Genomic DNA, 57,671 nt, shown 5'->3' with positions numbered 1-57,671 from the left:
TGGTTCTGTCGCTGAACCTGCTCGGCGACGGCCTGCGCGATGCGCTCGACCCGAGGCAGCGCTAAGGCCCGATGAGACCCGACGAGCGCTCCGAGAGCGGTGTTGAGGAGCTTTAAATAACAGTTTCCCGCAACACCCTGCGGCAATCCATCTCGTATTCGAGATCGACCACCGGCGGGCGAGCAAAATGCCAGGTCAGGCCGGAGCGCAGCGCACCGCGGCGAACCAGCTCGTCCACCAGCGCGTGGTGGAAGTCGTGCACGGAATAGGCCTGCACGCCGGTCGTGTCCTTCCAGCCGAAGCCGAACGCCGTCATCCGGTTCTCCATCTGCGACGTCGTCGTGAAGCGCACCTTCTCGCGCAGGCCCTCCGGGCTGAGATCGCGGTAGCGCACGGTGCGCTCGACATAGGTGCCGCTGCCCTCGCGCGCCTCGGCGCCGCCGGCGATCACGAAGGACGGCGTCTTCGATGTCGTCGGACGCGTGAACGAGAACGCATAAAACGACGGTTCGGACGGCGGATCGATCTCGGGACAGACATTGCTGCGTGCCACCGGATTGGTGGTGCCGTCGAAGATGCCCCATTCCGACAGCGTCTTCACGTAATGCAAATTGAACGCGCGAAAGCCTTCCTCGCTGAAGGCGGCGGGTGAGCGCAGCTCGCAGGCGCAGAAGGCCGTCAGTGGCCGGCCCGTCTCCTGAATATACTTTGCGGCCAGTGCAAACCCTTGCGCGAGCGGCACCAGGCGGTCGAACCGGACGCGCTCGATCTCGTAGCCATCGTCTGCGGCCGCGCCGGCCGAATACTGGAACACGGACGGGATGAAACGATAATTGCCGGCAGAGAAGTCACTGACCATGTCGAACTCCTAGTCCAGTTGCATGCGGATGCCCTTGGCGCCGTTGAGCAGGCGCTTCAGGTGAAAGCTGGCCAGCGGATCCTCGGCGTGCATCCCCACCAGCGCGGCAAAGGCCGGCATGGCGGCGACGTCGCCGGCCTCCATCTTGGCGAACGCTTCGGAATAGAGCGCCGTCTCCGACGCCTCGAATTTGGCCTGTGGCAGCGGCTCGAAGGCGCGCAACGGCTCGCTGCGTCCGCGCAGCATCAATTCGCCCACGGGGCGGCCCTGGAAATTCTCCGCCGCTCTGGCGACGCTGGCGCTGACGCAGATGCGCGTGCCCAAATGCTTGTTGGCGGCTTCCAGCCGCGCCGCGATGTTGATGGAGTCGCCATAGGCGGTGTAGTCGAAGAAGCGGTTGCCGCCGAAATTGCCGACCAGGGCTGGACCTGCGTGAATGCCGATGCGGGTGGCGCCGAAGTTCACGCCCTTGGCGCTCTGACGCACGCAAAAATCCTGCGCCCAGGCATCGAGATCATGGGCGCAGGCGACCGCGCGCGTCGCATAGTCGGGCTGATCGCCGGGCGCATTGAACAGCACCTGGAGCGCATCGCCGATGATCTTCGCGACCGTCCCCTCATGCGCGAAGACGACCTCGGTCATTCCGCCGACATATTCGTTGAGGAGCTCGCCGAGCGTCTCGGGCGGCGCGCTCTCGACCAGCGAGGTGAAGCCGGTGATGTCGGTGAAGATGGTGGCGACCTCGCGCCACTGCACCTCGATCCCCTCGCCCTCGCCGCTTGCCGCCAGGCGCTTGGCAAGCTCCGGCGAGAAATGGCGCGACAGCGCGGCGTGGGCCCGCTCCGCCACCATCTGGCGGCGGCGCACCTCGCGCAGCATCTCGATGTGGCGGATAGTCTTGTCGATCGTGGCTTCGAGGTCGGCGAAGTCGATCGGCTTGGTGAGGAAGTCGAACGCACCGCGGTTCATCGCGGTGCGGATGTTGCTCATGTCGCCATAGGCCGAGACGATGATGGTCGACTTCTTGTCCTCGGCCTCCTGGAGCTTTTGCAGCAGCGATAGCCCGTCCATGCGCGGCATGTTGATGTCGGAGACCACCATGTCGACCTGCGGGTTCTGCTCGAGCGATTGCAGCGCCTCCAGGCCGTCGCGGGCAAACATGATGGCGAGCATCCCGTCGCGGATCTGCCTGCGGAATTTCTGCAGGACCAGCGCCTCGAGATCCGGCTCGTCGTCCACGAAGAGGATGGTCGCAGTCATGCCGCCCGCTCGAGCCTTGTGTCGATCTCCTGGCGCAGCAGCGCAAAGTCGATCGGCTTGGTCAAAAGCCCGACGGCACCGCGCTCGATGGCCTTGCGACGCGTCTCGGCATCGCCATAGGCCGTGATCATGATGACGGGAACGTCCGGATGCTCGGCGCGCACCTTGGGCAGCATGTCGAGCCCGCTCATGCCGGGCATGTTGATGTCCGACAGGATCAGGATCAGCGAGGGGTCGCGCACCTCGGCGGCAAGCTTCAGTGCATCGGGCGCGGAAGGCGCAAATTCCATCTGGAAACGGCCGGCGCGCAGGTCGCGCCGGAACTGCTGCCGGAACAGCGCCTCGACGTCGGGCTCGTCATCGACGACCAGGATGTAAACGTTCAACTCTTGCCTCCGGAAGTGCCGCCTGCCGCCATCATGCGCGGCAGGGTGATGATGAATTCGGTGAATACACCGGGTTCGGTGTTCACGTCGATCGTGCCGCCGTGCTGTTTCACGACGATATCATGGCTCATGGACAGGCCGAGCCCGGTGCCCTCGCCGACCGGCTTGGTGGTGAAGAAGGGATTGAACATCTTCTCCTTCACTTCTTTCGGAATTCCGGTGCCGTTGTCCCGTATCCGGATCTCGACCCCGCCGCCGAGATTTTTCGTGGCGGCGCTTAAGGTGGGCTCGAAACTGCCTTCCGCGCTCTCCTTGCGCTTGGCGGACGCATAGAAGCCGTTCGAGATCAGATTGAGCAGGACGCGGGTGATCTCCTGCGGATAGACATCGATCATGCCGGCGGCGGGATCGAAGTCACGCTTCAGCGTGACGTTGAAGGCCGGCTTTTCGGCGCGCGCGCCGTGATAGGCGAGATTGAGGCTCTCCTCCACGATCGCGTTGATGTCGCTGGGGCGATGCTCGCCAGAGCCTTCGCGCGAATGCAGCAGCATGTTCCGGACGATGGAATCGGCGCGCTTGCCGTGCTGAACCACCTTTTCCAGATTGCTCTTGAGCATTCCGGTCAGCTCGTCGATGTCCTCCTTCGTCTTGGCATCGAGCGATACGGCTTGCAGGGTCTCGTTGAGCTCGTCGATCAACTCGGTCGACACCGACGAGAAATTGTTGACGAAATTGAGCGGGTTCTTGATCTCGTGCGCGATGCCGGCGGTGAGCTGGCCGAGCGATGCAAGCTTCTCGGTCTGGATCAGGCGGTCCTGGGCGGCGCGCAGATCGTCGAGCGACCGCGACAGCTCTCTGGTGCGCTCCTGCACTTCCTCGAACAATCGGACATTCTCGATCGCAATGAGGGCCTGGTCTGCAAACGTCGTGGCGAGCTCGATCTGCTTCTCGCTGAAGGGCCGCACGACATGCCGGGTCAGGACGAACACGCCGATGGGCGCCCCCTCCCGAAGCAGAGGAACACCCAGCATCGTGCGAACGTTGGAGCGTCTTCGCGCGGACGAAGGTGCATATTCCGGGTCCGCCTGCACGTCCGGAACATGAACTGTCTTGCCATCGAGCAAGGTACGCCCGACGACACTTCCCCGCTCAGGTACGGAAGCAAAGGTCCGAAGCTTGGTCTCCTGCTCCGCGTCAAGGCCGCAGCTCGCCGCCAGATAAAACACGCCGTCGCGGGGCCGGAAGATCGTTCCTTCGTCCGCGTCGCACAAGCGGGCCGCCGATGCGACCAGCGTATCCAGCACGGTTTGCAAATCGAACGTCGAGCGGCTGATCACCTTCAGCACATCGGCGGTTGCGGTCTGCTGCTGTAATGCTTCCCGCAATTCGGCAGTCCGCTGCTCGACCTTGTGCTCGAGGTCGGCATACGACTCCTGCAACCGCTCGCCCATGTGGTTGAACTGGTCCGCAAGGCCCTCGAGCTCATCGCCGGTCTTGATCGAGATGCGCTGGGCGAAATCGCCGCCGCCGATGCGCTCGGCGCCGACGCGCAGCGCCTGGATCGGCCCAACCATGCGGCGCGCGAGGAAAATCCCGGCAAGCACCGCAAAGATCGAGGCGACGAGCAGCACGATCGCAAGCCGCTCCAGCGCAGCATAGAGCGCCGAATACGCCTCCTCGACCGGCAACTCGACGAACATGGTCCAATGCATCGGCTCGATCGGGGCCGATGCGGTCAGCACCCTCTGTCCCTGGATGTTGCGCGCTTCGGCAAGCGCGCCCATGGTGTCGCCGCCGGCCAGTGCGGCGCGCACCTGCGCGAGGTTCGACATGTCGGTGTTGCGCAGCACCAGGCTGATATCGGGATGCGCGATCAGCCGGCCCTCCGGGCCGACGACGTAGGCGTGCCCGTGCTGGCCGACCTTGATCTGGGACACGACGTCCCAGATCAGCTTGAGATTGACTTCCGCGATGCTGACGCCGGCGTCCTTGCGCGACCCGGCCTGCGCCAGCGTCATGTAGGGCTCGGAGTCCCGCCGAAAGTAGACCGGTCCGTAAAAGACCTTGTGGGCGACCGCCTCGGTGAACTTGGGGTCATCGGACAGATCGATCCCGCTGTCGATCGCATCCATCGCGAGCCGCGACACGCGCAGCCGCTCCCGGCCGGTCGCGTCCACCTGGGCGAGCTCGGTGATCGCGGGCACCTGGCGCAGCAGCCGCAGCGCATCGAACCGGCGCTGTTCGACCGAGCTTGCCGACCAGGGCAGTTGCGTGGTCCAGCCGAGCTGGCTCTCGATCTCCTTGACGAACTGGCCGATCTTGGCCGCGGCCGCCTCGGCCTGCTCATGCTGGACCCGGATCAGCGAGGCCTTGTGCTCGCGATAATAGAAGAAGACCTCGAACAGGCCGTTGGCCAGCAGCGCGATGGCGACGACGGCCACGAACAGTGCGACATATTTGGTGAACAGCCGGGTCCTGATCCCCCGCCCCGCCGCCTCGCGGGGCACAACGCCGTCCGCGGCCGCGCTCGGCAGCGTCCTGGCTTGCGGGGTGTCGGGATGGAGGGAAAGGGTCATATCCCGCCGAATCTAGCAAGAAGGCCCGATCTTGTCTCTCATGCTCGCCCTAAGCCTTACGGCGGACGCAGGACGCGGACGTAAAAAAAGGGCGGCAGCGGACCCGCCGCTGCCGCGCTCTGGCTAACTTGCTTTCGGCCTCAGGTCGGCCGCAGCGCCTTGGCGTCCAGGTCGATCGCGTTGACCTGCTTGTTCCGCTCCGAATCAGCTGCCGCGCGATGGTCGGTCGCCAGCACCACGTAAACGGCGGGCAGCACAAACAGCGTGAACAGCGTGCCGATCGACATGCCGGCGACGACGACCAGGCCGATCGAGAAGCGGCTGGCCGCGCCCGCGCCGGACGCGGTCAGAAGCGGGATCAGGCCGGTCACCATCGCGGCCGTGGTCATCAGGATCGGACGGAGGCGGATGCGGGCCGCCATCTCGATCGCCGAGCGGCGGTCGAGCCGCTCGTTGACCTGGAGCTCGTTGGCGAACTCCACCATCAGGATGCCGTGCTTGGTGATCAGGCCGACCAGCGTCAACAGGCCGACCTGGGTGTAGATGTTCATGGTCGCAGCGCCGAAGAACAGCGGGATCAGCGCGCCGACGATCGCCATCGGCACCGAGATCATGATCACGAACGGGTCACGCAAGCTCTCGAACTGCGCCGCCAGCACCAGGAAGATGATGATCAGCGCAAAGCCGAAGGTGATCGCGAGCTGGTTGCCTTCCTGCACGTACTGACGCGAGTCCGCCAGATAGTCGTGGCTGAAGCCCTGCGGCAGCTTCTTGGCCTCGCCTTCGAGGAAGTCGACCGCAGCACCGACAGTCACACCGGGCATCGGCACCGCCGAGAACGTCGCCGAATTGAGCTGGTTGTAGTGGGTCAGCGAGTTCGGGTCGGTCCTGGTCTTGATCGAGACCACGGTCGACAGCGGCAGCTGCTGACCGGTGTTGGTGGTCACATAATAGCCGCCGAGCGATTCCGGCGAGAGCCGCTTGCCGCGCGGCACCTGCGGGATCACCTGGTAGGAGCGGCCCTCGAGGTTGAAGCGGTTGATGTAGTTGCCGCCCAGCAGCACCGCGAGCGTAGAGCCGAGGTTCTGCATGTTGACGCCGAGATCCTGCGCCTTGGTGCGGTCGATCGTGACCTCCACGCTCGGCTGGTTGTAGGCGAGGTCGCTGTCGGAGACGATGAACATGCCGCTCTTGCGCGCGGCGTCCTTCAGCTTCTCCATCTGCTCATAGACGGTCTGGAAGCTTGCGGTGGAGTTGATCACCATCTGCACCGGCAAGCCGCCCGGACCGCCCGGCAGCGGCGGCAGGTTGAACGCGAATGCCTGCACGCCCTCGATCTTGGAGAGCTCGGCCTGCACCAGCGGCTTCAGCGCAATCGACGAGCGCTTGCGCTCCTCCCAGGGCTTGAGCAGCATGCCGGCGATGCCGCCCTGCGGGCCGTTGATGCCGTTCAGCACGAAGCGCAGATCGGTCTCGGGGAATTTCTGGAATTCCTTGTCGAGCTTCTCGCCGTAGTAATCGACATAATCGATGTTGGCGTATTTCGGCGCCTTGGTCACCGCGAACACGATGCCCTGGTCTTCCTCGGGCGCCAGTTCCTTCGAGGTGTGCATGTAGAGGAAGCCGACGAGCCCGAGGATCGTCACCGCGAACAGGCCGGTGATGGCCTTGTAGTCGAGCGAGCGGTCGAGCCTGCGGCCGTACCAGCGCGTCATCGCGCCGAACACCTTGTTGACCATCTTGGCGAAGCGGCCCTCTTCGGTGTTCTTCAGCAGCACCGAGCACATCATCGGCGACAGCGTCAGGGCGATCACGCCCGACACGATCACCGAGCCCGCGAGCGTGAAGGCAAACTCGCGGAACAGCGAGCCGGTGAGGCCGCCGAGGAAGCCGATCGGGGCATACACCGCAGCCAGCGTGATCGTCATCGAGATGACGGGACCGACGATTTCGCGCGCGCCTTGCAGCGAGGCCTGGACCGGTGTCTTCCCCTCCTCCAGATGGCGGTGGATGTTCTCCACCACGACGATGGCGTCGTCGACCACGAGGCCGATCGCGAGCACCATCGCCAGCAGCGTCAGCAGGTTGAAGCTGAAGCCCAGCGCCAGCATCAGGGTGCAGACGCCGATCATCGACAATGGAATGGTGACGACCGGGATGATGACCGAGCGCAGCGAGGCCAGGAACAGGAAGATCACCACGATCACGATGATCACCGCTTCGCCCAGCGTCTTCTCCACCTCGTCGATCGAGGATTGGATGAACTTGGTCGAGTCGTAGGCGACCTTCATCTTCATCGACGGCGGCAGGTTGCGTTCGAGCTCGGGGAACAGCGCGCGCACGCCCTTCACCAGCGTCAGCGGGTTGCCCTGCGGCGTTGCCTGCACGCCGATGAAGATCGCGTGCTCGCCGTTGAAGGCGACGCTCGCATCCGTGCTCTGGGCGGCAAGCTCGATGGTGGCGATGTCCTCCATCCGCACGAAGCCGCCGTCCTTGGCCTTGACGATCATCTTCTTGAACTGATTGACGTCGGTCAGGCCGGTATTCGTCGAGACGTTCGAGACGATAAGGTAGCCCTTGGTCTGGCCCGCCGCAGACTGGAAGTTATTGGCCTGGATGGCAGCGGCAACGTCGGCCGGCGACACATTACGGCCGGCCATCTTCACCGGATCAAGCCACAGCCGCATCGCAAAGGTCTGGCCGCCGAGGATGTCGGCCGAAGCGACGCCGTCGACGGTCGACAGCACCGGCTGCACCACGCGCGTCAGATAGTCTGATATCGCCGAGCCCGACAGCTCCTCGGACGAGAAGCCGAGATACATCACCGCCGTGGTCTGGCCCGTGGTCTTGGTGACGATCGGGTCGTTGGATTCCTTCGGGATCAGGTATTTCACCGAGTTCGTCTTCGCCAGCACCTCTGTGAGCGCCTGGTTCGGATCGAAGTTCAGCTTGATGTAGACCTGGATCGTCGAGGTGCCGAGCACCGAGGACGAGGTGATGTAGTCCACACCCTCGGCGGAGGCGACCGCCTGCTCGATCGGCGTCGTGATGAAGCCCTGGATCAGGTCCGCGGACGCGCCGGGATAGACGGTCGTGATGTTGATGACCGTGTTCGACAGCTTCGGATATTGCCGGATCGGCAGCACCATCGCCGCGCGCAGGCCGATCAACAGGATCAGCAGGCTGACGACGACCGACAGAACCGGGCGCTTGATGAAAATATCGGTAAAGGCCATCGCGGCGATCTCGATTTCTTTGTCTCAAGAGACGTGATCCGGCCGGGCCGGATCACGTGAGGATGTTGTCAGTAGCGCGGCGGCTGCGCCGGGATCGCCGGAGCCGGGTCGGTCGAAATCGACACCGGCGCGCCCGATTGCAGCTTGAGCTGGCCGACGGCGACGACCTTGTCGCCGGGCTTCACGCCCTTGATGATCTCGACGCGACCGTCGACCCGGTTGCCGGTCTGCACGAAGGTACGCACCGCGGAGAGGCTGGTCTTGCCGTCCTCTTCCTTCTTCTCGGCGATCACGAACACCGAGTCGCCGTACAGCGTGTAGTCGACCGCCGTCTCCGGCACCGTGATCACCGCCGGCTTGTCGGGCAGCACCACCGTGGTGGTCACGAACATGCCGGGCTTGAGGATCTTCTCGGGATTGGCGATCGTCGCCTGCACGCGGATGTTGCGGGTGTCGGTGGCGATCTGCGGCTCGATCGTGGTGATCTTGCCCTCGAAGGTGCGGCCCGGATAGGCGTCGACCTTCAGCCGAACAGTCTGGCCGACCTTGAGGCTGCCGGAATCCTTTTCGGTCACCGTGAAGTTGGCCCACAGCTCCGACAGATCGGTCAGCGACACGATCGCCGTGCCGGCCGTCAGATATTGACCAACTTCGACCTTGCGGACGCCGAGATCGCCGGAGAACGGCGCGCGCACCAGCTTCTGCGAGATCAGCGCTTCGGTCTTGGCGATGCCGGCCTGCGCCTGATCGTAGGCGGCCTGCGCGGTATCGACGGTCGCCTGCGGCCCGAACTGGCGCGAGGCGAGCTGCTTGGCGCGGTCGAGCGACAGCTGAGCGACGGTGGACTGCGCCTTGTAATTGGCGAGATCACCCTGCTCTGGCGCATCGAACAGCTGCACCAGCGGCGTGCCGGCCTCGACACGCGTACCCGGCTCGAACTTGATCTCGGTGACGCGGCCGTTGACGTCGGCGCTGACATCGACCTGGTGCACGGCGACGAGGCTGCCGACCGCGGTGAGCAGGTTCGGCACGACCTCCGACTTCGCCTCGGCGGCGCTGACGGCGACCGGCGGCGGCTTGTTGTTGGCAAAGAACTGCTTGATCATCTGGCCGCGGAAATAGTTGAACCAGACGAGACCGCCGACCAGCAGGCTCAGCAGCAGGCCAACGATGATGAACCAACGGACCGGCTTCACGGGCCGCTTCGGCGCCTTGTCGATCGGTTCGCCCGATATCTTGTGTTCAGCTACGATGTTCATGTCATGCGCTTTCTGCAATCGCCGCCTTGCCGGCACCCGGCGCCAAAGCGCGGCCCAGATGCAAAGCAATTGCGGCGTCGTTAAGTCCGATACCCCTCAGGAGAAACTCACAGAGCTGGCGCTCGAGATCACCAGCCTTACCGTAGGCGAGACAAGGCGTGGCTGGCAGCCTGGTCAGCGCCGCCGTCATCACCGTGTGATGTGCGAACCAGAACAGGTTGAGCGGATCGCCGCTGAATGGCCGCGCGTCCCCGGCGGCCACCGCGCGCTCGAGTGAGGTGACGAACACCGCCCCGATCAGCGTCTCGATCTTGGCATATAGCAAACGGGCGAATTCGCCGTCATCCAGATGGCTCGTGGCCATCAGTCGCAGGCGCTGCGCCTCTTCCTGGTCGGGCCCGTCGGCGATCTCGAGGAAATGCTCGACCATGCCGCGGATCAGCTCGACCAGCGTCGCCGTCGACGGCTCGCGTTCGAGCAGCTCGGTGAGCGCCGGATCCGCCTCGCATTCGTCGCTGAGGATTTCCGCGTACAGCGCCGCCTTGGACGGGAAATGCTTGAACAGCAGCGCTTCGGAAATGGCAGCTGCGGCCGCCACGCTCTTGGTCGTGGTGCCGTTATACCCGTGTCGTGCAAAGCAGCGTTTTGCGGCACCGAGGATCAATTGACGCCTCAGGTCGCTCGTCATTCGCAATGAGCTCATACTAGTGAGTAACCACTCACCCACGCAAAAGTCAAGCAGAATGCTGCGTCGCAACCTAGATGCGTTGTAAAATCGGTGGAAATCGACCCGGCCTGCACGGGGCGCGTGCAGGCCGACGACGGCGCGGGAATGAAGAAGTCCGGCCTAGATGGGCTGGAAGCCAAGGTCGCCGCGGATCCGGTTGAGGATGTAGGTCCCGTCCCGGGTGGGCAGGATCCGCTCGAGATTGGCGTTGTCGATCTTCACATTGACAAAGCGCGGCCCGGCGGAGACGTCGTGGACGGCTTTGGCGAAGGCCTCGACCTCGGCCATGGTCGTGACAGCCCGGCTGTCCTTGATGCCGCAGGCCCTGGCGACGCCGACGAGGTCGGCGGCCGCGGAGGTGTGGCTGGTCTGGCCGCCGGTCTCGCCATAGGCCTCGTTGTCGAGAACGACGATGGAGAGGTTGGCCGGCTTCTGGAGCCCGATGGTAGCGAGGCTACCCATCCCCATCAGCATCTCGCCATCGCCGGTGATGACCAGCACCGGCAATTTGGGCTGCGCCAGCGCCAGACCCAGCCCGATCATCGCGGCGCCGCCCATGCCGCCCCAGAGATAGAAATTGCGCGCGTGGTCGCCGGCGGCACACATGTCGTTGGTGGAGGCGCCTAGGCCGCCGATCGCGATGACGTCCTTGCGGTTCGCCAGCAGCGTGGCGACGACCTGGCGGCGGTCGAGGAGATTGGCCTTGCTCATTTGGTGAAGACCTTGGCGCCGATCAGGCGCTGCGACAGCAGGACGGCGGTGGGCGTGAGCGCGTTGTAGGCTTGGGCTGCGGCCGCCTCCATCACGGCCGGCACCTCGGCGGCGTTCGAGGCGCGCAGCACCTGGACGCCCGAGAGCTCGACCACGCGCTGCGTGGTCGATCCCATCGGCACCTGCCACGGATTGAACTCGCCCCACTCGCCGCGCATGGTCACGAGCGTGAGGAACGGAAAGCGCAGGATCGGGATCAGCGACAGCATGTTGATGCAATTGCCGACGCCGCTCGACTGCATCAGCAAAACGCCGCGCTGTCCGCCGGCCCAGGCGCCGGCGAGAAGGGCGACGCCCTCCTCCTCCGTCGTCAGCGGAATGCCGCGCATCGTGGTTGAGCCCAGCACGCGCTGGACCAGCTTGGAATGGCCGGCATCAGGCACGTAGGGCACCTGCCGGACGTCGAAGCGTTGCAAGGTTGCGAAAATATCGTCGGGCCAATTCGGGGCCGTGTCGGCAGCGTCAGCGCGGGCGTGCATTTTCCTGTCCGGTCGGCTTGCAAATCACGGCACGACTGTAGACGGTGAGCCGAGCCGCTCGAAAGAGCGAAAACAGCATAACGGTCTCAACCGGCGAGTATGGCGGATGAACGCAAGTGCGAAAGAACTGGCGGCCCATTTCGATCTGGAGAAGCTGACGGCGGAGTTCTACGACGATCCCTATCCGACCTATCGTGCACTGCGGGAGAACGAGCCAGTCAAGCGCCTGCGCAACGGCACCGTGTTCCTGACCCGCTATGACGACCTCGTTACCACCTACAAGAACACGAAGTCCTTCAGCTCGGACAAGAAGCGCGAGTTCGCACCGAAATACGGCGACACCCCGCTCTACGAGCATCACACCACCAGCCTCGTCTTCAACGACCCGCCGGCCCATACCCGCGTGCGCCGCCTGATCATGGGCGCGCTGTCGCCGCGCGCGATCGCGGGCATGGAGGGCGACATCGTCAAGCTGGTCGACGGCCTGCTCGACGCCATCGCCGCCAAGGGCTCTTGCGAGATCATCGACGACTTCGCGGCCTCAATCCCCATCGAGGTGATCGGCAATCTGCTCGACGTTCCCCACGAGGAACGCGGGCCGCTGCGCGACTGGTCGCTGGCGATCCTTGGCGCGCTCGAACCCGTGGTGTCACCGGAAGTCGGCGCGCGCGGCAACAAGGCGGTGACGGACTTCCTCGCCTATCTGGAAACACTGGTGGCGCGCCGGCGCGCGAAGCCCGGCAATCCCGAGCGCGACGTGCTGACGCGCCTGATCCAGGGTGAGGAGAACGGCGAGCGGCTGACCGAGAAGGAGCTGCTGCACAATTGCATCTTCCTGCTCAATGCCGGCCACGAGACCACGACCAACCTGATCGGCAACGGTCTCGTCGCGCTGCACCGGAACCCGGACCAGAAGCAGCGGCTGATTGACAACCCCGACATGATCAAGACCGCGGTCGAGGAGATGCTGCGCTACGAGAGCTCGAACCAGCTCGGCAACCGCATGACCACCGAACGGGTCGAGCTCGGCGGCGTCATGCTCGAGGCCGGCACGTCGGTGACGCTGTGCATTGGCGCAGCCAACCGCGACCCCGCGCAGTTTGCCGACCCCGAGCGCTTCGACGTTGCCCGCACGCCGAACCGGCACCTCGCCTTCGCCACCGGCGCACATCAATGCGCCGGCATGGCGCTGGCGCGGCTGGAGGGGGCGATTGCGATCTCGCGCTTCCTGGCGCGCTTCCCGAATTATGCCGTCAGCGGCCAGCCGGTGCGCGGCGGACGGGTGCGGTTCCGCGGGTTTTTGAGTGTGCCCTGCGCGATCGGCTGAGGGCTCAAGACAAAAGAGTCGAAAACAACCCCATGCACAGTAGAGGGCCGGACCGGCGAGCGATATCCTGTGATCGCGCAGAACCATCTGACATTTCGGGCAAATCAGGCCGCGCCACGCCACCGGGCGCATCAAGGCTTCCGAGTGCGGAGGCTGCTCCCCACATCAGTTTGAGCGCAGCCGGTGTCGTCAGTTGACGCCGGCGCCCAGCAATGGAGTGACGGCAGATGAGCTCCTCGGTCATTGATTTCATCGCAACGGAAGCGCGCTTTGGGGCCCGCAATTACGAACCGATCGGGGTCGTCCTGTCGCGCGGCGAAGGCGTCTGGGTCTGGGATACCGAAGGCAACCGTTATCTCGATTGCCTCTCGGCCTATTCGGCGGTCAGCCAGGGGCACTGCCACCCCAAGATCCTGGCGGCGATGGTCGAGCAGGCGCACAGATTGACGCTCACCTCGCGCGCCTTCCACAACGACCAGCTCGCCTTGTTCTACGAGGAGATCGCGGCGCTCACCGGCTCCCACAAGGTGCTGCCGATGAACAGCGGCGCGGAGGCGGTCGAAAGCGCGATCAAGTCGGTGCGCAAATGGGGCTATGAGGTGAAGGGCGTGCCGGACGGCCAGGCCGAGATCATCGTCTGCGCCAACAATTTCCACGGACGCACGCTGGGCATCGTCGGCTTTTCGACCGACCCCGAGACACACGGACACTTCGGGCCGTTCGCGCCGGGCTTCAAGATCATCCCGTTCGGCGACGCCGCGGCGCTGGAGGAGGCAATCACTCCAAACACGGTCGCCTTTCTGGTCGAGCCGATCCAGGGCGAAGCCGGTGTCGTCATTCCTCCAGCCGGCTATTTCACGAAGGTGCGAGAGCTCTGCACCGCGCGCAATGTGATGCTGGTGCTCGACGAGATCCAGACCGGGCTCGGCCGCACCGGCAAGCTGCTCGCCGAACAGCACGAGGGCATCGAGGCGGACGTGACGCTGCTCGGCAAGGCCCTGTCCGGCGGCTTCTATCCCGTGTCGGCCGTGCTCTCGAACAACGACGTGCTCGGGACCTTGAGACCCGGACAGCACGGTTCGACCTTCGGCGGCAACCCGCTTGCCTGCGCGGTGGCGCGCGCAGCGATGCGCGTGCTGGTCGAGGAAGGCATGATCGAGAACGCGGCGAGGCAGGGCGCGCGCTTTCTGGAAGGCTTGAAAGACATTCGTGCCAACACGATCCGCGAGGTGCGCGGACGCGGCCTGATGCTGGCGGTGGAGCTGCATCCCGAGGCCGGCCGCGCTCGCCGCTACTGCGAGGCGCTCCAGGGCAAAGGCATCCTCGCCAAGGATACCCATGAGCAAACGATCCGCATCGCTCCGCCGCTGGTGATCACCAGCGATCAGGTCGACTGGGCGCTGGAGCGGCTCGCCACGACCCTGACGCAGGATTTCTCCTGAAGCTGCCTTGCGTCGGAAGATCGCATTGCCGGCTCCGGCCAACGACGAGTTGGCGGCCCGGCCAGAACCGGGCCCGTGCAGCGCACCAAATAGTGACGCATGGTCCTAAGGCAAAACTCTGCATGATCCCAGCAACCGGATGAACGGGGTGCGTGGAACCTATCGGAGCGACGGACGTTTTTGTCCCCGAAATGAGCAGCGCCGTGCCCGGCGCAGCAAGCGCCGAGGCTGGAGGCGCTGAGCTGCGCGGATCGGAGACATGCTCATGAGACTCACTCTTTCAGTCATCAAAGCTGACGTTGGCTCCGTTGGCGGCCATACGAAACCGTCTACACGCATGATCGCGGCTGTCGAGGGCGAGGTTGCCAAGGCGATCTGCAATGGTCTGCTGATCGACGGTTTCATCTGCCACACCGGCGACGACATTGCGATCATCATGACGCACACACGGGGCGAAGGCAGCTCCGAGGTCCATCAACTCGCCTGGAAGGCGTTCCTCGCGGCCACCTCGGTCGCGAAAACCTCCGGGCTCTATGGCGCTGGCCAGGATCTTCTCGCCGACGCGCCTTCCGGGAACATTCGCGGCGCCGGCCCAGGCGTCGCCGAGCTCAGCTTCGACCACAGCCTCTCCGGCGCGCGGCCCGCGGAGTCCTTCATGGTGTTCGCGGCCGACAAATGCGGCCCCGGCGCCTATAATCTGCCGCTCTATCTCGCCTTTGCCGACCCCATGTACTGCGCTGGGCTGATGCTGCCTCCGATGATCAAGGGATTCCGTTTCCATGTCATCGACATGGACAACACCGCCGGTGACAGCCTACTCGAGCTCGACGCACCCGCCGACAGCTACCACATTGCCGCCCTGCTTCGCGACAATGAGCGCTTCGGCATCGATCGCATCATTTCTCGAACCCATGGCGAGGCCGTCGTGGCCGTTTCGGCACAGCGCCTCCACGCGATCGCAGGCAAGTACACCGGCAAGGATGATCCAGTCGCGATCGTCAGGAACCAGGGGATCTTCCCAGCTCCGGAGGAAATAATCTCGCCGTTCGCCAAAGCACACTTCGTGGGCGGCGATGCACGCGGCTCGCATGTGATGCCGCTCATGCCGGTGCCACTCAACACGTCCGTTACCGGCATGTACTGCCTGCCGATCGTTTCTTGCGTCGGCTTTTCGATCGACAAGGAAGGCCGCTTTGCCGAGTCCTACACCGATTTCTTCGACAACCCGGCATGGGATGAGGTCCGCCGGCGCGCCCAGCGCAAGGCCATCGAGATGCGCAGCCAGGGCTGGTCTGGCGCCGCCATGCTACCCTATTCCGAACTGGAATATGGCGGCTTCCGCGACACCGTGTCCGGACTGCTGAAGCGTTTTCGCCTGCGCGACGAGCGCAAGCCGGAAGCGGCCGAGTAGCGACCGCCTCCAATCAGAAGCCGGAGCGATGTTCACCGTTCAATCGACAGATGCAGGCGCTATGACGACATGCCGATCCGGGAGGTGGATATGGCCAAAAAACGCATCGGCATTCTCACGGGCGGCGGCGACGTCGCCGGCCTCAATGCAGTCATCAAGAGCGTGACTTATCGCGGCAGTGAGGACGACATCGAGGTTGTCGGCCTGCGCCGTGGTTGGGAGGCCCTCACGCACCTGAACCTCGACGACCCAAACAGCAGGTCCCACTACGTCATCCCGCTGAACCGTGAAAACACTCGAACCATCGACCGGCGCGGCGGCACCGTGCTGCACACGAGCCGCGTCAATCCCTCCAAAATAAAAAAGCTGCCCGATCATCTCGTCGGCAATGAAGTTCCGGTCTCGCTGAGCACCAACGGCGGCATCGCGACAAAGACGTGGGACCTGACCAGCCGGGTGCTCGCTAACCTTTCGGGACTTGGCATCGAACACCTGATCGCCATCGGCGGCGACGACACGCTCAGTTATGCGGCCAAGCTCAACGAACTCGGCGTCAAGATCATCGCCATCCCGAAGACGATGGATAACGACGTCCGCAACACCGAGTACTGCATCGGCTTCTCGACCGCGATCACCCGCGCCAGCGACGCCATCCAGCGGCAGCGCACCACCGTCGGCTCGCATGAGCGAATTGGCATTTTCCGCGTCTTTGGCCGCGATGCCGGATTTACGGCACTCTACACCGCGTATGCGACCTCGATACGATGCGTCATACCGGAGTATAAGGTCGACCTCGACAAGCTGATCCAGTTGCTCATCGAGGACAAGCGCGCCAACCCAAGCAACTACGCGCTGATCGTGCTCAGCGAGGGAGCCCAGTGGGAAGGCTACAAGCTGCGGGAATACGGCGAGCCTGACGCCTACGGCCACCGCAAGAAGGCCAACGTGGCGGAATCGCTTGCCGACGAGATCAAGCAGCGCACCGGCGAAGAGACGATCACCTCCGATCTCACCTACGATTTGCGATCGGGCGATCCGGACTTCATCGACAAGCTTGTGGCCCTGACTTTCGGTAACATGGCCTACGATGCCATGCTGGAAAGCAAGACCGGCCTCATGTCGGCGCTGGTCGAGGGCCGCTACGACCTCGTGCCCATCCCTGAGGCCAATCTCGGTCCGCGCAAATTGGACGTTGCGAGCAGCTACAACACGGAGCGCTACCGCCCCATCTACGCCAACAAGCAGGGGCTGCCGATCTTTCTCAACCGCGCGTCTTAGCGTGCCGGACCGAGCGAGCCAGCTGCTGGAGCGGCTCGCCGCCGCCCTGACGCAGGATTTCTCTTGAGACTGCCTGCGTCGGAAGATCGCATGCTGGCGGCGGCCGACAACGAACCATTCCGCCGCCAGTGCGTTGAAAGTCGTGGGCGATTACGAGCTGGGAGCGACGATCATGCTTCCGCGTGGCGTTGGCCTGACGGCTGTCTTGGTTGGTGTCTCGATGCTGGCGACGGGCGTCGGCGCGTTTGCTCAAGGACCCGGCCAGGGACATGGAAGGGGCGGCCCAGCCGCAGCGCCGGCAGCACGGCCAGCAGCACCACCGGCCATGGCCCGTCCTGCAGCCCCACCGCCGATGGCACGTCCCGCCGCGCCGGCATTCCATCCCCCGGCCATGCCGCAGCGACCGGCGATGGCGCCACATCCCGCGCCGCATATCGCCTCGCCGCCACCGCGCCCGACCCCACATTTCGCAGCACCGCCGCCGCGGGCGGCCCCGCACATAGCAGCGCCGCGGCCTGAATTTCATCGGGCGCCGGCAGCGCCGCAACGTCCGGCCATGGCACCGCGGCCGACGCCGCATATCGCCGCCCCTTCACGTCCCAACGCACCGGCAGCCGCGGGCGAGCGGCTGTCGCGACGGGACCAAATCGAACAGCGCGCGCAACAGCATCAGCAGCAGATCCAGCAGCGCCAGCAGATGGTGCAGCAGCGGCAGCGCGAGATCCTGTCGCGCCAGACGACGGAACGCCAGACTCGCATCGATCGTCTGCAGCAGCGCGTGCAGCAGCTCCAGTCGCAGAAACCGGAAGGCGCGCGGGCGTTGCGCGAACAGCAACGGACGCTCCAGGCGCAGAACCGCTTGCTGGGCCGTGAGCAGCGCGCTCAGCAAAGCGATCTGGCACGCCAACAGCGACTTGGACTGCAAGCCCCGACCGGACGGACGCCGGCGATTGCAGCCGCTGCGCAGGCTGCCCAGCGCGGGCGGTTTGCCGAGCGCTTCCGCGAGCAGGCTCCTGCGCAAGCCCAGGCGGCGCTCACCAGCCGCCAGAGCGGCTGGGCTCCCCGGCAGGCCTGGCGACATCGCCACCCCGCGGTGTTCGTCGCTTGGCTTGGGCCCGTGTTCTGGCCTTATGCCTATTCCGACATTTTCAATTACACTTTCTGGTCCTATGCCTACGAGCCCGGTTATTGGGCGTATGCGTATGACGATTTCGTCGACACCGTGTTCTGGGGTGGTGACGACCCCTATTCCGCCTATGCCAGCATCAACCCGCAGGACTACCCGCAAGCCGGCGGCGGCGGCCGCGTTCGCCAGCGCGCCAGCGTGAGTCCGCAAACGCTACAGCAATTATGCGGCACACCGGACAAGGGCGTGACCGCCTGGCCGCTTGCCGACATCGCACGGGCCGTGCGGCCGACACCGGAGCAACGCGCACTGCTCGACGAGCTGAAGACCGCGGCGGCCAACGCTGCCGGAGTGTTCAAGGACTCCTGCGCGGAGACCTATGCACTGACTCCGCCTGGCCGTTTGCGCGCGATGATGAACCGCATCAACGCGACGCTGGAAGCCGTCAAGATCGTGCGGCCGGCACTGGAGAATTTCTACAACTCGCTCAGTGACGAGCAGCAGGCCGGCTTCAACGCGCTCGGTCCCAATGTCGGCGAGCGCGCGCCGCAGCAGCAAGCCAACGCCGAGGGCTGCGGCGATCCGAAATCCGGCCTGACCCAGTTGCCGATCCAAAGGATCGAGGCTGTGCTCCACCCGGCCGGCAAGCAGAAGGAGGCGCTCGACCGCCTCAGTGACGCGACAGCCAAGGGCGTTGAAGGCCTGCAGGCGGCCTGTCCGAACGATGTCCCGCTGACGCCGGTCGGACGGCTGGAGGCAATGCAGCACCGGCTCGAGGCCATGCTGACGGCCGCCAAGCTGGTCGAGCCTGCCCTGGACGAGTTCTATGCCACGCTGAGCAGCGAGCAGAAGGCGCGCTTCAACACGCTGCAACAGGTCGCGGGTCAATGAGGGGACGCGTTCACTCGCTGCAATTTGCGCAGCGCCCGAACGACGCTGGGTGACGTAATCGTTCTGCTTCAAAGCTCGACGAGACCAGATATGTCCCCGCCGCGGCCCTCCGTGGGAGGCAATCGGCAGCCTCGTTCTGACCTCACGCGGAAATCGTCTTCCGCCCGACGGTGTTTGCGATCGCTTGAGGCTGCCCTAAAGACCGATGAGATCAGGATGAATCGTCATCGCGCTTTAGGTTATTGTTTGAGCATGATCCTTCGGAAAACCGCAGCGCATTTTGCGCTAACGCGGCCCTCCGGGTCCGGATCATGCTCTATCTCATTCGAGCCACTGAGGTTGCGTCGTTGGAAGTGAGTTGCACTGCTGGAAGTGAGACGACAACTCGAGATCGGCCAGATGATCCCAGTATTCTGCCTCTGCGAGCAGCTTCCATTTGTTCATGCTGTTGTATGCGGCCTGTTGGCGGCACAGTGAGCTCATCGCACGCAAGCGTCGCACTTTCTCCACTGCGGACCTCCCCTCGCTCCTGCTTGTCTGCAAGCGCATTTGTGTTGTGACAGCTTCGCAGATCGAATTGACGAGTCATAGTCCGGTGTTTGACGGTGACTATGATAGCGCAATCGTCTGACTTTTTAAGTCGCGCCCGGTCTCGAAACGATTTGGGCCCGACACATTGAATTCCAGAATCGTCCTTCGGTCTTTTCGGCGCAACAAAGCATCCGGAGCCTTCGGCCGAGGTCCCCCGCCCTGTCGCACCGATCACGACAATGGCCCCGACGATTGCTCGTCGGGGCCACTCAAGGTCAACAGGCAAGGGTACATCCGCCGCGTCTGCTGATCGTTGATGCCACTGATCACCGCATCCAATCTGGCGCAGACTAAGACGAGGCTGCGGCATCGACATGATGATATTCTGCCTGGAAGCTGACGGCAGTCCACCTCACCATTGGTGGTACTCCCACCGGCTCGCTGCTTCGCCAGCTAGAGGGGCCATGCCGCCGGCGGCCAAGCCGGTCGAAAGCGCGCTGCAACAGGTCGCAAGCCCGCGGGGGCGCACTTGTGGTAACCAGGGCGTGAACTCACGAACGCTGCCGCGGATCAGCGCGTCGATGTCTGCTCTACGCCCGACAGCGGCGGAATAGCCGACATCCCCCAACCGCCGCTTGGGGCCAGAAGCAGAAATCGACAACTCACTCGATCGTCTTGTCGGCACGGGAGAGTAGCATCGGCGGAATTTCGACACTTAACATTTTAGCTGTCTTCAGATTGATGACCAGTTCGAACTTTATCGGCTGCTCAACAGGTACGTCGGCCACCTTTGCGCCGCGCAATAGTCTTGCGACCTGGTGCGCGCATTGGTCGAAGACCGCGCTGAGCCGAGGACCGTATCCCATCAGTCCGCCTTCTTCCGCCTGCTCGGGCCACTGCAGAATGGCGGGCAGACGACGGAGCGCCAACCGATCGCGGATCAGGTACTGGAATTTCGATGCCAAGATCGGCGACGCCAGCACGTTGACGGCCTCGACTTCCTCGACCTTCATGGTGTCAATCACACGGATGAGATCTTCCTCGGATCGCGCGGCAAACGGAACGATCTCGACGCCGAGCCTCTTGGCCGCGCTTTTAAGAGCATCCGTGTTTGGTATCGGAAGGCGGTCGGCGAGAGCAGCTATTCGCCGGGTACCCGGCAGTGCTTCATGCAGCAACTCCAACCGCTTGGCGTCGAGCTGGAATGCAAAGATCGCGACACCAGTGGTGTTACCTTCGGGACGCGGCATCGAAGCGACAAGCTTGCTGCCAAGCAAGTCGTCCGCGATGACCACGATTGGAATACGCTGCGTCGCTTTCTGTGCTGCACGCCCTGCTTCGGCCCCGACCGCTATCAGCACATTTGGACTCGCCTCGGTCAGTTGAACGGCCGCACTGGCATAGGAAACGGCAGTCACGCTTTCGCCACGGCTGTCGATCTCAAGGTTGCTGCCTCTGATAAAGCCGGCTCTGCCCAGCTCATCGAAGAAGCTGGGCGGGACTGGTCCCAATGCCGCGACGCGGTACCGCCGACCAGCCCGCTGTGCTCGGGCTTCGAGCGGCAATGCCGCAGCGCCAGCAATCAGCGTGATAAACTCGCGCCGCTTCATGGAGGCCCCGGAAGCATCTGACCGGGCTCAGTCTAGCACATTGGAAGCGAGGGCTGGTGTCCGCTAATGGGATGGTCCGGCCGTGCTCCGGCCCTGCCAGCACGAGAAGCTGGCAAGGGGCGCTCAAGACAAGGAGCACGCCATGTCTCAGAAACTCAACGCGGCGATCGCCGTGATCGGCATCGACATCGGCAAAAACTCGTTCCACATCGTGGGTCAGGATCACCGCGGTGCCATCGTGCTGCGGCAGAAGTGGTCGCGCGGCCAGGTGGAAACGCGGCTCGCCAACCTGCCGCCGTGCTTGATCGGTATGGAGGCCTGCGTAGGCGCCCATCATCTCAGCCGCAAACTCCAAGTACTTGGCCACGACGCCCGCCTGATGCCAGCGAAATACGTGCGCCCGTATTCGAAGGGACAGAAGAATGACTTCCGAGATGCGGAAGCCATCGCCGAGGCTGTCCAACGCCCGACCATGAAGTTCGTCGCGACCAAGACCGCCGATCAGCTCGACCTTCAGGCACTGCACCGCGTCCGCGATCGATTGGTCGGTCAGCGTACCGGCGCGATCAATCAGATCCGTGCGTTCCTGCTGGAACGGGGCATCGCCGTGCGGCAAGGCCCGCATTCCCTGCGGTTCGAGTTGCCAGGTATCTTGGCAACACGCACTGATGTGCTCTCGCCTCGCATGTTGCCCATCATCGAGGGTCTGGCGGAAGACTGGCGCCGGCTGGATGAGCGTATCGAGGGTCTATCTGGCGAGATCGAAACACTAGCCCGTCAAGATAGGGCCTGCCAGCGACTGATGACGGTGCCTGGCATTGGCCCAATCATCTCGAGCGCAATGGTGGCTGCGATCGGCACCGGAGACGTGTTCTCGAAAGGCCGCGACTTCGGCGCCTGGCTTGGACTTGTTCCGAAGCAGATATCGACCGGCGACCGCACGATCCTCGGCAGTATATCAAGGCGCGGTAATCGCTACCTGCGCGCGCTGTTCGTGCAAGCCGCGTGGGTTGTTCTGGTAAAGGTCAAGTGCTGGGAGCGCTATGGCCTCAACTCTTGGATCGAAGCCGCCAAGAAGCGATTGCACCACAACGTGCTGGCGATTGCGCTCGCCAACAAGCTCGCCCGGATCGCCTGGGCGGTCCTCAACAAGGGACGCGCCTTCGCGTGCGTCAAGATGGAGGAGACGGTGTCCCGACCTGCTTGATCCTCGCGCCGTGCGCGGGGCCGTCAAGGCGCAGCCTGGCAGCAGGAGAGCAAGACGTCAGGACAGCACGACGGCCGGCTTTGACGGCCCCTTGCGCGCGGCGCGTCTGCGCGCGCAGGCCGGGACGAAGGAACGGCCGCCAGGCACGAACGAAGGAACAGCGCGAAGTGAGGAGCTATCGATGACGTAACAACCCTTACCCGCCGAGGTCTGCGAGAGGATGAGACGACGATGGAGAATCGGTCTTCCCGGCACATGTGAACCCTGGTGACCCAAATGGCCCGGTCGAGGCCTGTCCGCTAACCAGATCACATGCGCGCTGATATCCATGATGGCCCGGAGCACTGCGCTCCAAACAGAGGCCGGATACATTGATGCAAGACCGCATCTACCGGATCGTCGAAATCTTCTTGCACCCCACGGCCGGACCATACATACGGGGTCAAAACGCAAAGAGACTCAGCGCGCCAATCTCGTCCGCTGCATCCGCTAGGCCGGCCACCGCGAGAGCGGTGTCGGCACTTCGCTGCTCGGCCAGATACGACATGTGTGACTTCAGCGAGTGGAGAACCGCCGGTATAAACTGAACCCACACATATCCCCACGCCGAACCATGACGCAGCGTCAGGCCTGTTCAGTCAATTGCGGGCCACTTTCAAGGCGGCATCCCCATCTGTGCATTCAAGGACAATGATGCTGCCTTTCTGGTGCTGCGGTGCTTTCGGGTCAGCTCTCGCGGGCAACCTGTGAACTGGCCCGAATGCGATCAGCATGTTATGGTTTGATCTAAATCATATATCAACTTAAGAGGGATGGCGCTCATGGTTCAGCAGAGCACAATTTCTCGTCGTCGATTTGTTCAAACGACTGCAGCGAGTTCATTGGCACTCGCGGGTATGGGTCATCGTCGCCCGGCTCAGGCTCAATCGACAAAGCCGAACATCGTCTTCATCCTGGCGGATGATCTCGGCTATGCCGATGTGGGCTGCTACGGCCAGCGGGACTATACGACACCGAACATAGACCGGCTGGCGGCCGAGGGATTGCGATTCACCCAGGCGTACTCGAGTTCGCCTGACTGCTCTGCGACGCGCACGGCGTTGATCACGGGGCGCTATCACACTCGGTTGCCGGTTGGGCTCGAAGAGCCGCTTATTTCTTTGAGCCCCAAAGGGACCGGCCTGGCGCCAAGTCACCCCACTTTGCCGTCGCTGCTGAAGAATGTTGGGTATGGCACGACGCTGGTCGGAAAGTGGCATCTTGGTGATCTGCCGGATTTCAGTCCCTTGAAGAGCGGCTATGACCAGTTTTTCGGCATACTCGGCTGTTGCGCAGACTATTTCAATCATGGCGCGGAGGCTTCCCGGACGTACGTGTTACCGTTTCCCGGACTTGCTCATCAACTTTACGAGCAGGAGGTACCGGTCGAGCGTCACGGTTACATGACAAACTTACTCGGCGATCGAGCCGTGCAAACCATCGAAGGCTACGCCAAGTCAAAGGAGCCGTTTCTGCTGAGCCTGCATTTCACCGCGCCGCATTGGCCATGGGAAGGGCCAGATGATGAGGCAGAGTCGAAGCGGATCAGAAACATTTTTGACCGCGATGGCGGCTCGCAGAAAACTTACGCGGCGATGGTGCAAAGCCTGGACGCCAATATCGGTCGCGTGCTGCAAGCGCTCGATGCCGGCGGTCTCGCTGGCAACACCATTGTCGTTCTCACCAGCGACAATGGCGGTGAACGATTCTCTAACGTGTGGCCGTTTACCGGCATGAAGCATGAGCTGCTCGAAGGTGGCATTCGCATTCCCGCGATTGTGCGCTGGCCCGGACGCATCGCGCCTGGGGCGGTGTCCAAGCAAGTCATGATCACGATGGACTGGATGCCGACCTTGCTGGCTGTCGCCGGCACGTCGCCGGACGCGGCGTATCCATCCGATGGTGAGGACCTCGGACAAGTTTTGAGTGGGAGCGCAGGGCCACATCCACGGAAGTTGTGCTGGCGCTACAAGGCGGGATCGCAGCGTGCTATCCGCGACGGCGATCGGAAATATTTGCGGATCGCCGGGAACGAATTCCTCTTCGATCTCGAGAGCGACCCGCGTGAGCGGGCCAACCTCAAGGACCGGGAGAAAGACGTATTCGAGCGGCTGAAAAGCGACTGGGAGGCGTGGAACGCCACGATGCTACCGGAACGGTCTCGGCCGGCGAATTATGCCAACTCGAGCAATTTCCTGGCTGACCACTATGGCGTCGTTAACCCGGCGGCCTCGCCGACCGTTTCCCCAACGAAGTAATCATTGATTTGGAAGGCCTGAGTGCGCGGGCCGCCGTCGTCGAGGCAACCGGCCTCCGGTTAGTCTCGGCCTGGCGAATTGATGTCCGAGATGGGTCAAAAGCGGTAACGCTCAACCCGAGCAGATGCTTTCCGCTTGGCCATCAGCTGCTGACGTTGCCTTAATGAGTACACGCAAAAGCGCGATGGCATGAAGATGAATCACCATCGCACTTTAGGTTACTGTTTGAGCAAGATCTTTTCGGAAAACCGCTACGCACTTTTCCGGATCATGCTCTAGACCACCGTCTTGTGTCGCGCGATGCAGGTGCGCAGCACCTCGTCCATCGGCTTGCCCCACCAGTCATTCGAGAAGATCTCGATCTCGGAATAGCCGGCAAAGCCCTGCGCTTCGACTGCGGCGCGGGCCGATTTGATGTCGATGACGCCGTCGCCCATCATGCCGCGGTCGTTGAGGATGTCCTTGGTCGGCACCAGCCAGTCGCAGACATGGAAGGCGAGCAGGCGATCCTTGCCGGCACGCGCGATCTGGCCCATCAGCTCCGGATCCCACCAGATGTGATAGACGTCGAGCGCGACGCCGAGCATGCCACTGCGGCCGGGGTCGAGCCGGTCGCAGATGTCGAGCGCCTGCTTTGTCGTGTTCACGCAGGCGCGGTCGGCCGCGTAGGCCGGGTGCAAGGGCTCGATGGCCAGCGGCAGCTTGGCCTGCCTCGCGTAATCGAGCATGTCGGCAAGAGCTTCCTCGACCTGCCCGCGCGCAGCCACGATGTCCTTCGAGGTCTCGCTGCCCGGCCGCGAATATTGCGGCAGTCCGCCGACGACGAGGACGATGCAGGGCGCGCCGAGCGCCTTGGCTTCATCGACGCAGCGGCGGTTGTCGTCGCGCACCTCGCCCCGGCGCGCGGCGTCCGAGGTGAACATGCCGCCGCGGCAATAGCCTGAGAGATCGAGGCCGGCATCGCGCACCGCACGCGCCGCGCGGTCAAGACCGACGGCGGCGACCTGGTCGCGCCAGGGATCGATGGCGCGGATGCCGTGACGCGCGCAGGAGTCGATGATCTCGACGAGGTCACCCTGCTTGCGAACGGTCGCCGTGTTCAGCGACAGCCAGCGGTGGTCAGACGAAAAATCACGCATCAGGATTCGATACCGTGGGTGGCGAGCACGGTCTTCATCCGCTGCGTCGCGAGTTCGGGATTGGCGAGCAGGCCGGCCTTGTCAGCGAGACGGAACAGCTCGGCCAGATGCAACGTTGAGCGCGTGCTCTCCTGTCCCCCGACCATGGTGAAATGATCCTGGTGGCCATTGAGATACGCCATGAAGACGACGCCGGTCTTGTAGAAGCGCGTCGGCGCCTTGAAGATGTGACGCGATAACGGCACCGTCGGCCCGAGCACGTCGTGGAAGCCCGCTTCGTCGCCCGCCGCGAGCCGCGACAGCGCGTAGGACGCCGCGGGTGCAATGGCATCGAAGATGCCGAGCAGCGCGTGCGAAAAGCCTTGGCTATCGCCGGCGATCAGCTCCGCGTAGTTGAAGTCGTCGCCGGTGTACATCTTGATGCGCTTGTCGAGGCGCCGGCGCATGTCGATCTCGCGCTGCTTGTCCAGCAGCGAGACCTTGACGCCGTCGACCTTGGCGGCGTTGTTGTTGATGATGGCGACCGCAATGTCCATCGCCTTGTCGAGGTCCTTGGTGCCCCAATATCCGGTCAGGGCCGGATCGAACATGTCGCCGAGCCAGTGGATGATCACGGGTTCACGGACCTGCGACAGCACACGGTTGTAGACCTTGGCGTAGTCGTCGGCGCTGCGGCCGAGTTTTGCCAGCGCGCGCGAGGCCATCAGGATGATGCGGCCGCCGACCTTCTCGACCGCCGAGAGCTGCTCCTCATAGGCCCGGATCACGTCGTCGAGGCTCTTGGCGTCCTCGACCGCGAGATGGTCAGTGCCGGCGCCGGAGAACACCAGCGCGTTGCGGCGCTTTGCCGCCGACACCGAACGCGTGATCAGCTCCAGCGAGGTCGGCCAGTCCAGCCCCATGCCGCGCTGCGCGGTGTCCATGGCTTCGGCGACGCCGAGGCCGAGGTCCCAGACGTGCTCGCGAAAGGCGATGGTCTTGTCCCAGTCGACGGCAACGGAAAGCCAGGGATCGTTGTCCGCGAACGGATCGGCGACCGTGTGCACGGCCGAGAAGGCGATGCGATTCAGCGGCCCCTCGAGCTTCTCCGGGAACGTGCGCGAGGCCGCGAGCCGGTAGGTCTCGATCGAGCGATCGGCCTTCGGCAGCTTGAGCGATAGGGATGACATCGGTTGGACGGGCTTGTTCATGTCTCCCTCCTCAGGCCTTGATCGGGGCGACGTCGATCCAGCGCCGCTCCTTCCAGCTCTTCAGCGCGCATTCGGCGAGCTGAACGCCCTTGGCGCCTTCGAGCAGCGTGAACTTGTAGGGAGCATCCTCGTAGACGTGACGGATGAACATCTCCCACTGCTCCTTGAAGCCGTTGTCGTAGCTGACGTTGTCGGGCATCTTCTGCCAGTCGCCGTAGAAATCGTGCAACCGCTTCTCGTCGGGATTCCACACCGGCCGCGGGGTAGCCTGCCGCGCCTGGATCATGCAGTCGGTGAGGCCCGCGACTGCCGAGCCGAGCGTGCCGTCGACCTGGAAGGTCACGAGGTCGTCGCGATAGACGCGCGTCACCCAGGACATGTTGATGTGGGCGATGACGCCGCCCTTGAGCTGGAACGTCGCGTAGGCGGAATCATCCGCGGTCGCCTTGTACTTGTTGCCCTGCTCGTCGTAGCGCTCGGGAATGTCGGTATTGCCGATGCACATCACGCTCTCGACCTCGCCGAAGAGATTGTCGAGCACGTAGCGCCAGTGGCAGACCATGTCGAGGATGATGCCGCCGCCGTCCTCGCTGCGGTAGTTCCAGGACGGCCGCTGCGCTTCCTGCCAGCCGCCTTCGAACACCCAATAGCCGAACTCGCCGCGCACCGAGAGGATGCGGCCGAAGAAGCCGGAGTCGCGCAGGAAGGCGATCTTCTTCAACCCCGGCAGGAACAGCTTGTCCTGAACCGTGCCGTGCTTGACGCCCTTGGCATTGGCGAGCTTCACCACCTCGACCGCTTCCTCGAAATTCGTCGCGATCGGCTTCTCGCAATAGACGTGCTTGCCGGCATTGATCGCCTGGGTCAGCAGGCCGGGGCGCGCCTGCGTGGTCGCAGCGTCGAAGAACATGGTGTCGTTCGTGTCGGCGAGCGCGGCATCGAGATCGGTGGTCCAGCGCGTGATGTTGTAGCGCTTGGCAAGCGCCTCGACCTTGTCGGCGCTGCGGCCGACCAGGATCGGATCGGGCATGACGCGGTCGCCGTTCTTCAGGCGGACGCCGCCCTGGTCGCGGATCGCGACGATCGAGCGGATCAGATGCTGGTTGAGCCCCATGCGGCCGGTGACGCCGTTCATGATGAGGCCGAGGCGTTGGGTGGTCATGCCGTTTGCTCCTGAAGTGATTTTGGCTGTTCGAGCGGGCGGAGCGCCGACCAGTCCGGATGGACCGACGTCGCAAAGCCCACTGTATTGAGCGATCCCGTCAGGAGATCGCCATCGTGAATGGAGAGCCGGATGCCCTGCCCGGCATCGGCATAGAGATCGGGATGCGCGGCAGCGAAGGCCGCAGCTTCCGCGGCGGGCGTGTCGCCAAAACCGTCGACATAGTGATGGCCGTTGCGCTCGGCATGGGTGACGCCGATGAAGGCACCGAGCGCGAGATCCTGCTGCACGGCAAGGCCCGCCTGGCAGGTGAGGTCCTCGCCGGTCACCAAGAACCGCGCCCCGCCTACACTCCATTTCGCCGCGCGCGTCGCATTGACGATGGACTTGTAGAGCCCCTTGCAGGATTTGGAAGAGATGCCGCAATAGCCCAGCGCCCGCGCCGTCGGGAAGGCATCGTAGGAGTCATCGGCCTCGTCGATGATGAAGCCGTATGCGGCGAGCGAACCGAGCGGTGATTGCCGCGTAACGTCGCGCGGCATCGGCTGCTCGACATAGAGCAGGCGCGAGGCGATCGGCCGCAAGGCGGAATCACGATCGAGCCGGTCCATCAGCGCCTGCAGCGCAGCCAGGTCAGCGTACTGCTCGTTGGCGTCGAGCGTCACCTTGTAGTCGCGTCCGGGCGTATCGAGTTCCTTGCCGATCCGTGCCAGACGCGCCGCATCGGCCGCGGGATCGCCTGACAGCTTCAGCTTGAAGTAATTCGCACCAGCGTTCTCGTGCGCATCGGCGACACCGCCCTCGCCTTCGACGGTGTCGTCAAGGCCGACGGTATGCCGGATGGCAACGCGCGGCAGCGGCCTTCGGCCGGCGAGGAAAGCCGTGAGATCAGCGTCCTTCAGATCAGGCGAAAGCCGCGCATCGATGCCGGCGACGTTGCCGGCCATGCCGTCGAAGAAGCTGGTCTCGGTGGCGCGCAGCAGCGCATCGAGGATCGCCTTGTCGATTTCCGCCGGACCATAAGCGGCGGCAAGCGGCGGAATGTTCTCTTTCGCGCAAGCCGCGATCTGGGCACCGATGCACGAGGCGTGCAGACCGAACGCCGTCTGGAACTCGGTTTGCGCCCGATAGAGATCGCGCGCGATCTGGAGCGATCTGCGCAAGCCTTCGACCGTCTGCGCCGGCGACAGCTCCGGCCGCTTGTCGAACCATTTTGGCACCAGCAGCTCGGCGCTGGCGCCGACCGCAATGCCCTTCCCCTCGACCTCGATCTCGGCCCGCACGAACAGCTGCGGCGTCGCGTTGATGGTAACTGCGCCAAAGCGGAACGGCCGCGCGAATTGCACGGGTCGTTCGAAGAAGGCGATGTCTCGCAGCTTCAGGCGCGGCGCCATGGTTTCAGTCCAGCGAACCTTGCGAGAAGAAATGCTTGCGGATGCGCTGCACGAGCTCCGTAAACACCGGATCAGCCATCACGTCGAGCGAGCGAGGGCGCGGCAGCGGGACGTCGTAGACCGCGGCGACCGCGCCGGGCCGCTCGGTCATGACCAGCACGCGATCGGCGAGGAACACGGCTTCCGGAATCGAATGCGTGATCAGCAGCACCGTCTTCTTGGTCTCGCGCTGGATCCGCATCAATTCGACATTCATGCGCTCGCGCGTCAGCGCGTCGAGCGCGCCGAACGGCTCGTCCATCAGCATGATCCTGGGGTCGTGCACCAGCGCGCGGCAGATCGAGGCGCGCTGCTGCATGCCGCCGGAGAGCTGCCACGGCAGCTTCTTCTCGAACCCTTCGAGCCCGACCAGCTTGAGCAGCGACCTGGCGCGGTCGAGATATTCCTGCCGCGGCAGCCGCTTCATGTCGATCGGCAGCATCACGTTGTTGAGGATGTTGCGCCAGGGCAGCAGCAGCGCGTTCTGGAACACGATGCCGACATTGCCGTGCGGCTTCGTGACCTTCTCGCCTTCGACCAGCACCTCGCCCGTGGTCGGCGGCAGCAGGCCGGAGATCAGCTTGAGCAGCGTGGACTTGCCGCAGCCGGAGGGGCCGACCACGACGAAGAACTCGCCGTCATTGATGTGGAAATCGAGCGGCCGCAGCGACGGCACGTCGCCGTCGCGCGTCCGGTAGGTCTTCGACACGCCTGATAGCTTGATGCCCGACGCATCGCCGGCCCGGTCGCTCACCAGTCTCAGATGCGCGGCCGGCTGCACGTCAGCTGTCTTTGTTGCTGGGTTCATTCAAACGGGTCCACTCAACGATATGCCCGTCATTCCGGGGCGATGCGAAGCATCGAACCCGGAATGACGGGCGACGATTACTGCTTTCACGAGCCACTCTTCGGCAGATAGTCGTTGGTGTAGAAGGCCTTCGGGTTCTCCTTGGCCTTGGCGTCGAGGCCGCCATATTCGACCATCAGGTTGACCGAGTCGGTCATGTTCTGGTCGGTGACCTGGAACGGCCGCTTGCTCTTGGTTTCCGCGGTCCGGTAAAGCGGAATGGTCAGCTCAAAGCCCTGCGTCAGCGTGTCGATCTTGCCGCCCTTGGGGTTGGCATCGAGGATCGACTGCGCGGCCGCCTTCGGCTCCTTCTCGGCAGCTTCGACCGCCTTGGTCGTCGCCGACATGAAGCGGCGGACGAGATCGGCATTGGCCTTCACGTAGTCGGAGTTGGCGATGATGCCGGAGGAAACCATGTTGATGCCGTAGTCGGCGAACTTGATCGGGTACACGTCCTTACCCGTGGCGTCCTTGATCTTCATCGACTGGTCCATGACGTAGCCGAGCAAGAGATCAGCCTGGCCGTTGATGACGGCGTTGAGCTTGGTCTGGCCGTCGCCGGCAACGGTCTTGAAATCGCTTTCCTTGAGGCCGGTCTTCTTCAGGAACAGCGGCCAGATCTGGGTCATGGAGTCCGCCGGCGTGATCGCCACCGTCTTGCCCTTGATGTCCTCAGGCTTTTTGATGTTCTTGTCGGCAAAACCCATGGCGGACATCGGTGAGGTCTGGAGCAAGACGCCGGTCGCGACCACGGGTGCCCCCTTGATCGCGGCGCGCATCATGGTGGGCACGTCGACATAGCCGAAATCGGCGGTCTTGGCGGCGACGGCCTGCGTGGTCGCAGCCGAGCCGCGGCCTTCCTGGATCTCGAGGTCGATGCCCTCGGCGGCATAGATGCCCTTGGCCTTGCCGTAATAGAACGGCGCGTGCTCGCCATAGACGTACCAGTTCAGCATCAGCACGACCTTGTCGGCCGCCTGTGCCGGCATGGCCGCAAACATCATTAGCGCCACTGATGCAGCCCCAATCCACCGCTTCATCGTCACTCTCCCTTTGTCGTTATGTTTCGGCCGTTGCTGAGCCGTTGCTTAAGTTTAAGATGCGAAAATCACGTCCTCACGCTGGCTGACATGCCAGGGAATGACCAGCTTCTCGATGCGGTCCACGATCCAGAACAGGATGACGCCGAGCAGCGCCAGGATCACGAGAGCCGCGAACATCGTCGGCAGGTCGAAGGTGCCGATCGAGCGCTGCATGACGTAGCCGATGCCGGAATTGGAGCCGACGAACTCGCCGACGACGGCGCCGACCACGGCGAGCGTCACCGAGACTTTCAGGCCGGAGAAGATCGCCGGCAGCGCATGCGGCAGGTTCACCGCGCGGAACACCTGGAAGCGGCTGCCCTGCATGGCGCGGGCGAGATCGACCATGTCAGGGTCGACCGACTTGAAGCCCTGCACGGCGGAGACCACCACCGGGAAGAAGCCGAGCAGGAAGGCCGAGATCACCTTCGGCAGGATGCCGAAGCCGAACCAGACCACGAACAGCGGCGCGATCGCGATCTTCGGCACGGACTGGGAGAACACCAGCAGCGGGTAGACGTAGCTCTCCACCGTCTTCGATCCCGCGATCAGCATCGCCACGGGGATGCCGAACAGCGCGGAGAGCACGAAGCCCCAGATGGTCGCGTAAGTGGTGGGCCAGGATTGGCGCAGCAGTTCCGGCCAGTCGGTGCGGAGCACGGCAAGCACATCACCCGGCGACGGGATCTGATAGGCGGGGATCTTGAACAGCCGGATCGAAAGATCCCAGGCCACGACGATGAACACCAGGAACAGCAGCGGCCGCACCCAGGCCGCATTCAGCATCTTGGACACCGCGTTTTGCGGCTTCACTTCAGCCACGTCTCACTCCCGGCATTCTTCTTCGTTCGGGCGAGAAATTAACCCGTTGGATAAATACTGTCCAGAGCTTTCCCTGTGACGTTTTGTGCAGGGGTTCCGAGAAATTGGGGGCGAAGACGGCGCTAAATCCTCGGTGTCATTCCGGGGCGATGCGGAGCATCGAACCCGGAATCTCGAGATTCCGGGTTCGGTCCTGCGGACCGCCCCGGAATGACAGCGGAGAGATCAGGGGACTAAACCGTCTGCGCCACTGCGGTGCGCGACTTCGGCGCCTTCGCAATCTCGAACAGCGCGGCCGACTGGCCCGTCAGCGCGGCGAGCACGAGGCCGACCATGTGCGAAAGCCGCTCGTCCTTGGCGTCCTTGGCGAGCAGGTCGCGGCCGAAGATCACGCTGAGCGTCGCCGAGTTCGAGAGGTAGAAGAAGCAGAGGCCCGCGATCGAGATGTAGAGCTGGACCGGATCGACAGCGACCTGGAACTCGCCGCTCTCGACGCCGCGCCGCACCACGGTGCGGATCATCTCGACGAAGGGCGAGTGCATCGACTTGACCTTGGTCGATTTCTTCAAATGCTTTGCGCGCGCGAGGTTCTCGGTCTGGAGCAACGACAGGAATTCGGGATTGCGCAGGAAGTAATTCCAGGTGAACTCGATCAGGCGCCGGATCGCCTCGGGCGGATCGAGATGTTCGAGATCGAGCCCCCGCTCCTCGCTGCGGATCTTGTCATAGGCGCCTTCGAGCACCGCAAGGTAGAGCTCGTCCTTGTTGCCGACGTGGTAGTACAGCATGCGCTTGTTGGCGCCGGCTTTCGCCGCAATGCGGTCGACGCGCGCGCCGGCAAGACCATGGGCGGAAAACTCCTGCTTGGCGGCTTCGAGAATGCGCAGCCGCATCCCCTCGGGGTCGCGCTGCCATTTCAGGGTTCGCTTTGCCTTTGCTGTCGCCAAACCGGGTGCTCGCTGGGTGGTCGTCCAGATCGCATGTATCACGCGCGCGAACGTTTGAGAACGATCTCGTGCCCAGGAGGCGGTTTCGTAGGGTGGGCAAAGGCGCACTTGCGCCGTGCCCACGTCTTCTCAGTACGGATCGAAGGCGTGGGCACGCTCCGCTTTGCCCACCCTACGGGAGTCTTCGAACGGAGAGAACCGCCTCACTCCACCGGCTTCGGCGAGCGCTCGAGGAGCACCGTCTGGATGCCGCAGGTGCCGCTGCGCACCGTCATGATGCGCGTGCCGGGCTTGCGGCCGTTGCGGACCTCGCTGACGTCGAGGCCGGCGGCGATCAGGCGGGCGCGGGTGGCGTCGATGTCGGCGACGCGCCAGCTCAGGCCCCAGAGGCGGTCGTGCTGTAGATCCCCGCCCGCCACGGGGCGGCGCACCACCTCGACGATGAGATCGCCGCAGCGGAAGAACATCAGCTGGCCCCAGTCGTGATGCGAGCGATCGAGCGCGAGATCGAGCCCGAGCCGCGCGCCGTAGAGCGCGGCGGCACGATCGGAATCCTCGGTGGTGATCACGACATGGTCGAGCCCGTCGACCGGCGCGGCGTCGGTCGCGACAGACTTCGGCCGCTCCTCGGCAAGCTCGAGAAAGAAGATGCGCACCCCGCGCGTGAGCTCGGTGGCGGCGCGCGTGCGCTTCCAGTGCAGGACCGCACCGCTCGCATCGTCGCTGCTCTCGACCTCGGCGACGGGATCGGGCTTCAGCGCCACCCGGTCCAGCCGACGGTGCATCTTGCCCATGTCTGCGACACGGAAGCACAGGCTGGCGAGCACGCCTTCATGGTCGTCGAGCAGCGCACGCATGCGGTCGGCGGTCGCGGTGAAGCCGCTCGGCGCCATCAATTCGATGGTCATGTTCTCAAGCGTGAACAGCACCCGGTCGGCGCCCTCGCCCGAGTTCTGCCAGGCCGGCGCGCGGCCGAGGAGCGTCTGATAGGCCGCCTTGGCCGCGCCGATGTCCCTGACCAGAGCGACGACGTGATCGAGGCCGGTGATCATATGTCCCCCTTTTGAACGACCTGGAACCGCGCGCCGAAAGACGGCGTTTGTCCGGGCTTGGCATGGGCCTGACATGGTCGTATTCCGGCACCATGCCGACCTCAAGCGCTTCGGGGCGGTTTTGCGAATAATTTCAGCGTCTCAGACGCGGAACCGGTGCTAGAGTAAGTGCGCCGGCCGGGACCACAAGCGCACCACGGACAAGCAATGCAGGCTCTCTTCATCGGACAGACCTATATCGACGTCGTCTTCATCACCGACCACATGCCGACCGGCGACGAAAAGCACGTGGCCAAGGACTACGCGGTCTCCTTCGGCGGCAATGCGGTGACGGCGGCGTTCTGCTGCGCCAAGCTCGGCATCGTGCCCGACCTGATCGCGACCGCGGCCAATGACTGGCTGGGGCGCATGTTCCAGGACATGTGCGCGAAATACGCGATCTCGCTGCACGGGCGGAAGGTGAACCAGTCCTCGCTGTCCTTCATCATGCCCAAGGACGGCAAGCGCGCCATCGTCCGCTGCCGCGACGACGAGCACATCCACCCTTTTCCGATGCTCAATCTCGGCGGCTGCCGCGCGCTGCATGTCGACGGCCATCAGCCGGACGCCGCGATCCACTACGCCAAGGTGTGCCGCGAGGCCGGCATTTTGACCTCGCTCGACGGCGGCGGCCTGCGCACCAACACGCATGAGCTCTTGGAATTCATCGACGTCGCGATCGTTGCCGAACGTCTCTGCGAGCAGATGGATCTGACGCCGGAGAAGATGCTAGATTATCTCAAGAGCCGCGGCTGCAAGATCGGCGGCGTCACCATGGGTGAGAAGGGCCTGCTCTGGTACGACGAGACCGGGACGGTTCAGGTGATGCCGGCGATGCCGATCCCCCGCGAGCGAGTGATCGACACCAACGGCGCCGGCGATGTCTTCCACGGCGCCTATGTCTATTCTTATCTGGCCCATCCCGGCAAAAGCTGGCGCGAACATTTTGACTTTGCCCGCGCCGCCTCGACCTACAAGATCCAGCGCCTCGGCAACGAGGCGGGCCTGCCGACGCTTGTCGACATCGCCAAGGTCAGGCACGAGTTCGAGGTTCGAGTCTAGACTTCGCGAGGGACGTTATGGGGCGCGTCTTCGTCGCCGGCAGCATCAACATGGATGTGGTGGCGACGGCCGATCGCCACCCGCGCGTCGGCGAGACCGTCGCAGGAAAACAGGTGCTGTATTTTCCGGGCGGCAAGGGCGCCAACCAGGCGGTCGCGGCGGCACGGCTCGGCGCGTCAACGACGCTGATCGGAAGGCTGGGCAAGGATGCGTTCGGGGCCGAGCTGCGCGCCTTCCTCGGAGCACAGGGCATCGATCTCGGCTATGTCCAGGAGACGGCAGACGCCCACACCGGCACCGCGATCATCACGGTGGCGGAGGCCGACAACACCATCGTCGTCATTCCCGGCAGCAATGGCCTGGTCAGCGCGGACGACGTCAGCGTCGTGCCGCTGCTCAAGGGCGACGTCGCGGTCAGCCAGTTCGAGATCCCGCTGCCGACGATTGCCGCGTTCTTTGCGCGGGCGGGCGAGGCTGGCGCCGTGACCATGCTCAACCCGGCGCCGGCGCAGAAGATGTCGGACGAGCTGCTCGCGCTGGTCGACATCCTCGTGCTGAACGAGACCGAGCTCGGCTTCCTTGCGGGCACCGAGCTCTCCGACAGCGACGACGCGGCGCGGATCATCGAGGTCGCGCGAAACCTTCAGGCGCGCGAGAGCCAAACCATCTGCGTCACGCTCGGCAAGCGCGGCGTGCTCGCGCTGGCGGGGCGCGAGGAGATTGCGGTGCAGGGGCGCGCAGTGACAGCGGTCGACACGACAGGCGCCGGCGATTGTTTCGTCGGCGCGCTCGCCTCGCAACTGGCCGAAGGCGCCGCGTTGCGCGCCGCCCTCGCCTTCGCCAACGCCGCCGCCTCGATCAGCGTGCAGCGCATGGGCGCCGGGCCGTCGATGCCGACGGCCGCGGAAGTTAGGGCAATCTTGTAGCGCGAGCGCTTTCTTCACCTCTCCCCGCCTGCGGGGAGAGGCCGGATTGCATCGCAGATGCAATCCGGGTGAGGGGGTACAGGTCTCACGATCATCTCATCTGCGGATAGAGCCCCTCACCCCTGCCCTCTCAGCGCGAGCGAAGCTCGTCGCGGCCCCGCAAGCGGGGCGAGGGAGAAAACTCACGCCAGCGCGCTCTTCAGGTCGAAGCTTTCATCCGCGGCGTGCTCCGGCGTGATCGAGCGGTCCATGCTCTGCAATCTTCGGCCGAACATGTGATCGCCGGCGCGGTTGATCGATTCGATGCCGAGCAGTCTGTCGCCGTGATAGCAGAACGCGGAAAACGCCTTCCTGGCGGGATCGCCGCGCAGCACGACGCGGTCGTAACCGGTGGTGAGGCCGGCGATCTGGAGCTTGTCATCGCCCTGGTCGCTCCAGAACCAGGGATGGCTGTCGTACGGCTTCTTGTCGCCGGTCAGGCGTGCGGCGAGACAGCGGGCGTGGTCGGTGGCGTTCTGCACCGATTCCAGCCGCAGCGAGCCGCCGAAGCGCGGGCTTGTGAACAGCGCGCAATCGCCGATCGCGGAGATGTCAGGGTCGGCCGTCGACAGATATTCGTCGACGATAATGCCGGCCGCGACCGGCAGCCCCGCCTCGTCCGCGAGCTCGATGTTCGGCAGCACGCCGACGCCGACCACGACGAGATCGGCGGGCAGATGCCGGCCGTCGCTCAAGGACACGCCGGTGACCTTGCCGTTCTCGGCTTCGATGGAGGTTGCCTGCACGCCGAGATGGATACGTATGCCGGCCTCGCGGTGGCGGTCCTGAAAATATTCCGAGACCTCCGCCGTCACCGCGCGCGCCATCACGCGCGGGGCGAGCTCGAGCACGTCGACCTCGAGGCCCTTGATCCGCGCGGTGGCGGCGAATTCGAGGCCAATGAAGCCGGCGCCGATGATCACGGCGCGCGTCTTCGATGGCATGATCTGTCGCAGCGCCTCGCTGTCGTCGAGGATGCGCAAATATCTCACGTCGGGCAGATTGGCATTCGGCAGATCCAGCAGCCGGTTGCGCGCGCCTGTCGCCAGCACGAGATGGCCGTAAGGCAGCGTAGCGCCGGAGGCGAGCAGCACCTTGTGCGCCGCGCGGTCGATCGACACGGCGCGGCCGGCGATCAGCTCGATCTTCTGGTCCTGGTAAAACTTCTCGGGGCGGAACATCAGGCTCTCCGGCCCGGCCGAACCCTTGATGTAGCCCTTGGACAGCGGCGGCCGCTGATAGGGCAGATGCGCCTCGTCATTGATCAGGCTGATAGGCTCGGAAAAGCCCGCCTGGCGCAGTGACGCCGCGACCTGATAGCCGCCATGGCCGGCACCGACGATGATCACCGGACCGGTCATTGCAGCAGTCCACTTCCGGAGACACGAGCGTCACCCATGTCGTCTCCTCTCTCGCTGATTTTGGTTTGCTGGCCTTACGAGGATCCGGCGCTCGTGTCCGTCCCTTGGCGAAGGCGGGGCCATTTGAGCCTATCGTTTCGCGTTACGCAAGGGCGGCGGGCGGGGATTGTCACCCCCAGCCATCTGCGATTTAGTTGCGACAGCGACCTCCTGCCGGAGATATTCCAGATGCCAGCTCCCGTCTCAAAACCCGACGATCCCGCCTTGCTGCGGATCGACGGCCCGATCGCAACCATCACGCTCAACCGCCCCACAGCGTTCAACTCGATCAACCTTCCGATCGCGCAGAAGCTCGAGCAGCTCGCGGCCTATATCGAGGGTGATAGCGCAATCAGGGTGGTGGTGATCGAGGGCGAGGGCCGCGCCTTCTCGGCCGGCGGGGATCTCCAGACGATCGGCGCTGCGGCCGAAGCGGGCACGGTGACGCCGGTCGTCGGCGAGCTCTTGAAGCACTACCACGCCTTCATCGAGATCATCAGGCGCATGCCGAAGATCTCGCTGTCGAGCGTGCACGGCTCGGCCGCCGGCGCCGGCATGGGCCTCGCCTTCGTCACCGACCTCTGCATCGCCGCCGAAGACGCCAAATTCACGCCGGCTTATGCCAAGATCGGCGTGTCGCCGGACGGCGGCTCCACCGTCGGCATCGTCGGCACGGTCGGCTCCCGCCGCGCCCTGCAGATCTTCCTCGCCGAGGACAATTTTACCGCGCAGCAGGCCCATGAATGGGGTCTCGTCGCCAAGACCGTTCCCGCCGCGGACCTGAAGGCGGCGACGCGACAACTCGCCGAGCGCCTGGCGCAGAATCCGCCGGCGGCGATCGCGGGCACCAAGCAGCTGGTCTACCAGGCCGCCGCCACGCCGGTGAAGCAGCAGCTGGATGCCGAGGAGCACAAGATCGTCATGGCGATGAACACTGAGGAGTTCCGCACCGCTGTGAAGAAATTCACGAGCAAGTCGAAGTGAAACCCGCGCGCAGTTTCTACGGCCTTCGTCACGGCGCGACCGACTGGAATCGGAAAGGACTATTCCAGGGTCGCACCGACAATCCGCTGAACGAGGACGGCCTGCGGCAGGCGCACGAGGCCGCGCACATGTTGCGCGATATCGGCATCAACCGCATCGTTGCAAGCCCCCTGGTGCGCGCGGCGCGGACGGCCGAGATCATCGCGAACGCGATCTCGGCTCCGCTCGCGATCGACGAAGGCATCATCGAGTTCGATTTCGGCAGCTTCGAGGGCCTGCCCGTCCGCGACCTCATGATCAAGCACGGCGTCACCTCGGCGACGGGCCTCGTCTCGATCCTGCCGGCCGACGGCGAGAGCTGGGATTCCATGGCCGGACGCTCGCTGGCCTGTGTCTCCGCGTGGCTCGATCGTCATCCCGGCGACAAAGTCCTGTTCGTCTGCCACGACGCGGTGATGCAAGGAATGGCGAACGCGTTGTGCGGCAGCTATTTCAAGAACAGCCACGGCACGCCGTTCCGCTACGTGCGCGAAAACGAGCAATGGCGCATCGAGCAAGTCGCTATTGCGGACAGATATAGCCCGTCCCCGCCGGCGACTTGAAGCAGCCGACCGACTCGGGGAGCACGTGGCGCGGCAGCCACAGCACGACGCTCGGGAAGTAGATCGCGAACGCGATGGTGGCGAAGAACACGAGGTAGATCGGCAGTGCCGCGCGCAGCGCTTTCGCAAAGCTGATGCCGACGAATTTCGAGGCCATCAGCAGCACGAGCCCGTAAGGCGGCGTGATCAGGCCGAAGGCGAGCGTCGCGATCAGCACCACGCCCATGTGGACGCCGTTGATCTCGCCCGCCTCGGTAAGCGCGTTGACCAGCGGCATGAAGATGATGATGGTCGGCACCGGCTCGATGAAATCGCCAACCACCGTGAACAGCAGCACCATCAAGAGCATGATCAGATGCGGATCGTTGCCGGCGATGGAGGTGATCCACTCGGCGATATAGGTCGCGCCGCGCAAATAGGCGAGCATCCAGCCGAAGGCGTTGGCGGCGCCGATGGTGATCAGCGGCAGCGAGAAGATCAGGCCGGCGAGGCAGAAATCGTACGGGATCTTCCTGATGTGGCCACGGTTGAGCGCGGGGATCACGACCAGGATGATCCAGACCACGGCGACGACGCCGGCTTCCGTCGGCGTGAACCAGCCGGTGAGGATGCCGCCCAGCAGGATCACCGGAATCATCAGCGGCAGCGCGGCATCTCCCGCCGCGAACACCACCTGGCGCAGCGGCGCGCGCGGTTTGCGCAGGCCCGACGGGCCGAAGAAATAGCAGTAGATCATCAACCCGAAGCCGATCATCAGGCCGGGCACGACGCCGGCCATGAACAGGCCGGCAATGGAGACGTTGCCGACCGCGCCGTAAACCACGGCCGTAATGCTCGGCGGCACCAGCGCGGCGATGGTCGAGGCGGAGGCGATGATGGCGGCGATGAAGGCGGGCTCATAGCCCTCGCGCTTCATCGGGCCGCCCAGCGCGCGGCTCATTACCGCGACGTCGGCCGTGGTCGAGCCGGACATTTCCGAGAAGAACATGCTGAAGACGACCACGACCTGCGACAGCCCGCCCCTGATGTGCCCGACCAGCGACACCGAGAGATTGGCTATTCGCACCACCACATTGGCCGAGCTCATGAGCTCACCGACCAGAAGGAAGAACGGGATCGCCAGCAGCGCCTCGGAATCGACGCCGTCAAAGATCTTCTGGATGATCGCGGCGAGCGAGACGTCCGACAGGATCGCGCCAATGAACACGCCGGCCATCAGAGAGAACGGTACGGGCACGCCGAGATAGCCGAACGACAGGAAGCAGATCGACATCAAGGCGAGGACAACAGGTGCGCTCACGGCTGCGCCCTCATCTGCGCGTCGGTGACGACGGGCGCCCCATCCTCCTCGGGCGGCTCGGGGCGGTCAAAGCCGTTGCGCAGGCCGTTGACGAGCTGCTCGATGGTGAACAGGCCGATCAGCACGCCCGACAGCGGGATGATCGCGTAGAGCGAAGCGATCGGCGTACCCGACGGCAAGCGGAAGCTGCCGAAGCCGCGCAGATAATTCTGATAGCCGTACCAGATCAGGCAGAAGGCGACGCCGAGCACGACGAGACGGATGAGGACCTCGACGATGAGCCGCGACGTGCCGTGCATCGCCTCGGAGATCGCGGTGAGATAGAGGTGGTCGTTGCGCCTTGTCGCCGCCGCGGTGCCGATGAAGATCGCGTAGATGAACAGTGTCGACGTCACCTCCTGCAGCCACAGCCAGGGATGGCCGATGGTGCGGGTGACGATGTCGGCGGTGACCGACAGCGAGAAGCCGAAACAGAGCAGGCCGCAGACGATCATCAGGGTGAGCTCGAGCCAGTCGAGCGCGCGCCATTTCAGGTGGCGTTGACGGCGAACGAGCAGTTTGTCGGCGATGGCCATGTATGTCCCCGTCGTCGCCGCCTAAAGCGGGATGATGTCAAGCTGAACAACGGCTGCTGGTTGGTTGAACCTCTCCCGCTTGCGGGAGAGGTCGGCGCGGAGCGCCGGGTGAGGGCTCTCTCCTCATTGGGAATCCCTCCGTGGAGACACCCTCTCCCCAACCCTCTCCCGCAAGCGGGAGAGGGAGCGCACCGTCTCAGTTGATCGACCGGATCAAATTCTTGATCTTCTCGGCGTGCGGGCCGAGCTCCTTGGCGAGCTTGTCGAGGTAGGGATCGGCGATCGCCGTGAAGCTCTTCTTGTCGACGTTATCGACAACCTTGACGCCCATCTTCTTCAGCTTCTCGGCCGCGGTGCGTTCGAGCTCGAACGCCTTGGCCGGCTCCTTGGAGCTGATCTCGTTGGCCGCGGTCTGCACCCATCCCTTCTGCTCGGGCGTGAGGCTCTGCCAGAGCTTGTCGGAGATGAACACCAGCGCGTTGTTGGCTTCGTGCTCGGTGATGTTGAGGACGGGCGCGACCTCGTAATGCTTGTTGACGAGGTAGACGTTGATGCTGTTCTCGGCGACGTCGACGACGCCGGTCTGCAAGCTGGTGTAGACGCTGCCAAACGGCATGTGCACGGTTTGGGCGCCATAGGCCGGGAACATGGTGTCCTCGGTCGCGGTCGCCTGCACGCGGACCTTCAGCCCCTTGATATCAGCCACATTGTGGATCTCGCGCTTCGAATACATGTGGCGCACGCCCTGCGACCCCGTCGCGATCACGTGCAGCCCCTGCGTGGTCTCGTCGATCATGGTCTTGAGCGCTTCGAAGACGCGGGGATCGGCGAGGCCCTTGATGACGTGGTTCTCGTCGCGGAACAGGAAGTGCAGCGACATCACGCCGGCCTGCGGCGAGATCGTCGCGGTGTTGGCGGAGGAGATGATGGCGAATTCGACGTCGCCGGCCTTCACCAGCTGGAGCACCTGCGGCTCCTGCCCGAGCTGCGCGCCGGGATACTGGTCGATGATCATGGTGCCCTTGCTCAATTCCTTGAGCTTGTCGGCAAACAGGTCGCCCGCGATCGAATAGCCGGTGTTGCGTGGCTGGTCGTAGGCGAAGCGATAATGCTTCACCTCCTGCGCCCCGGCCCCCGTGACGAAAAGCATGGCGGCGACGGCCGCGAGCCCACGCATGGATCGTGCAATCATCGTTTCCCCCTGTTTTATCGCCCGCCGCTTGTGCGGTCTGAGCGTCCGTTCAAGTGTCAATCCGTCTTTGGTCCAGTCCTCTGCATGAAGTCGAAGTCGCAGCCCTCGTCGGCCTGCAAGATGGTCTTGTCGAATAGCCAGGCGTAACCTCGCTTGGGCTCGTCCGGCGCAGCCGCCGGCTTCAACGCCGCGCGCCGCCGCTCCAGCTCGGCGGCATCGACCAGCAGCTCGATGCTGCGCCTGGCCACGTCGAGGCTGATCATGTCGCCGTTCTGCACCAGCGCCAGCGGTCCGCCGACGGCTGATTCCGGCGTGATGTGGAGCACGATGGTGCCGAACGCGGTGCCGCTCATGCGCGCGTCGGAAATACGCACCATGTCCTTGGTGCCGCCGCGCGCGAGCTTTTTCGGGATCGGCAAGTAGCCCGCCTCCGGCATGCCCGGCGCGCCCTTCGGGCCGGCATTGCGCAGCACCAGCACGTCGTCGGAGTTCACGTCGAGATCGGGATCGTCGACCCGCAGGGTCATGTCCTCGACAGATTCGAACACCACCGCGCGCCCGGTATGCTGCAACAGCTTCGGGCTCGCAGCCGATTGCTTGATGACCGCGCCGCGCGGCGCGAGATTGCCGTGCAGGATGGCGAGGCCGCCCTCCTTCTTGATCGGATTGTCGCGCGAGCGGATCGCGTCCTGGCCGGGCACGTCCTCGGCATTGGCGACGACATCGCGCAGCGTCTGGCCGCTGATGGTCTTGGCGTCGAGATCGACGAGATCGCCGAGCTGCGCCAGCAGCTTCGGCACGCCGCCGGCGTGGTGGAAATGCTCCATGTAGTGCTCGCCGGACGGCTTGAGATCGACCAGCACCGGCACCTCGCGGCCGATCTGGTCGAACACTTCGAGATCGAGCCGATGCGGCGAGCGATGCGCCATCGCGGTCAGATGGATCAGGCCGTTGGTCGAGCCGCCAATCGCCTGGAGCACGACCTGTGCGTTCTTGAAGGAGGCCGGCGTCAGCAGCTCGCTCGGCTTCGGCCCCTTGGTCTTGGCCATCTCGGCGGCGACCTTGCCGCTGGCTTCGGCGAGGCGGAAGCGCTCGGCATGCGGCGCGGGGATCGTCGCGCTCATCGGCAGCGACAGGCCCATGGCTTCGATCATGCAGGCCATGGTCGAGGCCGTGCCCATCACCATGCAGGTGCCGACCGATGGCGCGAGGCGTCCGTTGACCGCCTCGATCTCGGCATCGTCCATGTCGCCGGCGCGATATTTCGCCCAGAGCCGGCGGCAGTCGGTGCAGGCGCCAAGCACCTCGCCCTTGTGATGGCCGACCACCATGGGCCCGACCGGAATGACCACGGTCGGCAAATCGGCGCTGATCGCGGCCATCACCTGTGCAGGAAGAGTCTTGTCGCAGCCGCCGATCACGATCACCGAATCCATCGGCTGGGCCCGGATCATCTCCTCGGTGTCCATCGCCATCAGGTTGCGCAGATACATCGAGGTCGGATGCGCAAAGCTCTCGGCGATCGAGATGGTCGGAAACACGAACGGCATCGCGCCCGACAGCATCACGCCGCGCTTGGCGGCCTCGATGATCTGCGGGACGTTGCCGTGGCAGGGATTGTAGTCGCTATAGGTGTTGGTGATGCCGACGATCGGGCGCTCCAGCGCATCGTCGGAATAGCCCATGGCCTTGATGAAAGCCTTGCGCAGGAACAGCGAGAAGCCGGCATCGCCATAGCTCGTCAGACCCTTGCGCAGACCACTCGTCATCATGTCAACTCCCTACGTTGCCATTGTGGTACAGCCTGCCCCTCGATTGTCAATAAGATTGGTCCATATTGTCGCGCCTTCTGGCCTTGAGCGCCACCTGGGGCGCGAATTATTGACAATCTGTTCCTTCCCTGCTCCACAGGGCGGACCGGCGAGCGGCCGGAGGCTGAGGGCATGTCCGACATTCGCACCGCAGACAGCATGCCGGTCCGGCGCGACGATCCGGATGACGTCGTCGCGCGGCTCGAGGAGGACATCATCTTCGGCCGTCTGCCGCCGGGCGCGCGCCTGACCGAAGACGCGCTGATGTCGCGCTACGGCACCTCGCGCCATTTCGTGCGCCAGGCGCTGGTCGATGCCGAGCGCCGCGGCATCGTCCGCCGCGAGAAGAATGTCGGCGCCACCGTGCGGTTCTATTCGGCCGAGGAGGTCCGGCAGATCTACGAGGTCCGGGAGATGCTGACGCGGCAGGCCGCGCTGATGATCCCCCTGCCCGCGCCGCAAGCCCTGATCGACGAGCTGACCGCCTTGCAGAAGCAGTATTGCGCGAAGGCAGACATACGCGACATGCGCGGCATCCACGAAGCCAACGACGCGTTCCACGTCGCGCTGTTCTCGGCCTGCGGCAATCCCTATCTGGTGCGCTCGCTGCAGGACTACATGAACCTGACGCTGCCGATGCGCGCGAAGAACCTCGCCGACCGCGAGGGCCTCGCGCAATCGCGCCGTCAGCATGAGCTGATGATCGAGCTGCTCAAGGGCCGCGACAGCTGGGCGCTGGCGCAGCTGTGCGTGGATCACATGCAGTTCAGCAAGGCGGACTATCTGGCGCGGATTGCGAGGGAGGAGGCGCGGCGGTAGAGTTTCGCTTCGACGTCTCAGGAGCTAGCGACCGGCCGGCGCGCGACGAGGACTGTGCCGATACATTGCAGCACGATTTCACGCTTTTGATTACGGAGATGGATCTGGTTGCGGACGATACCCCTGTCGGAATGCGACTTGGTTTCGCGCTTCTCCAGAATCGTCACATCAAGACCAAGCTCGTCTCCCGGGCGCACCGGCGTGGGCAACCTGAGTTCATCAAAACCGAGCCCGGCCAGGACACGAAGCGAGAACGGCTGTGTCTTGCTTAACAATGAAATGAGGATTGCGAAGGTGTAAGCACTTGATGCCGTCAGCCCCGCAAAGACCGAGCGAGCGGCAGCTTCCTCATCTACATGAAAGGGCTGCGGGTCGAACTTCTTGGCAAATTCAATGATCTCGTCCTTCGATACCTGATACGGGCCCGCCGTCCGCAATCTGCCGACCTCAGCTTCGTCGAAATACAGGATGGCCATCAACGCCTCCCAAGCGCTGGCTGGATGTGATGCAACCCTACCCGTCCCGCCACTCAAGGTTCGCAGATGGCGCGGATCGGCGCTACCTCACACGCACGTTCAATACCGCCTCAGCAGGCCTCGATCCACACCGGCATCGCCATAGGCGGCGCAGGCCCGTTTTGGGTCTTTGATCAAGTCCGCGCGGACGCGCCGGAACGTTTTGCCGGCCGCGTCGGACACTTCGGGGCGGAATTTGCCGGGATCGTAGCTCTCGCCGTCGCGGGCCTTGATGGCCGCGGCGTAGGCATCGATCATCGCCATCGCGGCCTCGGGGCTGCCGAGCAGCCGGGCGCCGAGTTGAACGCCGCCGCGACCATCGACCTCGTAACCGTCGCATCGCTGCTCCAGCACCACCGATGCGGTGACGAGCTGGTCGAGGAACGTCGCCTCGGCGTCGCTGAGCGCTGCGGCTTGTGCCGGTCCTGGCACGAGCGTCGCGAGCATCGCGACAGCTGGCAGATTGATTTTCATGCCGCCGATCATGTGGACCGATCAGGCGCGCCCCTGACGACCCATGACGAGGCCATACAGAAACAGGAGGATGATCGCACCGACCACGCTGCCGATGAAGCCGGCCCCCTCCCCGAACCGATACCATCCCACGGCCTGGCCGAGCCAGGTCGCAACGAACGCGCCGATGATTCCCAGAACCGTCGTCAAGATGAACCCCTTGGGCTCGGACTTGTCGCCCGGCATGATGAACTTCGCGACGAGTCCAACGATGAATCCGATGATGATCGTCCAAATGATACCCATTCGATCGCTCCAATCGGTCAATTCGCGTAGCAAGGTCTGAAGGAAAGTGTGATCGTTCGAGGTGAAGCCAGAGGATCCCAGGCGACGTTGATCTAGATCAATGGGCAGACGTCGCCAGACCGAAAGCTCAAATCCGCTCTTCCCGTGTGGACAGGCGCTCAACGCGCGCCGCAGCGCGAAGCGGATCGGTGCATGGCGATCATCGGCGAGATCACGCACACCACGACCTACCGCTATGCCAAGCCGGTGACGTTCGGCACGCACCGGGCCATGTTCCTGCCGCGGCGCGGCGCCTCGACCCGGCTGCTTCGCTGGTCCGCTTCGACCAGCGTGCCGTCGAAGGTCCATTGGGTCACCGATTCCCGCTCCAATGCCGTCACGGTGATGGACTTCAGCGAGCCCGGCAGCGAACTGACATTCACCTTCAAGGTTCGCGGCCTCTATTTCGGCATCAAGGGACTGGAATCGTTCCCGCTGGAGTCCCGTGCCGAGGAAGTCCCGGTGCAGTATACGCCGGACGAGTGGACCGACCTTGCAGGCTATCTGCGTCCGCACGCCGACGATCCCGACGGCAGCCATGCGGCGTGGACCAAGAGCTTCGTTGCCGGCGATCAGGACCGGACCGCCGACGTGCTGCGACGAATGCTTGGGATGTTTCGCAGCGAGTTCAGCTATCGCGGGCGAGAGACGGAAGGCACCCAGTCCCCTGGCGAGACGCTGCGCACGAGATCAGGGACCTGCCGGGATTTTGCCTGGCTGATGATCGAGACGTTGCGCAGGCTCGGCTTCGCTGCGCGTTTCGTCAGCGGCTATCTCTACGACGCCGCGCTCGACGGCGGCGCCGTGGGCATGACCGGCGCCGGCGCGACCCACGCATGGGTGCAGGTGTTTCTGCCTGGCGCCGGCTGGATGGACTACGATCCAACCAACAGCCTGAGCGCCGGCTTCGATCTCATCCCGGTCGCGATTGCGCGGCATCCGGGGCAAGCCGTGCCGCTGGCCGGCTCGTGGTTCGGCGATCCCGGCGACTATCTCGGCATGTCGATCAATGTCGCCGTTCACAAGATCGGCGAAGTGCTCGATCCTTCGGAAGGATAGACTACCGGCACAGGCGCGGCGGTCGCTGACCATGGTGTTTGTTCGCAACAACGCAAAAAGACACGGGCTGCTCGGCGCCGTCGCCGCCCCGTTCGAGGTCCTGAAAGACCGGATCAGGCAACTCTACGAAGGCGACACGTTCGGCTGCATCAAATTCCGCTACGCCTTGCTCGTGCTCGACATCGTCACGGTCCTGTTCATCATTGCGACGTCGTTCCTGCCGCGCAACAGGGTCATCGAGTCGCTCGATGTCGTGTTCGGTGTGCTGATCCTTGCGGACTTCTCGGCACGGATGATCATCAGTCGTCAGCCGCTGCATGACCTCGCGCGGCTTTCGACCTGGACCGATATCGTCGTGATCATTTCCTTCCTGGCGCCGCTCGCCGGAGAAGCCGGCGGCTTCCTGCGTGCATTTCGAACATTGCGGCTGCTGCGCGACTATCAGATGGTGGCGCGGCTCCGGGTCGACAGCGCCTTCTTCCGCCGAAACGAGGAGGTCGTCTTCGCCGTCGCGAACCTGGGCGTGTTCATCTTCGTGATGACGGGGATCGTCTACGAGACCCAGAAGTCCCACAACCACCAGATCGCATCACCTTGCCCGGCACCGTCGGGCGCCTGATCACCGTCGTCATCATGATCTTTGGCGTGACCCTGTTCCTGAATCTCGCCAAAGCCCTGCTCGCGCCCTCAAAGGTGCGCTTTCCCTGCCCGGTCTGTGCCCTCCAGCGCCATGACGTCGACGCGGTGCATTGCAAGGCTTGCGGGACCGTATTGAACATTCCCGACGAGGGGATGGACTAGGCTGCAGCGGCGCTTGCCACGAAGGGCTTCCCTCGCCCCGCAGCGGGAGCGCACCTGCGGAGCGAGCACGGACTGACGATAGAGCTAGCGGCAAGGTCCTGCTGCAGGCATTACTACGGAACGCTGCCGCCCCGGGCGCGTTGGAAGGCCGAGCTCTAGCCTCGGTCTTGCTTCGGACGCGGTAGGTGCAGTTTCCCGGAGCATCTCACGCCCAAGAGCGGGCTGACCGAGCAGGTTGAACAATGAGGGTCTGCGGAACGATGCGGGCCGGTTTGTTCATCGCATTGATTGCAGCGGCCTGGCTCGGCGGACAGGTCCAGAACTGCCTCGCGCAAAAGCCGCCACCCGCGTCTCCGAGCGATTCCACGAAGGCGTCTCCGAGAAAGGAAGCCATCCCCAGGAAGCAAACGGGACGATCTGCGGACCCGTACACGGTGGGATTCGTAACCGGTACGCCGCAATGCACTGAATTCGCGATCGCTCAGGACATTGCGACCACGCTCGCTACCGGCCAAGAGACCGGCCCTCATGGCGAGGTCGCCTTGCGGGTTCTGCCCATCGTGGGAAACGGCGGTATTCGTAACGTCCTTGATGTGCTCACGCTCGCTGGTGCCGACGTGGCGATCGCCCCTGTCGTCCTTGTCGATCGGCTGCGGGAGACAAGGACCTTCGGAGATATCTCCGACAGGCTGACCTACATTGCCCCGCTCCATATCGAAGAGTTCCATCTTCTCGCGCGACCGGAGATCGGAAGTCTGACGGAGCTGGCGGAAAAGAGGGTCAATCTCGGGGAAGACGGCAGTGCCAGCGCTATCCTCGGCCGCGAAGTGTTCAACCGTCTGGGCGTCAAGATCAGCGAGTCGAACTTGGGACCGGAGGCTGCGCTGGATGGACTGAGGAAGGGAGCTCTCTCCGCAGCTCTGTTAGTGTCAGGAAAGCCGGTGAGCTTCCTGACGCAGGTCTCGCAGCTCGATGGTATTCGCCTCCTGCCCATCCCCTACTCCAAAGAGCTGCTGCAACAAGATTATCTGCCATCGACGCTTCGCCATCAGGACTACCCGAATATCATCACGGCCGAAGCAAGCGTCGACACTGTCGCGATTAAATCCGCTCTGTTCGCCTACAACTGGCCGATCGGCAGCGAGCGATATCGGTTGCTGGATTTGTTCGTCCAGACATTGTTCACGCGCTTTCCCGAATTTCTCGGCGACGCGCATCATCCCAAATGGCGCGAGGTGAACCTGGCCGCGCTGCTCCCCGGATGGCGACGATTCCGACCGGCAGAGCGGTGGCTCCAGCAGCAATCAGGCGGCGAGGCCGCGCTTCGCAAGGCGTTCGGCCGGTTCCTCGAGGGAAAACCAACAGCCAATCCGCCAGACCGCGAAGAATTGTTCCAGGATTTCCTGCGCTGGAGAGAACGCAATCCCGCCAAGTGAGCAGGCTTTGACAAACAAAACCTCGGGAGGGATCCGATGCGCAAAGCGCTGGTGAGCGCAACCCTCGTCGCGTTGCTCGCCTTGATCGCCGATGTGAGGCGTCCCGCCGCCCAATTTGACCCCTTCTTGCCGCAGGCGCCGCAAACGTTCGCGCCGGGCACCGCACCACCGGCCGACAATGTCGAGCAAACCAGGACAGTCCCCCATCGAAGCAGCCGGGTGCACAGAAAGCACGAAGTCGTTCGTCCGCCGCCAAATCAGCGGGAGGTCGCGGAAAAAAACGGATACAAGCGGGTCAGCGATCTCGTGACCTTCCCGAAGTTCTTTCCGGGCCTTGGCATCATCTTCGTCAAGCCCGACACTTTGCCGCTGGGGCCATTCCTGTGCTTCGATCGCAGGGATCGTCTGATCGCGACCGTGTACATGGTCCCCAACAAGGACATCGACGATCACAAGTCATTGGAGGGGGCGGGGTCAGCGCGGCCTGTTGATCACGTCAGCTTCTACTTCAATCCCGGTCACCCCGGCGTGGACGTGCCGCATTACCATGTGGTGCTCTGGCATGTGACCAAGAAACAGGAAGCGCGCGTTGCAAAATGACGACGCGCGACTGTGGTGCGTCGTTGAAGCCGGGCGCTTGGCCCGGCCGCAGAAATTCCCAGGAGTTGACGAGCGCGTACCCTACCGCTTCTTCCAGTCGATGATCCGGCTCGGGTCGGCGTCGAACTCCATGCTGCAGAACGTGCCGCCCTGGAAATAATCGCCGACCGGGTCCGGCTTCAGCTTGGCCTGCTCGGCCATCGCGTGCTCGCGGAAATCTTCGGCGCGTCCCGTGGGACGATAGCCGAACTCGTAGGCGCGATGGTTGTCCCACCAGGCGCGCTCGTTCAGCGAAGCGCCGTAGAACACCTCGAAATGGATGTCGGGATGTTCGAGCCCGATGCGGCAGAGCTGCACGAGGTCGTCGGGCTTGAGCCAGATCGAGAGCCGGCGCTGGTCGAGCGGCATGTCGCCGAAATTGCCGATGCGCAGGCAAGTCACCTTCAGCCCGTGCTTGTCGGCGTAGAGCGCGCCGACCGCCTCGCCGAACACCTTGCTGACGCCATAGCGCCCGTCGGGACGCGGGGTGACGTCGGTGCCGATCTTGTGGTGGCGCGGATAGAAGCCGACGGCGTGGTTCGACGAGGCGAACACGACGCGCTTGACGCCCTTGCGATAGGCGGCCTCGAACAGATTGTAGCCGCCGATGATGTTGGCCTGGAGGATCTGGTCCCAGGTGCCTTCGACCGAATAGCCGCCGAAATGGATGATGCCGTCGACGCCCTCGCAGATCGCCTCACACTGCGCGAGATCGGCGAGATCTGCCGCCTTGAACTTCTCGTCCGCGCCGAGATCGGCCGGCGGCTTGATGTCGGAGAGCAGGAGATCAGGATAGATTGGCGGCAGCAATTTTCGCAGGCTCGTGCCGATTCCGCCCGAAGCTCCCGTCATCAAAATACGCGGCATGTTGTCCCTCGCCGTTAGTGACCGTGACCGATTTGCGGTCACGTGTCTCTAATGATAGCAGGATTGTCCAGAGGGAACGAAACGAGAGAACCGACATGAATGAGGCATCGTCCCACTCCCAGGATTCCAGCCAAGATATCCGCCAAGGCTGGCGGCCGGCGACCTATTACCCCGATCCGGCGATCAAGGCGCTTGATCCTCGTTTCGAAAAATACTGGCTGAAACTGTCGGCGGTGGAACGGATTGCGACCGGGCTGCGCTGGGCCGAAGGTCCGGTGTGGGTCGGCGACGGGCGTTATTTGCTGTGCAGCGACATCCCCAATCAGCGCATCCTCAAATGGGAAGAGGAGACCGGGGCGGTTTCGGTCTTCCGAAAACCCTCGAATTTCGCCAACGGCAATACGCGCGACCGCCAGGGCCGGCTCGTGACCTGCGAGCATGGCGGGCGCCGCGTGACCCGCACCGAATATGACGGCAGCATCACCGTGCTGATGGATCAATTCAATGGCAAGCGGTTGAACTCGCCGAACGATGTCGTTGTTAAATCGGACGGCTCGATCTGGTTCACCGATCCGATCTTCGGCATCCTCGGCAATTACGAGGGCTACAAGTCCGAGCCCGAGATCGACATGAACGTCTACAGGCTCGACCCGGAGACCCGCAAAGCCACCGTCGTCGCCGAGGGTGTGCTCGGGCCGAACGGGCTTGCCTTCTCGCCGGACGAGAAAATCCTCTACCTCATCGAATCCCGCGGCGTGCCGACCCGCAAGATTCTCGCCTATGACGTCTCGCCTTCCGGTGACAAGCTTTCGAACAAGCGCGTCTTCGTCGATGCCGGCCCCGGCACGCCGGACGGTTTCCGCGTCGACATCGACGGCAATCTTTGGTGCGGCTGGGGCATGGGTGATCCCGAGCTCGACGGCGTCGTGGTGTTCGCGCCCGACGGCGTCATGATCGGCCGCATCGCGCTGCCCGAGCGATGCGCGAACGTCTGCTTCGGCGGTGTCAAGCGCAACCGCCTGTTCATGGCGGCGAGCCAGTCGATCTACGCGCTGTATGTGAACACGCAGGGGGCGCTCGGCGGCTAGCGCTGCACTCGTAGGGTGGGCAAAGCGCAAGCGTGCCCACCACTTCTTATTTGTCGCGCGAGATCGTGGGCACGTCGCTGCGCTCCTTTGCCCACCCTACGGCACTCCCTTCCGTCATTGCGAACGAAGCGAAGCAATCCAGACTGCCTCCGCGGCAAGATTCTGGATTACTTCGTCGCTTGCGCTCCTCGCAATGACGACGGAGCGAAAAGAAAAACGCCGGAGCAGTTGCCCGCTCCGGCGTCGTGATCGTCCAATCGCTAAAGCTTACGCCGCGTTGAAGCCGGCGACGGCCTTCACCTCGAGGAAGTCCTCGAGGCCGTACTTGCCCCACTCGCGGCCGTTGCCGGACTGCTTGTAGCCGCCGAACGGCGCGGTGCGGTCGTTGGGCACGCCCTGGAGGTTGACGTTGCCGGCGCGGATCTGGCGGCCGACGCGCTTGGCGTCCTCGACCGTCGCGCCCGAGACGTAGCCGGCAAGACCGTACGGCGTGTCGTTGGCGATCTGCACGGCGTCGGCTTCGTTCTTGGCGCCGAGGATGGTCAGCACCGGTCCAAAAATCTCTTCGCGGGCGATCGTCATCTCGGGGGTGACGTCGGCGAAGATGGTCGGACGGACATAGAAGCCCTTGTTGACGCCTTCGGGCAGGCCGGGGCCGCCGGCGACGAGGGTTGCGCCCTCGTCGATGCCCTTCTTGATCAGCGCCTGGATCTTGTCCCACTGGCCGCGGTTGACGACCGGGCCGATGGTGGTGCCTTCGCCGCGGGGATCGCCCGCCTTGGTCTTGTCGGCGACGGCCTTCGCGATCGCGGCGACTTCCTTCATCTTGGACAGCGGCACGATCATGCGCGAGGGCGCGTTGCAGGACTGGCCGGAGTTGTTGAACATGTGCATCACGCCGCCGGTCACCGCCTTCGTGAGGTCGGCGCCTTCGAGGATGACGTTCGGCGACTTGCCGCCGAGCTCCTGGCTGACGCGCTTCACGGTCGGCGCGGCGCGCTTGGCCACATCGATGCCGGCACGGGTCGAGCCGGTGAAGGAGATCATGTCGATGTCGGGGTGCTCGCTCATGGCGGCGCCGACCTCGGGGCCGAGGCCGTTGACGAGGTTGAACACGCCCTTCGGCACGCCGGCTTCATGGAGGATTTCCGCGAAGATCAGCGCTGAGGTCGGGGTGAACTCCGACGGCTTCAGGATCATGGTGCAGCCGGCGGCAAGCGCAGGCGCGACCTTGCAGGCGATCTGGTTGAGCGGCCAGTTCCAGGGCGTGATCATGCCGACCACGCCGATCGGCTCGCGCAGCACCATGGCGGTGCCGACCGGTTCCTCGAAATGATAGTTCTTGAGCACGTCAAGCGTGGTCATGAGATGGCCGAGGCCGGCGCCGGCCTGGAGTTTTTCGGCCATCGGCAGCGGCGCGCCCATTTCGTCGGAAACGGCGGCGCCGATCTCCTTGAGACGGCCCTTGTAGATCTCGATCACTTTGGTGAGCAGCGCAACGCGCTCTTCACGGCTGGTCTGGGAGAAGGTTGCAAAGGCGCGCTTGGCGGCGGCAACCGCCTTGTCCACGTCAGCCTTGGAGCCCAGCGCAACCTCGTACATCGCCTCTTCCGTCGCGGGATTGACCACGGCGGTGGACTTCTTGACGGCGGGATCGACCCAGGCGCCGTCGATGTAGAATTGCATGCGATTGACCATCTTTGACCTCTTCTTGAGAGCTTGGAGGGGGCGTTTCGGCAGGCATCCTTGCACGAAAGCGCCAGCAGTTGAACCCGCCATATGCGGGGCCAGCGTTGTGGCGGACGGAGATTATATGAGCCGATGGCGGGAACGTGGCAAGTGTGGCGCAGCCGTCATTCCGGGGCGCGGCAAAGCCGCGAGCCCGGAATCCATTTCACCACCTGTACCGAGGCCCGATGGATTCCGGGCTCGACGCTACGCGTCGCCCAGGAATGACAACTACACCGCCATCTTCCGATGCAGCACCGGCGCGCCGGTGGTGAGGCTTTCGGCCGCATCGATGATCGCGTTCGCGTCGATGCCGTAGTGGCGGTAGAGGTCGGCGATGCTTCCGGTCTGGCCGAACTGCTCGACGCCGAGCGCCTCGACGCGATGGCCGCGGACACTGCCGAGCCAGCCGAGCGCGGAGGGATGGCCGTCGATCACGGTCACAATGCCGCAGTCGCGCGGCAGCGGCGCCAGCAGCTTTTCGATGTGGCTGAGATGCTGCACGCCGCGCCGATCGCGCCGCAATCTTCGCGCGGCGGTCCAACCCGCATGGAGACGGTCGGCAGAGGTGATCGCAAGCAGGCCGATGTCGCGCCGGCTCTCGCCGATGAAGCCGGTCGCCTCGATCGCTTCAGGGGCGACCGCGCCGGTATAGGCGATCACGACCTCGGCATTCGGGCCCGGCTTGCGCAGCCAATAGGCGCCGTCGGTGATGCCTTGTTGCAGCTCCGGCGTCATGATCCGCTGCGCCTGCTCGATGCTGCGCGTCGATAGCCGCAGATAGACCGAGCCGCCCTCACCCGGATCGCGCTGCATGTGCTGGAAGCCCCAACCCATGATCACGGCGAGCTCGTCGACGAAGGCCGGCTCGAACGAAGCGAGCCCGTCCTGCGCCATGCCGATCAAGGGCGTTGCGATCGACTGGTGCGCGCCGCCCTCGGGCGCCAGCGTGATGCCGGAGGGAGTCGCCGCAACCATGAAGCGCGCATCCTGGTAGCAGGCATAGTTCAGCGCATCGAGGCCGCGCTCGATGAAGGGATCGTAGAGCGTACCGACCGGCAGCAGCCGCTCGCCGTTGATCTGGTGCGACAGGCCGAGCGCCGAGAGCATGATGAACAGGTTCATCTCGGCAATGCCGAGCTCGAGATGCTGGCCTTTTGGCGAGAAGTCCCAGTTGAACGTGGACGGAATTTTCTCGCTGCGGAATAAATCGGCCTTCTCGGCGCGCGCGAACAGGCCGCGGCGGTTCACCCAGGGGCCGAGATTGGTCGACACCGTGACGTCGGGCGAAGTCGTGACGATGCGGCTGGCGAGCTCGCTGTCGCCGCGCGCGATCTCGTTCAGCACGAGGCCGAAGCCCTGCTGGGTCGACATCTGCGGCGACGGCTTGAAGGCGAGCGGGGCGGGCACCTCGACCACGGGCGCGGTCAGCCGGCGTCCGTCCTGGTTGAACGGCACGCGCGCGAGGAAGGCGTCGAGCTCGGCGGCGTCCTGCGCGAGGCCCTCATACTTGTCCCATTCGTGGCCGGGGCGGATGTTCTGGCTCTCGCGATACTTCTCCATCTGCGCGACCGTCATCAGGCCGGCGTGGTTGTCTTTGTGGCCCTGGAACGGCAGGCCGACGCCCTTGATGGTGTAGGCGATGAAGCAGACCGGGCGGTCGTGATCGATGGATTCGAACGCCTCCAGCATGCTCGCCATGTCGTGGCCGCCGAGGTTCGACATCAGCGCCAGCAGCTCCTCGTCGCTGCGCTTGTCGATCAGCTTCGTGATCGGCCCCTGGTCGCCGATCTCGTCGTGCAGATGTTTGCGGAAGGCCGCGCCGCCCTGGAAGCACAGCGCGGCGTAGAGCGCGTTCGGGCAATTGTCGATCCAGCGCTTCAGCGCCTCGCCGCCCGGCTCGGCGAAAGCTTCGCGCATCAGCCGGCCGTATTTCACGATGACGACGTCCCAGCCAAAATTGCGGAACATGGTCTCGAACTTCTCCCAGAGCCCCTCGCGCACGACGGCATCGAGCGACTGGCGGTTATAGTCCACCACCCACCAGGTGTTGCGCAGGCCGTGCTTCCAGCCCTCGGCGAGCGCCTCCCAGATATTGCCCTCATCCATCTCGGCGTCGCCGACGAGGGCAATCATCCGCCCTTCGCGGCGATCCTTCGCCCAGCCATGCGCCTTGACGTAGTCCTGCACCAGCGAGGAGAACAGCGTCTGCGCAACGCCAAGGCCGACCGAGCCGGTGGAGAAGTCGACGTCGTCGACGTCCTTGGTGCGCGAGGGATAGGACTGCGCGCCCTTGAAGCCGCGGAAATTCTCCAGCTTCTCGCGGCTCTGCCGGCCGAACAGGTACTGGATGGCGTGGAACACCGGGCTCGCATGCGGCTTCACCGCGACGCGATCCTCTGGCCTGAGCACGCTGAAATACAGCGCCGACATGATGGTCGCGAGCGAGGCCGAGGAGGCCTGGTGGCCGCCAACCTTGAGGCCGTCCGCATTGGGGCGGATGTGGTTGGCGTGGTGGATGGTCCATGACGACAGCCACAGCGCCTTGCGAGCGAGGGCAGTCAATGTGTCGAGACGGGCGGAATCAACGGGCATGGGCAATGCTCCCGGAAATCATCCCTCATGATACGCCTGCGAGAAGCGCCAAACTTCTCAATTTTTCGCGCCATACCTGCCGATATTGGGATATTTTACCAATCAATTGCCTCCAGAAGCAGGTTCCATCCCAATGCCCGACCTCGACGCCATCGACCGCAAGATTCTCGCGCTGCTCCAGACCGACAGCCGGCTGACCATGCAGGAGCTCGCCGACAAGGTCGGGCTCTCGGTCTCGCCCTGCCATCGTCGGGTGAAATTGCTGGAGGAGCGCGGCGTCATCTCGCGCTATATCGCCACCGTGGACCAGAAGGCGCTCGGGCTGCACGTCAGCGTGTTCATCTCGATCAAGCTGGCGCGGCAGAAGGAGGAGGACCTCAACCGCTTCGCCCGCGCCATCTCGAAATGGGACGAGGTGCTGGAGTGCTATCTGATGACCGGCAACCGCGACTACCTGCTGCGGGTGGTGGCGGCCGACCTCGCCTCCTACGAGACGTTCCTGAAGACCAAGCTGACCCGGCTCGACGGCATCGCCTCGATCGAGTCCAGCTTCGCGCTCAGCCAGGTGAAATATTCGATCGCGCTGCCGGTCTGACAGCAGGGCTGCCGGGCCGTATCAGGGCCCATTCCACCCAGGGCGGGCGGCCCGGCCGCCAATGTCACATTGCCGCAATAAACCCCGCCGATGGTCGCGGGCGAGAAGGCACCTGAGCCGAAAGAAGGACCACCATGACTGCATCCGACCGCACCTCCGAAACCGCCAAACGCGAGCGCATCATTCAGGAGATGGCCGACGATCTCGACGAGGAGCTGGAGATGGAGCTGGATGATGCCCGTCTCGACGAGCTGCTGGACGAGACCGACATGCTCAATCCGACGGTCGACCGCAAGCTCTATTTCCGCGAGCTGCTCCGCCTCCAGGGCGAGCTTGTCAAGCTGCAGGACTGGGTGCAGAGCGAGAAGAAGAAGGTCGTGGTACTGTTCGAGGGCCGCGATTCCGCCGGCAAGGGCGGCGTCATCAAGCGCATCACCCAGCGCCTCAATCCCCG

The 57,671-nt window shown here is 64.0% G+C and carries 50 protein-coding genes and 1 pseudogene (2 of these 51 only partly in view); 20 read left to right on the top strand and 31 right to left on the bottom strand.

Annotation, left to right across the window (positions count from 1 at the left end; all coding sequences use genetic code 11):
- On the top strand, positions 1–65 hold the 3' end of the coding sequence (locus WN72_RS15235) for an ABC transporter permease (RefSeq protein ID WP_027558556.1). 823 nt of this gene lie to the left of the window's left edge; the window shows 65 of its 888 coding nt (coding positions 824–888); its start codon lies beyond the left edge, outside the window; its stop codon occupies positions 63–65.
- A gap of 47 nt (positions 66–112) precedes the next feature.
- On the opposite strand, the gene cnbZ is transcribed toward WN72_RS15235, so the two are convergent.
- From cnbZ to WN72_RS15190, 9 genes are all read right to left on the bottom strand, one after another.
- On the bottom strand, positions 113–859 hold the full coding sequence (cnbZ, locus tag WN72_RS15230) for a 2-amino-5-chloromuconate deaminase CnbZ (protein ID WP_092216885.1): 747 nt from the start codon (positions 857–859) through the stop codon (positions 113–115).
- A 9-nt stretch (positions 860–868) separates the two neighbouring features.
- Positions 869–2,119: an adenylate/guanylate cyclase domain-containing protein gene (locus WN72_RS15225; protein ID WP_092216884.1), complete on the bottom strand. Its 1,251-nt coding sequence runs from the start codon at positions 2,117–2,119 to the stop codon at positions 869–871.
- Positions 2,116–2,505, bottom strand: coding sequence for a response regulator (locus WN72_RS15220; RefSeq protein WP_027558553.1), 390 nt, complete (start codon positions 2,503–2,505; stop codon positions 2,116–2,118). Before WN72_RS15220 ends, WN72_RS15225 begins: the two co-directional genes overlap by 4 nt.
- Positions 2,502–5,081: an ATP-binding protein gene (locus WN72_RS15215; RefSeq protein WP_027558552.1), complete on the bottom strand. Its 2,580-nt coding sequence runs from the start codon at positions 5,079–5,081 to the stop codon at positions 2,502–2,504. Before WN72_RS15215 ends, WN72_RS15220 begins: the two co-directional genes overlap by 4 nt.
- Before the next feature lie 140 nt (positions 5,082–5,221).
- Positions 5,222–8,317, bottom strand: coding sequence for a MexW/MexI family multidrug efflux RND transporter permease subunit (locus WN72_RS15210; protein WP_027558551.1), 3,096 nt, complete (start codon positions 8,315–8,317; stop codon positions 5,222–5,224).
- Between the two features lie 68 nt (positions 8,318–8,385).
- Positions 8,386–9,576 (bottom strand): efflux RND transporter periplasmic adaptor subunit, encoded by a 1,191-nt coding sequence (locus WN72_RS15205; RefSeq protein ID WP_092216883.1) that lies wholly within the window; start codon positions 9,574–9,576, stop codon positions 8,386–8,388.
- A gap of 1 nt (position 9,577) precedes the next feature.
- Entirely contained in the window at positions 9,578–10,264 is a 687-nt protein-coding gene (locus WN72_RS15200) for a TetR/AcrR family transcriptional regulator (RefSeq protein ID WP_027558549.1), read from the bottom strand.
- Positions 10,265–10,423: 159 nt separating this feature from the next.
- Positions 10,424–11,014, bottom strand: a complete 591-nt coding sequence (locus tag WN72_RS15195; RefSeq protein ID WP_027558548.1) for a thiamine pyrophosphate-dependent enzyme — start codon at positions 11,012–11,014, stop codon at positions 10,424–10,426.
- Entirely contained in the window at positions 11,011–11,553 is a 543-nt protein-coding gene (locus WN72_RS15190; RefSeq protein WP_027558547.1) for a phosphonopyruvate decarboxylase, read from the bottom strand. Before WN72_RS15190 ends, WN72_RS15195 begins: the two co-directional genes overlap by 4 nt.
- 106 nt (positions 11,554–11,659) lie before the next feature.
- Between WN72_RS15190 and WN72_RS15185 the strand changes: the two genes are divergently transcribed.
- The 4 genes from WN72_RS15185 (at position 11,660) to WN72_RS15170 (ending at position 17,011) form a co-directional block, all read left to right on the top strand.
- Positions 11,660–12,880 (top strand): cytochrome P450, encoded by a 1,221-nt coding sequence (locus tag WN72_RS15185; protein WP_027558546.1) that lies wholly within the window; start codon positions 11,660–11,662, stop codon positions 12,878–12,880.
- Positions 12,881–13,107: 227 nt separating this feature from the next.
- Positions 13,108–14,322, top strand: a complete 1,215-nt coding sequence (gene rocD, locus WN72_RS15180) for an ornithine--oxo-acid transaminase (protein WP_027558545.1) — start codon at positions 13,108–13,110, stop codon at positions 14,320–14,322.
- Positions 14,323–14,581: 259 nt separating this feature from the next.
- The gene (locus WN72_RS15175; protein ID WP_322596903.1) at positions 14,582–15,733 is read left to right on the top strand and encodes a fructose-1,6-bisphosphatase; all 1,152 of its coding nucleotides are present in this window, start codon (positions 14,582–14,584) and stop codon (positions 15,731–15,733) included.
- A 90-nt stretch (positions 15,734–15,823) separates the two neighbouring features.
- A complete protein-coding gene (locus WN72_RS15170; protein WP_167380889.1) occupies positions 15,824–17,011 on the top strand; it encodes a 6-phosphofructokinase in 1,188 nt (395 codons plus the stop codon).
- A gap of 592 nt (positions 17,012–17,603) precedes the next feature.
- Here WN72_RS15170 and WN72_RS46940 read toward each other — a convergent pair.
- Positions 17,604–18,032: a hypothetical protein gene (locus WN72_RS46940; protein WP_244553786.1), complete on the bottom strand. Its 429-nt coding sequence runs from the start codon at positions 18,030–18,032 to the stop codon at positions 17,604–17,606.
- Positions 18,033–18,128: 96 nt separating this feature from the next.
- On the opposite strand from WN72_RS46940, the gene WN72_RS46935 reads away from it, so the two are divergent.
- Positions 18,129–19,028: a Spy/CpxP family protein refolding chaperone gene (locus WN72_RS46935; RefSeq protein WP_231164306.1), complete on the top strand. Its 900-nt coding sequence runs from the start codon at positions 18,129–18,131 to the stop codon at positions 19,026–19,028.
- A 1,193-nt stretch (positions 19,029–20,221) separates the two neighbouring features.
- Here the strand turns inward: WN72_RS46935 and WN72_RS15160 are convergent.
- Positions 20,222–21,169: an ABC transporter substrate-binding protein gene (locus WN72_RS15160; RefSeq protein ID WP_092216881.1), complete on the bottom strand. Its 948-nt coding sequence runs from the start codon at positions 21,167–21,169 to the stop codon at positions 20,222–20,224.
- Between the two features lie 142 nt (positions 21,170–21,311).
- On the opposite strand from WN72_RS15160, the gene WN72_RS15155 reads away from it, so the two are divergent.
- Complete coding sequence (locus WN72_RS15155) at positions 21,312–22,376, top strand: IS110 family RNA-guided transposase (protein WP_194482925.1); 1,065 nt, start codon at positions 21,312–21,314, stop codon at positions 22,374–22,376.
- A gap of 821 nt (positions 22,377–23,197) precedes the next feature.
- Positions 23,198–24,673: a sulfatase family protein gene (locus tag WN72_RS15150; RefSeq protein WP_208617488.1), complete on the top strand. Its 1,476-nt coding sequence runs from the start codon at positions 23,198–23,200 to the stop codon at positions 24,671–24,673.
- A 275-nt stretch (positions 24,674–24,948) separates the two neighbouring features.
- On the opposite strand, the gene WN72_RS15145 is transcribed toward WN72_RS15150, so the two are convergent.
- The 9 genes from WN72_RS15145 to WN72_RS15105 all read right to left on the bottom strand — a co-directional run bounded on the left by WN72_RS15145 (position 24,949) and on the right by WN72_RS15105 (position 34,347).
- Positions 24,949–25,812 carry a sugar phosphate isomerase/epimerase family protein gene (locus WN72_RS15145; protein WP_092214895.1) on the bottom strand — a complete coding sequence of 288 codons (864 nt, stop codon included), beginning with the start codon at positions 25,810–25,812 and terminating at the stop codon, positions 24,949–24,951.
- Positions 25,812–27,002 carry a dihydrodipicolinate synthase family protein gene (locus WN72_RS15140; protein ID WP_027558537.1) on the bottom strand — a complete coding sequence of 397 codons (1,191 nt, stop codon included), beginning with the start codon at positions 27,000–27,002 and terminating at the stop codon, positions 25,812–25,814. Before WN72_RS15140 ends, WN72_RS15145 begins: the two co-directional genes overlap by 1 nt.
- A 10-nt stretch (positions 27,003–27,012) precedes the next feature.
- Positions 27,013–28,164, bottom strand: a complete 1,152-nt coding sequence (locus WN72_RS15135; protein ID WP_092214892.1) for a Gfo/Idh/MocA family protein — start codon at positions 28,162–28,164, stop codon at positions 27,013–27,015.
- Complete coding sequence (locus tag WN72_RS15130) at positions 28,161–29,558, bottom strand: enolase-like domain-containing protein (RefSeq protein WP_092214889.1); 1,398 nt, start codon at positions 29,556–29,558, stop codon at positions 28,161–28,163. The genes WN72_RS15135 and WN72_RS15130 overlap by 4 nt, the downstream gene beginning before the upstream one ends.
- 4 nt (positions 29,559–29,562) lie before the next feature.
- Entirely contained in the window at positions 29,563–30,405 is an 843-nt protein-coding gene (locus WN72_RS15125) for an ABC transporter ATP-binding protein (RefSeq protein WP_092214887.1), read from the bottom strand.
- Positions 30,406–30,491: 86 nt separating this feature from the next.
- Positions 30,492–31,484 carry an ABC transporter substrate-binding protein gene (locus tag WN72_RS15120; RefSeq protein WP_027558533.1) on the bottom strand — a complete coding sequence of 331 codons (993 nt, stop codon included), beginning with the start codon at positions 31,482–31,484 and terminating at the stop codon, positions 30,492–30,494.
- Between the two features lie 54 nt (positions 31,485–31,538).
- A complete protein-coding gene (locus WN72_RS15115; protein WP_027558532.1) occupies positions 31,539–32,348 on the bottom strand; it encodes an ABC transporter permease in 810 nt (269 codons plus the stop codon).
- Positions 32,349–32,581: 233 nt separating this feature from the next.
- Positions 32,582–33,241: a TetR/AcrR family transcriptional regulator gene (locus WN72_RS15110; RefSeq protein WP_167380748.1), complete on the bottom strand. Its 660-nt coding sequence runs from the start codon at positions 33,239–33,241 to the stop codon at positions 32,582–32,584.
- 257 nt (positions 33,242–33,498) lie between these two features.
- Complete coding sequence (locus WN72_RS15105) at positions 33,499–34,347, bottom strand: VOC family protein (protein ID WP_092214884.1); 849 nt, start codon at positions 34,345–34,347, stop codon at positions 33,499–33,501.
- Positions 34,348–34,554: 207 nt separating this feature from the next.
- Between WN72_RS15105 and WN72_RS15100 the strand changes: the two genes are divergently transcribed.
- On the top strand, positions 34,555–35,448 hold the full coding sequence (locus tag WN72_RS15100; RefSeq protein ID WP_027558529.1) for a sugar kinase: 894 nt from the start codon (positions 34,555–34,557) through the stop codon (positions 35,446–35,448).
- Positions 35,449–35,465: 17 nt separating this feature from the next.
- On the top strand, positions 35,466–36,374 hold the full coding sequence (gene rbsK / locus WN72_RS15095; protein ID WP_092214882.1) for a ribokinase: 909 nt from the start codon (positions 35,466–35,468) through the stop codon (positions 36,372–36,374).
- Between the two features lie 182 nt (positions 36,375–36,556).
- Here rbsK and WN72_RS15090 read toward each other — a convergent pair whose 3' ends face one another.
- Positions 36,557–37,774, bottom strand: coding sequence for an NAD(P)/FAD-dependent oxidoreductase (locus WN72_RS15090; RefSeq protein ID WP_092214879.1), 1,218 nt, complete (start codon positions 37,772–37,774; stop codon positions 36,557–36,559).
- 228 nt (positions 37,775–38,002) lie between these two features.
- On the opposite strand from WN72_RS15090, the gene WN72_RS15085 reads away from it, so the two are divergent.
- Positions 38,003–38,797, top strand: a complete 795-nt coding sequence (locus WN72_RS15085; RefSeq protein ID WP_167380744.1) for an enoyl-CoA hydratase/isomerase family protein — start codon at positions 38,003–38,005, stop codon at positions 38,795–38,797.
- Positions 38,794–39,399, top strand: a complete 606-nt coding sequence (locus WN72_RS15080; protein ID WP_092214876.1) for a histidine phosphatase family protein — start codon at positions 38,794–38,796, stop codon at positions 39,397–39,399. Before WN72_RS15085 ends, WN72_RS15080 begins: the two co-directional genes overlap by 4 nt.
- Here the strand turns inward: WN72_RS15080 and WN72_RS15075 are convergent.
- The 4 genes from WN72_RS15075 to WN72_RS15060 form a co-directional block, all read right to left on the bottom strand.
- A complete protein-coding gene (locus WN72_RS15075; RefSeq protein ID WP_092214873.1) occupies positions 39,359–40,699 on the bottom strand; it encodes a TRAP transporter large permease in 1,341 nt (446 codons plus the stop codon). The two genes, WN72_RS15080 and WN72_RS15075, sit on opposite strands and share 41 nt — an antisense overlap.
- Positions 40,696–41,274, bottom strand: coding sequence for a TRAP transporter small permease (locus WN72_RS15070; RefSeq protein WP_092214872.1), 579 nt, complete (start codon positions 41,272–41,274; stop codon positions 40,696–40,698). Before WN72_RS15070 ends, WN72_RS15075 begins: the two co-directional genes overlap by 4 nt.
- 196 nt (positions 41,275–41,470) lie before the next feature.
- Entirely contained in the window at positions 41,471–42,466 is a 996-nt protein-coding gene (locus WN72_RS15065) for a TRAP transporter substrate-binding protein (RefSeq protein WP_027558522.1), read from the bottom strand.
- Positions 42,467–42,522: 56 nt separating this feature from the next.
- The gene (locus WN72_RS15060; RefSeq protein ID WP_167380747.1) at positions 42,523–44,235 is read right to left on the bottom strand and encodes an IlvD/Edd family dehydratase; all 1,713 of its coding nucleotides are present in this window, start codon (positions 44,233–44,235) and stop codon (positions 42,523–42,525) included.
- A gap of 174 nt (positions 44,236–44,409) precedes the next feature.
- Here WN72_RS15060 and WN72_RS15055 point away from each other — a divergent pair, with 174 nt between their 5' ends.
- The gene (locus WN72_RS15055) at positions 44,410–45,096 is read left to right on the top strand and encodes a GntR family transcriptional regulator (RefSeq protein WP_092214867.1); all 687 of its coding nucleotides are present in this window, start codon (positions 44,410–44,412) and stop codon (positions 45,094–45,096) included.
- Positions 45,097–45,113: 17 nt separating this feature from the next.
- On the opposite strand, the gene WN72_RS15050 is transcribed toward WN72_RS15055, so the two are convergent.
- From WN72_RS15050 to WN72_RS15040, 3 genes are all read right to left on the bottom strand, one after another.
- Positions 45,114–45,572: a MaoC/PaaZ C-terminal domain-containing protein gene (locus WN72_RS15050; RefSeq protein ID WP_092214864.1), complete on the bottom strand. Its 459-nt coding sequence runs from the start codon at positions 45,570–45,572 to the stop codon at positions 45,114–45,116.
- Positions 45,573–45,671: 99 nt separating this feature from the next.
- Entirely contained in the window at positions 45,672–46,085 is a 414-nt protein-coding gene (locus WN72_RS15045) for a hypothetical protein (protein ID WP_092214998.1), read from the bottom strand.
- 21 nt (positions 46,086–46,106) lie between these two features.
- The gene (locus WN72_RS15040; RefSeq protein WP_027558517.1) at positions 46,107–46,370 is read right to left on the bottom strand and encodes a GlsB/YeaQ/YmgE family stress response membrane protein; all 264 of its coding nucleotides are present in this window, start codon (positions 46,368–46,370) and stop codon (positions 46,107–46,109) included.
- Positions 46,371–46,562: 192 nt separating this feature from the next.
- Here WN72_RS15040 and WN72_RS15035 point away from each other — a divergent pair, with 192 nt between their 5' ends.
- From WN72_RS15035 to WN72_RS15020, 4 genes and pseudogenes are all read left to right on the top strand, one after another.
- Positions 46,563–47,468: a transglutaminase family protein gene (locus WN72_RS15035; RefSeq protein WP_092214862.1), complete on the top strand. Its 906-nt coding sequence runs from the start codon at positions 46,563–46,565 to the stop codon at positions 47,466–47,468.
- 31 nt (positions 47,469–47,499) lie between these two features.
- Positions 47,500–48,269, top strand: a pseudogene (locus WN72_RS15030) (ion transporter).
- A gap of 272 nt (positions 48,270–48,541) precedes the next feature.
- Complete coding sequence (locus WN72_RS15025; RefSeq protein WP_244553721.1) at positions 48,542–49,705, top strand: TAXI family TRAP transporter solute-binding subunit; 1,164 nt, start codon at positions 48,542–48,544, stop codon at positions 49,703–49,705.
- A gap of 36 nt (positions 49,706–49,741) precedes the next feature.
- Positions 49,742–50,305 (top strand): hypothetical protein, encoded by a 564-nt coding sequence (locus tag WN72_RS15020; RefSeq protein ID WP_027558513.1) that lies wholly within the window; start codon positions 49,742–49,744, stop codon positions 50,303–50,305.
- Positions 50,306–50,386: 81 nt separating this feature from the next.
- Here WN72_RS15020 and WN72_RS15015 read toward each other — a convergent pair whose 3' ends face one another.
- Entirely contained in the window at positions 50,387–51,211 is an 825-nt protein-coding gene (locus tag WN72_RS15015; protein ID WP_027558512.1) for an NAD-dependent epimerase/dehydratase family protein, read from the bottom strand.
- 95 nt (positions 51,212–51,306) lie between these two features.
- Between WN72_RS15015 and WN72_RS15010 the strand changes: the two genes are divergently transcribed.
- On the top strand, positions 51,307–52,299 hold the full coding sequence (locus WN72_RS15010) for an SMP-30/gluconolactonase/LRE family protein (protein WP_092214855.1): 993 nt from the start codon (positions 51,307–51,309) through the stop codon (positions 52,297–52,299).
- A 267-nt stretch (positions 52,300–52,566) separates the two neighbouring features.
- Here WN72_RS15010 and WN72_RS15005 read toward each other — a convergent pair whose 3' ends face one another.
- Together WN72_RS15005 and WN72_RS15000 are read right to left on the bottom strand one after the other, a co-directional pair.
- A complete protein-coding gene (locus WN72_RS15005; protein WP_027558510.1) occupies positions 52,567–53,997 on the bottom strand; it encodes an aldehyde dehydrogenase family protein in 1,431 nt (476 codons plus the stop codon).
- A gap of 261 nt (positions 53,998–54,258) precedes the next feature.
- Entirely contained in the window at positions 54,259–56,622 is a 2,364-nt protein-coding gene (locus WN72_RS15000; protein WP_092214852.1) for a transketolase, read from the bottom strand.
- A gap of 133 nt (positions 56,623–56,755) precedes the next feature.
- Between WN72_RS15000 and WN72_RS14995 the strand changes: the two genes are divergently transcribed.
- Both WN72_RS14995 and ppk2 read left to right on the top strand, forming a co-directional pair.
- Positions 56,756–57,217 carry an Lrp/AsnC family transcriptional regulator gene (locus WN72_RS14995; protein ID WP_027558508.1) on the top strand — a complete coding sequence of 154 codons (462 nt, stop codon included), beginning with the start codon at positions 56,756–56,758 and terminating at the stop codon, positions 57,215–57,217.
- 134 nt (positions 57,218–57,351) lie between these two features.
- Positions 57,352–57,671: the start of a polyphosphate kinase 2 gene (ppk2, locus tag WN72_RS14990; protein WP_092214849.1), read on the top strand. 601 nt of this gene lie beyond the right edge of the window; the window shows 320 of its 921 coding nt (coding positions 1–320); its start codon is at positions 57,352–57,354; the stop codon falls past the right edge of the window.

It is taken from the genome of Bradyrhizobium arachidis (assembly GCF_015291705.1).
In the GTDB taxonomy this organism is placed as follows: domain Bacteria; phylum Pseudomonadota; class Alphaproteobacteria; order Rhizobiales; family Xanthobacteraceae; genus Bradyrhizobium; species Bradyrhizobium arachidis.
Note: the sequence above shows the minus strand (reverse complement) of the source record. Positions and strands in the feature narration are given on the sequence as shown.

Coding starts and splice junctions, on each gene's coding strand:
- cnbZ (WP_092216885.1), bottom strand. CDS start 859: ATGGTCAGTGACTTCTCTGCCGGCAATTATCGTTTCATCCCGTCCGTG.
- WN72_RS15225 (WP_092216884.1), bottom strand. CDS start 2,119: ATGACTGCGACCATCCTCTTCGTGGACGACGAGCCGGATCTCGAGGCG.
- WN72_RS15215 (WP_027558552.1), bottom strand. CDS start 5,081: ATGACCCTTTCCCTCCATCCCGACACCCCGCAAGCCAGGACGCTGCCG.
- WN72_RS15210 (WP_027558551.1), bottom strand. CDS start 8,317: ATGGCCTTTACCGATATTTTCATCAAGCGCCCGGTTCTGTCGGTCGTC.
- WN72_RS15205 (WP_092216883.1), bottom strand. CDS start 9,576: ATGAACATCGTAGCTGAACACAAGATATCGGGCGAACCGATCGACAAG.
- WN72_RS15200 (WP_027558549.1), bottom strand. CDS start 10,264: ATGACGAGCGACCTGAGGCGTCAATTGATCCTCGGTGCCGCAAAACGC.
- WN72_RS15195 (WP_027558548.1), bottom strand. CDS start 11,014: ATGAGCAAGGCCAATCTCCTCGACCGCCGCCAGGTCGTCGCCACGCTG.
- WN72_RS15190 (WP_027558547.1), bottom strand. CDS start 11,553: ATGCACGCCCGCGCTGACGCTGCCGACACGGCCCCGAATTGGCCCGAC.
- WN72_RS15185 (WP_027558546.1), top strand. CDS start 11,660: ATGAACGCAAGTGCGAAAGAACTGGCGGCCCATTTCGATCTGGAGAAG.
- rocD (WP_027558545.1), top strand. CDS start 13,108: ATGAGCTCCTCGGTCATTGATTTCATCGCAACGGAAGCGCGCTTTGGG.
- WN72_RS15175 (WP_322596903.1), top strand. CDS start 14,582: ATGCTCATGAGACTCACTCTTTCAGTCATCAAAGCTGACGTTGGCTCC.
- WN72_RS15170 (WP_167380889.1), top strand. CDS start 15,824: ATGGCCAAAAAACGCATCGGCATTCTCACGGGCGGCGGCGACGTCGCC.
- WN72_RS15160 (WP_092216881.1), bottom strand. CDS start 21,169: ATGAAGCGGCGCGAGTTTATCACGCTGATTGCTGGCGCTGCGGCATTG.
- WN72_RS15155 (WP_194482925.1), top strand. CDS start 21,312: ATGTCTCAGAAACTCAACGCGGCGATCGCCGTGATCGGCATCGACATC.
- WN72_RS15150 (WP_208617488.1), top strand. CDS start 23,198: ATGGTTCAGCAGAGCACAATTTCTCGTCGTCGATTTGTTCAAACGACT.
- WN72_RS15145 (WP_092214895.1), bottom strand. CDS start 25,812: ATGCGTGATTTTTCGTCTGACCACCGCTGGCTGTCGCTGAACACGGCG.
- WN72_RS15140 (WP_027558537.1), bottom strand. CDS start 27,002: ATGAACAAGCCCGTCCAACCGATGTCATCCCTATCGCTCAAGCTGCCG.
- WN72_RS15135 (WP_092214892.1), bottom strand. CDS start 28,164: ATGACCACCCAACGCCTCGGCCTCATCATGAACGGCGTCACCGGCCGC.
- WN72_RS15130 (WP_092214889.1), bottom strand. CDS start 29,558: ATGGCGCCGCGCCTGAAGCTGCGAGACATCGCCTTCTTCGAACGACCC.
- WN72_RS15125 (WP_092214887.1), bottom strand. CDS start 30,405: ATGAACCCAGCAACAAAGACAGCTGACGTGCAGCCGGCCGCGCATCTG.
- WN72_RS15120 (WP_027558533.1), bottom strand. CDS start 31,484: ATGAAGCGGTGGATTGGGGCTGCATCAGTGGCGCTAATGATGTTTGCG.
- WN72_RS15110 (WP_167380748.1), bottom strand. CDS start 33,241: ATGCGGCTGCGCATTCTCGAAGCCGCCAAGCAGGAGTTTTCCGCCCAT.
- WN72_RS15105 (WP_092214884.1), bottom strand. CDS start 34,347: ATGATCACCGGCCTCGATCACGTCGTCGCTCTGGTCAGGGACATCGGC.
- WN72_RS15100 (WP_027558529.1), top strand. CDS start 34,555: ATGCAGGCTCTCTTCATCGGACAGACCTATATCGACGTCGTCTTCATC.
- rbsK (WP_092214882.1), top strand. CDS start 35,466: ATGGGGCGCGTCTTCGTCGCCGGCAGCATCAACATGGATGTGGTGGCG.
- WN72_RS15090 (WP_092214879.1), bottom strand. CDS start 37,774: ATGACCGGTCCGGTGATCATCGTCGGTGCCGGCCATGGCGGCTATCAG.
- WN72_RS15085 (WP_167380744.1), top strand. CDS start 38,003: ATGCCAGCTCCCGTCTCAAAACCCGACGATCCCGCCTTGCTGCGGATC.
- WN72_RS15070 (WP_092214872.1), bottom strand. CDS start 41,274: ATGGCCATCGCCGACAAACTGCTCGTTCGCCGTCAACGCCACCTGAAA.
- WN72_RS15065 (WP_027558522.1), bottom strand. CDS start 42,466: ATGATTGCACGATCCATGCGTGGGCTCGCGGCCGTCGCCGCCATGCTT.
- WN72_RS15060 (WP_167380747.1), bottom strand. CDS start 44,235: ATGACGAGTGGTCTGCGCAAGGGTCTGACGAGCTATGGCGATGCCGGC.
- WN72_RS15055 (WP_092214867.1), top strand. CDS start 44,410: ATGTCCGACATTCGCACCGCAGACAGCATGCCGGTCCGGCGCGACGAT.
- WN72_RS15050 (WP_092214864.1), bottom strand. CDS start 45,572: ATGGCCATCCTGTATTTCGACGAAGCTGAGGTCGGCAGATTGCGGACG.
- WN72_RS15045 (WP_092214998.1), bottom strand. CDS start 46,085: ATGAAAATCAATCTGCCAGCTGTCGCGATGCTCGCGACGCTCGTGCCA.
- WN72_RS15040 (WP_027558517.1), bottom strand. CDS start 46,370: ATGGGTATCATTTGGACGATCATCATCGGATTCATCGTTGGACTCGTC.
- WN72_RS15035 (WP_092214862.1), top strand. CDS start 46,563: ATGGCGATCATCGGCGAGATCACGCACACCACGACCTACCGCTATGCC.
- WN72_RS15020 (WP_027558513.1), top strand. CDS start 49,742: ATGCGCAAAGCGCTGGTGAGCGCAACCCTCGTCGCGTTGCTCGCCTTG.
- WN72_RS15015 (WP_027558512.1), bottom strand. CDS start 51,211: ATGCCGCGTATTTTGATGACGGGAGCTTCGGGCGGAATCGGCACGAGC.
- WN72_RS15010 (WP_092214855.1), top strand. CDS start 51,307: ATGAATGAGGCATCGTCCCACTCCCAGGATTCCAGCCAAGATATCCGC.
- WN72_RS15005 (WP_027558510.1), bottom strand. CDS start 53,997: ATGGTCAATCGCATGCAATTCTACATCGACGGCGCCTGGGTCGATCCC.
- WN72_RS15000 (WP_092214852.1), bottom strand. CDS start 56,622: ATGCCCGTTGATTCCGCCCGTCTCGACACATTGACTGCCCTCGCTCGC.
- WN72_RS14995 (WP_027558508.1), top strand. CDS start 56,756: ATGCCCGACCTCGACGCCATCGACCGCAAGATTCTCGCGCTGCTCCAG.